At 67.8% G+C, this 57,671-nt stretch carries 45 protein-coding genes and 1 pseudogene (1 of these 46 running past the window's edge); 20 read left to right on the top strand and 26 right to left on the bottom strand.

Annotated elements, in window-relative coordinates:
- A protein-coding gene (locus GD429_RS08510) for a DUF2339 domain-containing protein (RefSeq protein ID WP_152856528.1) crosses the window boundary here: on the bottom strand, positions 1-2,002 show its 5' portion. 1,421 nt of this gene lie to the left of the window's left edge; only the first 2,002 of its 3,423 coding nucleotides appear in the window; the start codon lies at positions 2,000-2,002; its stop codon lies off the left edge, out of view.
- Positions 2,003-2,418: 416 nt separating this feature from the next.
- On the opposite strand from GD429_RS08510, the pseudogene GD429_RS08500 reads away from it, so the two are divergent.
- From GD429_RS08500 to GD429_RS08480, 4 genes and pseudogenes are all read left to right on the top strand, one after another.
- Positions 2,419-3,828, top strand: a pseudogene (locus GD429_RS08500) (quaternary amine ABC transporter ATP-binding protein); the annotation flags it as partial.
- On the top strand, positions 3,821-4,717 hold the full coding sequence (gene choW / locus GD429_RS08495) for a choline ABC transporter permease subunit (RefSeq protein ID WP_152856527.1): 897 nt from the start codon (positions 3,821-3,823) through the stop codon (positions 4,715-4,717). The pseudogene GD429_RS08500 and the gene choW, both read left to right, overlap by 8 nt.
- 392 nt (positions 4,718-5,109) lie before the next feature.
- Positions 5,110-6,108, top strand: coding sequence for a GlxA family transcriptional regulator (locus GD429_RS08485; RefSeq protein ID WP_046549694.1), 999 nt, complete (start codon positions 5,110-5,112; stop codon positions 6,106-6,108).
- Positions 6,109-6,206: 98 nt separating this feature from the next.
- A complete protein-coding gene (locus GD429_RS08480; protein ID WP_152856526.1) occupies positions 6,207-7,154 on the top strand; it encodes a choline ABC transporter substrate-binding protein in 948 nt (315 codons plus the stop codon).
- A 137-nt stretch (positions 7,155-7,291) separates the two neighbouring features.
- On the opposite strand, the gene GD429_RS08475 is transcribed toward GD429_RS08480, so the two are convergent.
- On the bottom strand, positions 7,292-7,717 hold the full coding sequence (locus GD429_RS08475) for a PACE efflux transporter (RefSeq protein ID WP_321574473.1): 426 nt from the start codon (positions 7,715-7,717) through the stop codon (positions 7,292-7,294).
- Positions 7,718-7,864: 147 nt separating this feature from the next.
- On the opposite strand from GD429_RS08475, the gene GD429_RS08470 reads away from it, so the two are divergent.
- A complete protein-coding gene (locus GD429_RS08470; protein WP_321574472.1) occupies positions 7,865-8,839 on the top strand; it encodes a LysR substrate-binding domain-containing protein in 975 nt (324 codons plus the stop codon).
- 45 nt (positions 8,840-8,884) lie between these two features.
- On the opposite strand, the gene GD429_RS08465 is transcribed toward GD429_RS08470, so the two are convergent.
- From GD429_RS08465 to GD429_RS08455, 3 genes are all read right to left on the bottom strand, one after another.
- On the bottom strand, positions 8,885-10,033 hold the full coding sequence (locus GD429_RS08465; RefSeq protein WP_152856525.1) for a WD40/YVTN/BNR-like repeat-containing protein: 1,149 nt from the start codon (positions 10,031-10,033) through the stop codon (positions 8,885-8,887).
- 67 nt (positions 10,034-10,100) lie between these two features.
- The gene (locus GD429_RS08460; protein ID WP_152856524.1) at positions 10,101-10,370 is read right to left on the bottom strand and encodes a MoaD/ThiS family protein; all 270 of its coding nucleotides are present in this window, start codon (positions 10,368-10,370) and stop codon (positions 10,101-10,103) included.
- A 121-nt stretch (positions 10,371-10,491) separates the two neighbouring features.
- Positions 10,492-11,181, bottom strand: coding sequence for an aspartyl/asparaginyl beta-hydroxylase domain-containing protein (locus GD429_RS08455; protein WP_152856523.1), 690 nt, complete (start codon positions 11,179-11,181; stop codon positions 10,492-10,494).
- A gap of 242 nt (positions 11,182-11,423) precedes the next feature.
- Here GD429_RS08455 and GD429_RS08450 point away from each other — a divergent pair, with 242 nt between their 5' ends.
- Together GD429_RS08450 and GD429_RS08445 are read left to right on the top strand one after the other, a co-directional pair.
- The gene (locus GD429_RS08450; protein WP_152856522.1) at positions 11,424-11,771 is read left to right on the top strand and encodes a DUF4148 domain-containing protein; all 348 of its coding nucleotides are present in this window, start codon (positions 11,424-11,426) and stop codon (positions 11,769-11,771) included.
- A gap of 71 nt (positions 11,772-11,842) precedes the next feature.
- Positions 11,843-12,118 carry a DUF4148 domain-containing protein gene (locus GD429_RS08445; RefSeq protein WP_152856601.1) on the top strand — a complete coding sequence of 92 codons (276 nt, stop codon included), beginning with the start codon at positions 11,843-11,845 and terminating at the stop codon, positions 12,116-12,118.
- Positions 12,119-12,390: 272 nt separating this feature from the next.
- Here GD429_RS08445 and GD429_RS08440 read toward each other — a convergent pair whose 3' ends face one another.
- From GD429_RS08440 to GD429_RS08430, 3 genes are all read right to left on the bottom strand, one after another.
- Complete coding sequence (locus GD429_RS08440; RefSeq protein ID WP_152856521.1) at positions 12,391-12,918, bottom strand: cytochrome b; 528 nt, start codon at positions 12,916-12,918, stop codon at positions 12,391-12,393.
- 69 nt (positions 12,919-12,987) lie between these two features.
- Positions 12,988-14,451 carry an ATP-binding protein gene (locus tag GD429_RS08435; RefSeq protein ID WP_152856520.1) on the bottom strand — a complete coding sequence of 488 codons (1,464 nt, stop codon included), beginning with the start codon at positions 14,449-14,451 and terminating at the stop codon, positions 12,988-12,990.
- A complete protein-coding gene (locus GD429_RS08430) occupies positions 14,448-15,107 on the bottom strand; it encodes a response regulator (RefSeq protein WP_152856519.1) in 660 nt (219 codons plus the stop codon). The genes GD429_RS08435 and GD429_RS08430 overlap by 4 nt, the downstream gene beginning before the upstream one ends.
- A gap of 113 nt (positions 15,108-15,220) precedes the next feature.
- Here GD429_RS08430 and GD429_RS08425 point away from each other — a divergent pair, with 113 nt between their 5' ends.
- The 3 genes from GD429_RS08425 to GD429_RS08415 are packed head-to-tail and all read left to right on the top strand — an operon-like array spanning position 15,221 to position 18,042.
- Positions 15,221-15,736 carry a hypothetical protein gene (locus tag GD429_RS08425; protein WP_152856518.1) on the top strand — a complete coding sequence of 172 codons (516 nt, stop codon included), beginning with the start codon at positions 15,221-15,223 and terminating at the stop codon, positions 15,734-15,736.
- Positions 15,737-15,787: 51 nt separating this feature from the next.
- On the top strand, positions 15,788-16,957 hold the full coding sequence (gene hpnI, locus GD429_RS08420; RefSeq protein ID WP_152856517.1) for a bacteriohopanetetrol glucosamine biosynthesis glycosyltransferase HpnI: 1,170 nt from the start codon (positions 15,788-15,790) through the stop codon (positions 16,955-16,957).
- Positions 16,954-18,042, top strand: a complete 1,089-nt coding sequence (locus GD429_RS08415) for a lysylphosphatidylglycerol synthase domain-containing protein (RefSeq protein WP_152856516.1) — start codon at positions 16,954-16,956, stop codon at positions 18,040-18,042. Before hpnI ends, GD429_RS08415 begins: the two co-directional genes overlap by 4 nt.
- Before the next feature lie 68 nt (positions 18,043-18,110).
- On the opposite strand, the gene denD is transcribed toward GD429_RS08415, so the two are convergent.
- The 8 genes from denD to GD429_RS08375 all read right to left on the bottom strand — a co-directional run bounded on the left by denD (position 18,111) and on the right by GD429_RS08375 (position 26,304).
- Positions 18,111-19,082 (bottom strand): D-erythronate dehydrogenase, encoded by a 972-nt coding sequence (denD, locus tag GD429_RS08410; RefSeq protein WP_152856515.1) that lies wholly within the window; start codon positions 19,080-19,082, stop codon positions 18,111-18,113.
- A gap of 27 nt (positions 19,083-19,109) precedes the next feature.
- The gene (gene otnI, locus GD429_RS08405) at positions 19,110-19,886 is read right to left on the bottom strand and encodes a 2-oxo-tetronate isomerase (RefSeq protein ID WP_072444475.1); all 777 of its coding nucleotides are present in this window, start codon (positions 19,884-19,886) and stop codon (positions 19,110-19,112) included.
- Positions 19,887-19,962: 76 nt separating this feature from the next.
- A complete protein-coding gene (locus GD429_RS08400) occupies positions 19,963-21,288 on the bottom strand; it encodes an MFS transporter (protein WP_152856514.1) in 1,326 nt (441 codons plus the stop codon).
- A gap of 131 nt (positions 21,289-21,419) precedes the next feature.
- A complete protein-coding gene (locus tag GD429_RS08395) occupies positions 21,420-22,058 on the bottom strand; it encodes an aldolase (RefSeq protein WP_152856600.1) in 639 nt (212 codons plus the stop codon).
- Entirely contained in the window at positions 22,058-23,344 is a 1,287-nt protein-coding gene (gene otnK, locus GD429_RS08390; protein ID WP_152856513.1) for a 3-oxo-tetronate kinase, read from the bottom strand. The genes GD429_RS08395 and otnK overlap by 1 nt, the downstream gene beginning before the upstream one ends.
- A 19-nt stretch (positions 23,345-23,363) precedes the next feature.
- A complete protein-coding gene (gene ltnD, locus GD429_RS08385) occupies positions 23,364-24,254 on the bottom strand; it encodes an L-threonate dehydrogenase (protein WP_152856512.1) in 891 nt (296 codons plus the stop codon).
- Between the two features lie 70 nt (positions 24,255-24,324).
- Positions 24,325-25,029 carry a FadR/GntR family transcriptional regulator gene (locus tag GD429_RS08380; protein WP_152856511.1) on the bottom strand — a complete coding sequence of 235 codons (705 nt, stop codon included), beginning with the start codon at positions 25,027-25,029 and terminating at the stop codon, positions 24,325-24,327.
- A 201-nt stretch (positions 25,030-25,230) separates the two neighbouring features.
- A complete protein-coding gene (locus GD429_RS08375; protein ID WP_152856510.1) occupies positions 25,231-26,304 on the bottom strand; it encodes a GlxA family transcriptional regulator in 1,074 nt (357 codons plus the stop codon).
- A gap of 284 nt (positions 26,305-26,588) precedes the next feature.
- On the opposite strand from GD429_RS08375, the gene GD429_RS08370 reads away from it, so the two are divergent.
- The 6 genes from GD429_RS08370 to GD429_RS08345 are packed head-to-tail and all read left to right on the top strand — an operon-like array spanning position 26,589 to position 33,624.
- Positions 26,589-27,974, top strand: coding sequence for an L-serine ammonia-lyase (locus tag GD429_RS08370; protein ID WP_152856509.1), 1,386 nt, complete (start codon positions 26,589-26,591; stop codon positions 27,972-27,974).
- Positions 27,975-27,990: 16 nt separating this feature from the next.
- Positions 27,991-29,235: a sarcosine oxidase subunit beta family protein gene (locus GD429_RS08365; protein WP_006480591.1), complete on the top strand. Its 1,245-nt coding sequence runs from the start codon at positions 27,991-27,993 to the stop codon at positions 29,233-29,235.
- A gap of 22 nt (positions 29,236-29,257) precedes the next feature.
- Complete coding sequence (locus GD429_RS08360) at positions 29,258-29,557, top strand: sarcosine oxidase subunit delta (protein ID WP_065501223.1); 300 nt, start codon at positions 29,258-29,260, stop codon at positions 29,555-29,557.
- Entirely contained in the window at positions 29,554-32,565 is a 3,012-nt protein-coding gene (locus GD429_RS08355; RefSeq protein ID WP_152856508.1) for a sarcosine oxidase subunit alpha family protein, read from the top strand. The genes GD429_RS08360 and GD429_RS08355 overlap by 4 nt, the downstream gene beginning before the upstream one ends.
- Positions 32,555-33,187 (top strand): sarcosine oxidase subunit gamma, encoded by a 633-nt coding sequence (locus GD429_RS08350; RefSeq protein WP_152856507.1) that lies wholly within the window; start codon positions 32,555-32,557, stop codon positions 33,185-33,187. Before GD429_RS08355 ends, GD429_RS08350 begins: the two co-directional genes overlap by 11 nt.
- Positions 33,184-33,624 (top strand): dihydroneopterin aldolase, encoded by a 441-nt coding sequence (locus GD429_RS08345; protein WP_034180809.1) that lies wholly within the window; start codon positions 33,184-33,186, stop codon positions 33,622-33,624. The genes GD429_RS08350 and GD429_RS08345 overlap by 4 nt, the downstream gene beginning before the upstream one ends.
- An 89-nt stretch (positions 33,625-33,713) precedes the next feature.
- Here the strand turns inward: GD429_RS08345 and GD429_RS08340 are convergent, their stop codons facing one another.
- The gene (locus GD429_RS08340) at positions 33,714-34,781 is read right to left on the bottom strand and encodes an alkene reductase (protein ID WP_152856506.1); all 1,068 of its coding nucleotides are present in this window, start codon (positions 34,779-34,781) and stop codon (positions 33,714-33,716) included.
- Positions 34,782-34,950: 169 nt separating this feature from the next.
- On the opposite strand from GD429_RS08340, the gene GD429_RS08335 reads away from it, so the two are divergent.
- Positions 34,951-35,826, top strand: coding sequence for a LysR family transcriptional regulator (locus GD429_RS08335; RefSeq protein WP_321574469.1), 876 nt, complete (start codon positions 34,951-34,953; stop codon positions 35,824-35,826).
- A 45-nt stretch (positions 35,827-35,871) separates the two neighbouring features.
- Here GD429_RS08335 and GD429_RS08330 read toward each other — a convergent pair whose 3' ends face one another.
- The 5 genes from GD429_RS08330 to GD429_RS08310 all read right to left on the bottom strand — a co-directional run bounded on the left by GD429_RS08330 (position 35,872) and on the right by GD429_RS08310 (position 40,567).
- The gene (locus GD429_RS08330) at positions 35,872-36,540 is read right to left on the bottom strand and encodes a lytic transglycosylase domain-containing protein (protein WP_152856505.1); all 669 of its coding nucleotides are present in this window, start codon (positions 36,538-36,540) and stop codon (positions 35,872-35,874) included.
- 220 nt (positions 36,541-36,760) lie between these two features.
- A complete protein-coding gene (locus GD429_RS08325) occupies positions 36,761-37,537 on the bottom strand; it encodes an ABC transporter permease (protein WP_152856504.1) in 777 nt (258 codons plus the stop codon).
- Positions 37,534-38,472, bottom strand: coding sequence for an ABC transporter ATP-binding protein (locus GD429_RS08320; protein WP_152856503.1), 939 nt, complete (start codon positions 38,470-38,472; stop codon positions 37,534-37,536). The genes GD429_RS08325 and GD429_RS08320 overlap by 4 nt, the downstream gene beginning before the upstream one ends.
- Positions 38,469-39,647: an ABC transporter permease gene (locus tag GD429_RS08315; protein ID WP_152856502.1), complete on the bottom strand. Its 1,179-nt coding sequence runs from the start codon at positions 39,645-39,647 to the stop codon at positions 38,469-38,471. Before GD429_RS08315 ends, GD429_RS08320 begins: the two co-directional genes overlap by 4 nt.
- A complete protein-coding gene (locus GD429_RS08310) occupies positions 39,644-40,567 on the bottom strand; it encodes an ABC transporter substrate-binding protein (RefSeq protein WP_152856501.1) in 924 nt (307 codons plus the stop codon). The genes GD429_RS08315 and GD429_RS08310 overlap by 4 nt, the downstream gene beginning before the upstream one ends.
- Before the next feature lie 166 nt (positions 40,568-40,733).
- Here GD429_RS08310 and GD429_RS08305 point away from each other — a divergent pair, with 166 nt between their 5' ends.
- Positions 40,734-41,663: a 2-hydroxyacid dehydrogenase gene (locus GD429_RS08305; RefSeq protein ID WP_152856500.1), complete on the top strand. Its 930-nt coding sequence runs from the start codon at positions 40,734-40,736 to the stop codon at positions 41,661-41,663.
- Between the two features lie 100 nt (positions 41,664-41,763).
- Here the strand turns inward: GD429_RS08305 and GD429_RS08300 are convergent, their stop codons facing one another.
- Both GD429_RS08300 and GD429_RS08295 read right to left on the bottom strand, forming a co-directional pair.
- On the bottom strand, positions 41,764-43,722 hold the full coding sequence (locus GD429_RS08300) for a Xaa-Pro dipeptidyl-peptidase (protein WP_152856499.1): 1,959 nt from the start codon (positions 43,720-43,722) through the stop codon (positions 41,764-41,766).
- A 690-nt stretch (positions 43,723-44,412) separates the two neighbouring features.
- Positions 44,413-45,666, bottom strand: coding sequence for a lipoprotein-releasing ABC transporter permease subunit (locus tag GD429_RS08295; protein WP_034180799.1), 1,254 nt, complete (start codon positions 45,664-45,666; stop codon positions 44,413-44,415).
- Positions 45,667-45,975: 309 nt separating this feature from the next.
- On the opposite strand from GD429_RS08295, the gene GD429_RS08290 reads away from it, so the two are divergent.
- Positions 45,976-51,978, top strand: coding sequence for an alpha-2-macroglobulin (locus GD429_RS08290; protein WP_152856497.1), 6,003 nt, complete (start codon positions 45,976-45,978; stop codon positions 51,976-51,978).
- A 54-nt stretch (positions 51,979-52,032) separates the two neighbouring features.
- Positions 52,033-54,444, top strand: a complete 2,412-nt coding sequence (pbpC, locus tag GD429_RS08285) for a penicillin-binding protein 1C (RefSeq protein WP_321574467.1) — start codon at positions 52,033-52,035, stop codon at positions 54,442-54,444.
- Positions 54,445-54,608: 164 nt separating this feature from the next.
- Here the strand turns inward: pbpC and GD429_RS08280 are convergent, their stop codons facing one another.
- On the bottom strand, positions 54,609-56,015 hold the full coding sequence (locus tag GD429_RS08280; RefSeq protein ID WP_321574466.1) for a methyl-accepting chemotaxis protein: 1,407 nt from the start codon (positions 56,013-56,015) through the stop codon (positions 54,609-54,611).
- Between the two features lie 224 nt (positions 56,016-56,239).
- Positions 56,240-57,310, bottom strand: a complete 1,071-nt coding sequence (locus GD429_RS08275) for a porin (protein WP_152856496.1) — start codon at positions 57,308-57,310, stop codon at positions 56,240-56,242.
- Between the last annotated feature and the right edge of the window lie 361 nt (positions 57,311-57,671).

Below are 57,671 nucleotides of genomic sequence, written 5' to 3'. Positions count from 1 at the left end.
ATGCCAGCCTGCGGCGCGCGACGTGTGCGAGCCACGCGGTGCCGGCCGCGAACAGCGCGGTTGCGTCGACGACGAAGCGGTCGGCATGCAGGTCGACGTGGCGGCTCGCGTAGACGAGGATCTCGTGCAGCCCGCCGCTCACCCACCACAGCAGCCCCCACGCCGCGGCCGCGGCGCCGATCTCGGGCATCCACGCGTGCCACGCGCGCGCTTCGCCGCGCCCGTGCAGCCACCAGCCGGTGAACAGGCCGGCGAGCGCGATCAGCAGCATCGCGATATACGGGCTGTTGAGCACGGGCAGCGCGGTTGCGTCGGCCGGCCCGAGCAGGCTCGTGAAGAACGCGCCGGCCGCGGCGACCTGCATCAGCAGGCCGAAGCCGAACGGCAGCAGGCGCTTCTGGCGCACCGCGAGCCACACGATGGCCGCGCCTTCGATCGCCCAGGCGGCACTCGTCGTCGGGCCCGAGAACGCGAGCGGCACGGCCAGCGTCGCGAAGATCACCGCGAGCGCGAGCATCGCCTCGAACAGCAGCGCGAGGCGGTCGCGGCGCCGCGCGAGCCATGCGGCGACCGCGACGTAGAACGCCGACAGCGCGACGGCGCTCCACGCGAGCCCGAACGGCATGCCCTTCACGAGCGACGCCTGCAGCGCGGTCGCGACGATCGGCGTGCCGAACACGAGCGTGCCGTCCACGTAGTGCCGCAGCGCGAGTTCGCGTTTCACCGCATACAGCAGTGCGATGCCGACATACATCAGGAAGAACAGGATGAGGAACGGCTCGGTGCTCGCGAACAGCGCGGGGCGGTAGGCCGTCACGCCCCATGCCGAGCCGATCGTGAACGTGAACACGAAGCCGAGCAGGTTCAGCGGGCGCCACGCCTTGAACCACGCGATCGCGAAGATTCCCGCGTTCAGCAGTGCGTAGTAGCTGAACAGCGCGACATGGTTGCCCTGGCCGGTCGACAGCAGCACCGGCGCGAGAAAGCCGCCCGCGCTGCCCATGAACGCGAGCGGCAGCGCGTTCTGCTTCACCGCGAGGAACGCGCTCAGCGCGCAGACCGCGACCATCAGCGGAAACGCGGCGCCGACGGGCAGCAGCGCATAAAGCTTGGTCGCGGCGAAGATCGTCAGGTACAGGATGCCGACGCCTCCGCCTTGCAGCACGAGGCCGTACGCGGCGCGGCGCGCGCGCACGCGCCAGCCGATCGCGAGCAGCGCGGCCGCGGCGAGCGCGGTGCCCGCGAGGCGGAATTCGATCGGCAGCATGTTGTTGTCGGCCGCGTACTTGAGCAGGAACGCGACGCCGAAGAACAGCACGATGATCCCGACGCGCACGACCGTGTTGCCGCCGAGCAGCCAGTCGCGCGCGGCGCTGAATGCACGTTCGGCGATGCCGGGTTCGCGCGGCGCGGGCGGGGTGGGGCGAGCGGGTGCGGCCGGTGCGTTCGTCGTCTCATTCGTCGTCGCGTCGGCGGCGGCGGGAACGGCGGCGCGCGCCGCGGTTGCGGGCGCCGCGCCAGGCGCCGGCATCGATGCAGAGGCAGGCGTGCCCGCGCGCGCGGCGGCTGCGGTGGCGGGTTGCGCAGGTATCGTCGGTGGCGTTGCCGAAGCAGGGGGCGACAGCGGAGCGGGCGGGGCGCCGGCCGCAGCGGGCGAAGGCGTTTGCGCGGCACTGCCGGCACCGGCCACACCGGCCACACCGGCCTTCGCGCCGGCGAGCTGGGCGCGCAGCGAATCGAGTTCGCGCGTGAGTGTTTCAACGGTTGCTTCGAGGCGCGCGACGCGATCGGCGAGCGGCGCCGGCGTGGGTGGCGGCGTCGCGGGCATCGCGAACGTGTCGGGTGTTGTGCTGTTGCTCTTGAGTGTGTGTTGCCGCAGCGCATGACCGATGCAGAACCCGACGGCGGCGCCGAGCAGCGAGCCGTTCGCGGCCGAGAAATCCCCGATCGATGCGGCGATGCCGCCCACGATGAAGCCGATTACGGCGAATGCCCAGTTCAACGCCTTACTCCCTCTCTCGTATCGTTATCGTCCTTCGCTCGCGGCTCGCACCGGATCGAGGCGGGTTCAGCACGGCCGGCAGGCGAACCGGCAAGTGCGCGCCGTTGGCGGATCGTCGCGCGCAAGGCGCGCGGCAACGGCGCGATCGGCGTGTTTGCCGGCAATGTATCACAGCGAGCATGCGGGATTTTCTGGGTTGCGGACGGGCCCCGATGCGTGCGTGATCTCCGGTAATGACGACCGCGCGGCACGTGTTTTTCTGTACGGTCATGCTTTTTTCGGCTGGCCGAAAGGCACGGCGAGACGGCCGCTGGGATGCATTGATCTGACGACAGTCGCGACGCCGGCTGATCGGACGTGAAATTGTCGCAAAACGACGTGCGCCCGCTGCGAGTTGGCGCAAAAAACCATGCGATGCGCGCCGCGCTGCTGCGCACAAGGCCGGCGTGCGATGCCCGTCGTTATTGGGCGCGCGCGTATTGCGCCGCCGCAATCGGGGGTCGCCGCGTGCCGCGGCCCGCCTGGCGGGGCTGGAGGCCGTGTCGTATTTGCGCAAGCGTTTGTCGTAATTCGTCGGCAGGCCGGGGTTTTTTCTAGCAACTATGTAGGCACGCTATGACTCGCGTGAGTCCCCGCTACACGAGGAGAAGGTTTCGATGGATGCCCCCAAGGTTGTAGTCGAAGGTCTGTGCAAGGTATTTGGAAGTAACCCGCAGCAGGCGCTCGACATGCTCGCCGCCGGTGCGACGAAGGATGACGTGCTCAAGCGCACCGGCCAGGTCGTCGGCGTGCACAACGTCTCCTTCGATGTGCAGGAAGGCGAGATTTTCGTGCTGATGGGCCTGTCCGGCTCCGGTAAATCCACGCTGATCCGCCTCGTGAACCGGCTCGTCGACCCGAGCGCGGGCAAGGTGATGATCGACGGGCTCGACGTCGCGTCGGCGCGCCGCTCGGCGCTCACCGCGCTGCGCCGCAAGGACATGAGCATGGTGTTCCAGTCGTTCGCGCTGATGCCGCATCGCACCGTGGTGTCGAACGCCGCGTTCGGCCTCGAGGTCGCGGGCATCGGCAAGAAGGAACGCGAACGGCGCGCGATGGAGGTGCTCGAGCAGGTCGGTCTCGCACCGTTTTCGCACAAGCTGCCGTCCGAGCTGTCGGGCGGCATGCAGCAGCGCGTCGGCCTCGCACGCGCGCTTGCCGTGAACCCGTCGCTGATGATCATGGACGAGGCGTTCTCCGCGCTCGACCCGCTGAAGCGCAGGGAAATGCAGGACGTGCTGCTGCAGCTCCAGAAGGAACAGCGCCGCACGATCATGTTCGTGTCGCACGATCTCGAGGAAGCGCTGCGCATCGGCAACCGCATCGCGATCATGGAAGGCGGCCGGCTCGTGCAGGTCGGCACGCCGCAGGACATCATCGCGAACCCGGCCGACGACTACGTGCGCGCGTTCTTCGACGGCATCGACACGAGCCGCTACCTCACTGCCGGCGACCTGATGCAGACGGGTGCCGTGCCGACCATGTCGAAGTGCGATGCCGCGAACGTCGCGGCGACGCTGAACGGCAGCGCCGAATACGCGTTCGTGCTCGACGCGCAACGCAAGATCCGCGGCTTCGTCACGCGCGATGCGATCGGTCAGGACACGCCGTCCGTGCGGCCGGTCGAGAGCATCCGGCGCGATGCGTCGCTCGAACATGTCGTCGCGCGCGTGGTCGCGAGCCCGAATGCACTGCCCGTCGTCGACGACGACGGCTGCTACTGCGGCTCGGTCGATCGTGCGCTCATCCTGAAGGCCATCACGCGTTCGCGAGGTTCCCATGTCTGAAATGATTCCGCTCGGTACCTGGGTCGACCAGTCCGTTCATTACCTGCTCGACCACGACGCGAAGACGTTCGACGCGATCGGTCAAGCGATCGAGGGTCTCGCGGCGATCGTCGAACACGGTCTGCAGGCGATCCCGATGTGGCTGATGATGGCAATCTTCATCGGCGTCGGGCTGTGGCGGGTGGGCTGGCGTTTCGCGCTGTTCACCACCGCGTCGCTGCTCCTGATCTTCGCGACGGGCTTCTGGGATCAGACGGTCATCACGCTCGGCCTCACGCTGTCGTCGACGATCATCAGCCTCGTGCTCGGCATCCCGCTCGGCATCTGGGCCGCGAAGAGCAAGTGGGTCGCCGCGACCGTGCGTCCGATCCTCGACCTGATGCAGACGATGCCGGCGTTCGTCTACCTGATTCCGGCCGCGATGCTGTTCGGTCTCGGCCGCGTGCCGGGGATCCTGTCGACGGTGATCTTCGCGATGCCGCCTGCCGTGCGCCTGACGAGCCTCGGTATCCGCCACGTGAACCGCGAGATCGTCGAAGCCGGCCAGGCATTCGGCTGCACGCCGTGGCAACTGCTGTACAAGGTGCAGTTCCCGAACGCGCTGCCGTCGATCATGCAGGGCGTGAACCAGACGATCATGATGGCGCTGTCGATGGTGATCATCGCGTCGATGGTCGGCGCGGGCGGCCTCGGCAACGACGTGCTCGCGAGTATCCAGCGCCTCGACATCGGCCTCGGTTTCGAAAGCGGTCTGTCGGTCGTGCTGCTCGCGATCATTCTCGACCGCATTACCGAGAGCTTCGGCCGCGCGCCGGGCACCGTTAAGGCGCCGCTGTTCTCGGGCCTCAAGCAGCTCTTTCGTGTGAAGGCTGCGCCCGCGCAGGCCTGACCGGCTGGCGGCCGGCCGGACTTCCGGCCGCCTTCCCTGAATCGATAACGGCTTTCGCGGCATTCGCCGCGGGGCTGGCCCCCTGCAACCTCCTCGAGGGTCTGTTTCCAGATGGAACGCACATGCGAATGCCCGAAATCGCTCGCAGGGCAAGGAGGGAGGAGCGCCGTTTGGCCGAGCCAAACAAGCGACGAGCGACGCCGCCATGCGGGCGATTTCGGGCATTCCCGTGGAATGATTATCAAGTTTGGGGTTGCCACGAGAACGGCCGCTCGCCGCGAGGCGCTCCTTGCGAATACGCCGAGTATTCGCGGCGTCGCGCGCCTCGCGAGCGGCCGTTTTCGTGGCAACGCATGCGCGTTCCATCTGGAAACAGACCCTAGGAGACCGATGTGACGTCCGCCGTCGCTGTTGCGCCCGCCGCCTGCGTTTCACCGGTTTCGTCCCTCGCCCATTTCGGCTTCCTGACGCTGCCGAACTTCTCGATGATCGCGTTTTCGAGCGCCGTCGAAGTGCTTCGGATGGCGAACTACGTCGGGCGCGCCGATCACTACAAGTGGTCGATCTACTCGCTCGACGGCGCCCCCGCGCATGCCAGCAACGGCATTGCGGTGCGACCCACGCAGGCGCTCGACTACACGAACCTGCCCGACGTGATGATCGTGTGCGGCGGCATCCGCATCCGCGACGTGGTCGACGAAGGCGCGCGCGATACGCTCGCGGCGCTCGCCGAACGCGGGCTGCCGCTCGGCGGCATCTGCACGGGCGCGTACGCGCTGATGTCGAGCGGGCTGCTCGACGGCTATCGCTGCACCGTGCACTGGGAGAACCTGTCCGCGCTGCATTCCGAGTTTCCGCAGGTCGGCTTCGCCGACGAGCTGTTCGTCGTCGACCGCGACCGGCTGACCTGCACGGGCGGCACCGCGCCGCTCGACCTGATGCTGAACCTCGTCGGCATGCGGTTCGGCCAGCAGCTTGCCGCGCAGGTGTCGGAGCAGTTCATCCTGGAGCGCATCCGCAGCTCGACCGACACGCAGCCGATTCCCGTCGATGCGCGCGTCGGCTTCTCGCGCGCCGAGCTGATCGAGGTCGTGCGGCTGATGGAGGCGAACATCGAGGAGCCGCTGTCGCTCGAGGAGCTCGCGCGGCTCGTGCGGCTGTCGCAGCGGCATCTGCAGCGGATGTTCAAGGTGTACCTGAACGTGTCGCCGACCCACTATTACCTGACGCTGCGCCTGAAACGCGCACGCGACCTGCTGCGTACGACCGATGCGTCGATCGCACGCGTGACGACGGTCTGCGGTTTTCATTCGCCGTGTCATTTCAGCAAGGCGTACCGCGCGCAGTTTGGCCATGCGCCGAGCTACGAGCGCAGGCTGCCGGGGCGCTGACAGTTTGTACGGCCCGCGACGTCGCCGGGATCGCGGCGCGCGGTTTCAATAAGAGATCCCGCATTCATGCAAACGACATCACTTTGAGGAGAAGAAAGATGAAGCGCCTATTGATCGCAGCGGTGTGCGGGATCGGGATAACCGCGCCGATGTCGGCCGTTTATGCGGCCGATCCGCCCGTATGCAAGAACGTGCGCTTCGCGGATGTCGGCTGGTCCGACATCGCGGCGACCACGGGCCTCGCATCGACGATGCTGCAGGGGCTCGGCTACAGCCCGACGAAGACGATCGCATCGGTGCCGATCACGTTCGCGGGGATCAAGAGCAAGCAGATCGACGTGTTCCTCGGCTACTGGTCGCCGACGATGGACCCGATCATCCAGCCGTTCACGAAGGCCGGCTCGATCAAGGTGCTCTCGACGCCGAACCTGACCGGCGCGAAATACACGCTCGCGGTGCCCGACTACGTGTACCAGGGCGGCCTGAAGTCGTTCGCGGACATCCAGAAGTACGCGGACAAGCTGAACGGCAAGATCTACGGGATCGAGCCGGGCAACGACGGCAACCTGCTGATCAAGAAGATGATCGACGGCAACCAGTTCGGCCTCGGCAAGTTCAAGATGGTCGAGTCGAGCGAGGCCGGGATGCTGGTCGAGGTGAACCGCGCGATCCGCGACAAGCAGTGGATTGTGTTTCTCGGCTGGGAACCGCATCCGATGAACGTGCAGATGAAGATCGACTACCTGAGCGGCGGTGACGACGTGTTCGGCCCGAACTACGGCGAGGCGAAGGTGCTGACGGCAACGCCGCCCGACTACGCGCAGCGCTGCCCGAACGTCGCGAAGTTCGTGTCGAACCTGCAGTTCACGACGACGATCGAGAATCACGTGATGATGCCGATCATGAACAAGGAAGACCCGAACAAGGCGGCGGCCGCGTGGCTGAAGGCGAACCCGCAGGCGCTCGACAAGTGGCTCGCGGGCGTGACGACCCTCGACGGGAAGCCGGGTCTGCCGGCGGTGAAGGCTTATCTCGGCGTGCATTGAGCGTCGACGTGGCTGGCGCGCCTGCTGAAGGCGGCGCGCCGGCGTGATGAAGCGCGGCCCTTCCGCATCGTGCGGGCGGGCCGCGTTGCTTTTTGGGCCTCGAGTCGACTGGCGAAGCGCCGGGCAGCGAACGACCGTCACAACCCCTTCGTCGCCGCCGGCACGTCGAACACACGATCGAACGCCCACTGGAACACGAACGCGTAACAGAAGAAGAACGCGAACAGCCCGATGTCGACGACGAACGCGTCGAACCACGAGATGTCGAGCCACCACGACACGACGGGCACGAGCATGAAGATCAGCCCGCCTTCGAATCCGGTGGCGTGCAGGATGCGGCGCCCGAGCGTGCGCGCCGGCTGCCGGCGCGTCGCTTCCCAGCGCTCGAACAGCGCGTTGAAGATCATGTTCCACAGCAGCGCGATCGCCGACATCGTCGCCGACAGCGCGCCCGAATAGACGAGGTCCTGCTTGAAGATCGCCGCGATCGCGGGCGAGATGCAGGAGATGGCGATCGCTTCGTAGAGCACCGCCTGCGTGATCCTGCGCGGTAGGCCTTGCACGTGGTTTCTCCGGTTCGACGGCAACCGCCGCGGCACCGTGCCGCGACGTTCCGCAAGGCTATTCGCGTTGCACGCCTGCTTCAATTCACCTAATCTCACCCCGATTGAATCGAATTCAACCCGGCCGCATCCGGCCCGCGAGGCTCCGTGTTCTCGAAAATTCCCCTGACCGCATTGCGTGTATTCGAGTCGTCGGCGCGGCTCGGCACGTTCAAGGCCGCCGCGGACGAGCTGTCCGTGACGCCGGCCGCCGTGTCGCACCAGATCAAGGCGCTCGAAAGCCGGCTCGGCGTGTTGCTGTTCGAGCGCGGCGCGAGCGGCGTGCGGCTCACGGAGGAGGGCGAGCGGCTGTTTCGCGCGAGTCACGATGCATTGCTTGCGCTGAGCCGCGGGCTCGACGCGGTGCGGCCCGAAGCGGCCGACGAGCGGACGCTCGTGCTGACCACCACGCCGGCATTTGCCTCGATGTGGCTGATTCCTCGCCTTGGCCGGTTCCGCCGCGTCGATCCGCAATTGAACATCAAGGTCGAAACCGGCAACGCGCTCGCCGATCTCGAACGCGACGCGCGAATCGATCTCGCGATCCGCGCGACGTCGCGCACGTTTCCGGCGCTGCGCGAGATCGCGCTGATCGACGAGTATTTCGGCGCGTATGCTGCTGCCGGGTTCGATGCGCATCGTTCGGACGAGCGTCTCGATTTGATCGAGACCGTGTGGGATACGCCGCTGCCGGTGTCGATCGACTGGGCGTCGTGGTGTCGCGCGGCCAGTCGCGAGACGTGGCTCGAACGCGCGGTGTTCCGGCATTACGACGACGAGCAATACGCGTTGCAGGCGGTGTTGCTCGGGCAGGGCGTCGCGTTGTTGAGTTCGGTGCTGGTGGCCGAGCACGTCGAGCGCGGCGCGCTGATGCCGATCGAGCCGTCGGTGCGGCTCGACGGCGCACGCTTCGTCGCGCTGTGCCGGCCCGGGCGGGAACGCGAGCCGCAGGTCAGGCGGTTTCTCGACTGGCTCGAAGCGGAAATCGCGCACACGCGTGCGGCGGTGGCGCGGATCGCGCCGGGCGAGCGCCGCGTCGATGCGCCTATCGACGTACCTATCGACGCGCGATCCGGCGAGTGATCGGGAATCCGGACGTATCGGCCTCCGGTTGCCCGCGTTACGCCGTCACCCGAACCTGACGCAATACACCGGCGGCAAATGCGCCGACACCATCTGCCAGTTTTCACCGCCGTCGCCGGAGGTCCATAACCCGCCGGTCGTCGACGCCATCGCAAGGCGCGTGCCGGAATCGTCCACCGCGAGCCCGTGCCGGTACACGAGGTCGTACGCGGGCGCGGCCGGCAACCCGTTCGACAGGCTCTCGAAACTGCGGCCGCCGTCGCGCGTGCGCGTGACGACGAACCGGCCGTTCACCGGAATCCGGCAGGCATCCTTCACGGCCGGCACGAACCACGCCGTGTCCGGTTCGTCGGGATGCACGGCGACCGCGAAGCCGAAGCTCGAGGGCTGCGCCTCGATGCGTCGCCAGTGCTCGGCGCCGTCGGTCGAGCGGAAGATCGCGCAGTGATGCTGCGTCCACAGCACGTCCGGGTTGGCCGCGCACTGCACGACGCGGTGCGGGTCCTGCACGTTCGGCTCGCCGCGCCGCTCGGGCGGCATGTAGTCGGCTTCCATGCCGTCGGCGGTCACGCGCCAGGTCGCGCCGCCGTCGACGGTTTGCCAGACGCCGCCGCACGAGATGCCGACCGTCACGTGCCGGCTGTCACGCGGATCGACCATCACCGAATGGATGCCCGGCGCGTCGTACCCGCCGCCGCCCCACTCGGCGCGTTCCGGGCGATCCCACAGCGGGCGGTTGAGCACCCACGAGTCGCCGTAATCGTCGGAGCGGAACAGCCCGCCGGGTATCGTGCCGGCCCACAGTGCGCCCGGCTCGTCGGTGCCGCCGGCTTCGAGCGACCAGATCTGCTGAAGCGTCCAGGGCGGCTGCGGCGGGACGGGGGGCTCGTCGTCCGCGTTGCCCGTGCCTGCACGTGCGACGGCGCTGGCGGGCGGTTCGTCGGCAGGCTGCGGCGGATAAACGGGGACTGCGCATTCTTCCCAGTCGGTGGCGCCCGCTCGCCTGCGGTGCAGCTTTACGCCGAAATGGCCGAGGTTGAGTGCGGCGTACAGCGTTCCGTCACGCGGGTCGGAGAGTGCCATGCTGACCGGTTCGCCGACGAAATGCGGTTCGCCGAGCGTCCAGCCGCCGTTGCCGTCGGGCTGCAGAACGAACAGGCCCTTGCGGGTGGCGACGAGCAATCGATCGTTCATGTCGGGTGTCTCCTGATTGCCTGACCGGGTGCGTCAGCGTTTGGTCGGGGCTGATGCATAAGTCCCTTTATCCGCCCGTCAGCGCCTGCACGACATAAACCCGGCTGGCGTCGCCGAGCGCATCGGACAGGCGTTGTCGGTCGCGCACCGGCTGGCCGTCGATGAATACCGACAGATGCTTGCGCAGTGCACCCTGGTCGTCGACGATGTAGCCGCGCAGTCGCGGCTGCTTGCTGAAAACGGTGTCGAATGCTTCGCCGAGCGTGTGTGCGTCGATCTCGCGCTCGGGCGTTTCGACGTGCCGCTGGATCGAAGCGGCGAAGAAGATATGCGCCATGGCAGTGGCTGGCAGGAGCCGCGCGAAGGGGACGGTCTGTAGTTTAGGCGATCCGTCGGGGGGTGAAAGTCGGGACGGCGTCGCACGGGCGCGGCCGGTCCGGCGTGCTGCCCCGTTGCCGCTAAACCGGAATCGACCGCCCCCGCACCCGAATCCCGAGCCGCACGACGCCGATCACCGCATTCGATAGCCACGTGAGCAAACGCGGCATCCCGCGCCGGCGGACATCGAGCAGCAGCACGATCCGCACTTCGTCGCTGTCGTTCCACGCCTCGTGCATGAACGTGTCGTCCCACAGCAGGAAGCGGCCCTCGTCGAGCCGGTATTCGCGGCCATCCACTTTCAGCACGGCGGCCGGCGTGCCGTCCGCGCGCTTCGGCATCGACAGCACGAGATAGCCGCGCAGGATGCCGCGAAACGGCCCGCGATGCGGCGGAATGTGCTTGCCCGGCGCGAGGAACGACAACGATGCGGACAGCACGTCCGGCGACGCCGCGACGATCGACGCGACCGTCGGGCAGCGCGACAGGTTGCGCGGGAACGGCTGGCCGTACGCCTGCATGATGAACATCCGCCAGTCGCGCGCATCGTTGGCCGAGATGTCGTACTGCTCGCGCATGATCTCGTGGAAGCGCGGGATGCGCGGCATGTCGCGCGCTACCGCAAGCGCTTCCGCGCGGATGGCAGGCCATGCGCGCACGAAACGCTCGGCATCCGGGAACGCGGCCGTATCGAGCACCGCGCCGCCGTCGATATGGCGGTCGTACAGCGTGCGGAGCAGGCCGGCTGCGTAATCGTAAGCGGCGGACATGGTCGATCGATGAGCGATCCGTATGAGGTGGCGTCAGTCTGCCCGAAGCGCGACGGGCGCTGCGTTACGTCAGGTTACGCCGGCTGACGAAAGAATGACAGTTCGATGACCGGCCGACGCAAGCGGCCCGGAAAGCAGGAAAACACAAACGGCCCGAGCCGCGACGCGCGGGAATAAACGAACCTCCTCCGTCGTCATACGGGTGTAGCACATCGTCTCGTTGACTTCTTGAGGAGTGGAACATGAACAAGCATTGGCTGGTGGCTGCCACCGCGGCGGCAATTTCTCTCGCGGGTGTCGCGACGCAAGCGTCGGCACAGGCGCTCACGCGAGCACAGGTCAGGCAGGAACTGATCGACGCCGAGAACAACGGGCTGCGCTTCGTGACCGATACGTCGTATCCGGACGTGAGCCCGCTCTTCCAGCGGCAGGCAGAACAGATGCCGCAGCGTCAGTCCAGCACGGCGGTCGGTAGCGATCCGGCCGTTTCATCCGAAGCCGGCAAGCCGGCGGCGATGTCGCCGCGCCAGCAGCGCCCGGCCGCGTGCGTCGGCCCTGCGAGCTTCTGCACGATCTATTTCGGAAGCTGATTCAACTGCCGGCGTTCGCAGGTCAGGTATTCACAACGGTTGATCGATATGGAATATTGAAGGAGTTCATGATGAAAACATATATCGCAGTACTGATGATGATCGGAGCGATCGTCGGTCAGTCGGCCTTCGCGCAATCGGCCGCACCGCTGACGCGCGCGCAGGTTCGCGACGAGCTGATGCGCCTGGAAGCGGCCGGGTACGACCCGGCGAAGGGAGACGACGGCGAGTATCCGGCGGATATCCAGGCCGCGGAAGCGAAGCTCGCCGAGCAGGATCGGGCCCGGCAGGCGGCCGCCGCCACGCATGCGCCGGCCCCCGGTATGCCGGCTCAGATCAGCAACTAGGTGTCGATATGTACGCGTGTGGCTTGTGGCCGTCGTGTTCGCGGTACGGCAATCCGCGTGCCCTGCGCACCGCTCGACGTGGCCGAAGGGCGCCGGCAGCAGTGCCGCTCGTCGCACGCCGCTTCGCGCGGCGTCGCGATCATCTCGCCAACCGGTCCCGATGGGTCGGCAGGTTGATCGCGCGATGAACAGGAGGGCAGGCGATGTCGCGAACCGGAACAATCCGGTTCATGCCGGCAATGCGATGGTGCGCCGAAACAGGGGCGAGGCGATCACCACGGCATCATGCGCTGAACGATCTGATCGCGCAGCACGAAGCGGTGCGCCAGCGCGGCTGCCACGTGCAGGCAAATGCCGGCGAACAGCACCCATGCGAGGATGCCGTGCACGTCGCCCATCGCGTGACCGAATCCGGAGCCGGCCGCCGACAGCGCCGGCAACGGGATGACACCGACCAGCGTCACGGCCCATGCGCGCGACGATGCGTTGATCCAGCCGAGCAGCGGCACTGCGATCAGCAGTGCGTAGAGCGCGAAATGCGTCACGCCGGACAGCGCGCGCGTCGCGGGCGACAGGTCGCTCTCGGGCGGGCGATGCGTCACGCGCCACAGCACGCGGCAAGCCATCGCCGCGAGCAACGCGGTACCCACGATCAAGTGCGCGGCGATCAGGCCGATCGGTTGCGTATCGCGATGCACGTCGGGCATCGTCCAGCCGATCGCGTACTGCGCGACGACCAGCGCCACGATCAGCCAGTGAAGAAAGCGTGCAACTGCGTCATATCGGGTGGGCGTGGGCATGAAAACTCCTGACGAATGGCGGGAATCATATATATCGGCGAATTCTACGGGTGAATCCTTAACGAAACGTTAAGCACCCGGCATCGCGTGCGATCGATCGTCGTGTTCGTCGGCCGGCGCAGTGCGCGGCATCGATCCGGCCGTGTTCGCCGACGGCAGCGCGACGACGACGCCAAGGCCCTGACCGCCGATGCCAGGCTCGAACTGCACGGTGCCGCCGAAGTATTGCGCGATTCGTGTGACGATTGACAGCCCGAGCCCGCTGCCGGGCGATTGCGTGCCGCTGCCGCGATAGAAGCGATCGCCGAGCCGCTCGTGCTCGCCGGGAGCGACGCCTGGCCCGTCGTCGCGCACGACGATGCGTTGCAGCGTGCCATCGTCGTGCACGCCGAGTTCGATGCGGCCACCGCGGCGGCCGTACTTGACGGCGTTGTCGACGAGATTGTCGAGCAGGATGCCGATCAGGATCGGATCGGCCTCGATCGCGCGTTCGGATGTGTCGCCGGTCACGATCTCGATGGCCTTGTCCGACGCCTTTCCCAGATGGCGATCGACGGCGGCGTCGACGAGTTCGCGGACGACGACGGCGCGCGTCGGTATGCGTTCGTATTCGTCGAGCCGGGCGAGCAACAACAACTGTTCGGCGAGGCGCGCACTGCGGTCGACGCCTTGCACGACGCGCTGCATTGCAAGCTGTTTGCGCGCCGGATCGTCGGTCGCGATCGCCACCTGGGCCTGAACCTTGATTGCGGCCAGCGGCGTCTTGAGTTCGTGCGCAGCGTCTGACGTGAATGCACGCTCGCGCACGATCGATTGCCGCAGCCTCGCCAGCAGGCGATCGATCGCGTCGACCAGCGTGCGCACTTCCTCCGGCACGGTGGCGATGCCGAGCGGTTCGAGCGATCGTGCATCGCGTGCGCCGATCAGCGTCGACAGCGTCTTCAACGGCGCGAGACTGCGCCCGATCAGATACCAGAGGAGGAGCGCCAGCACCGGGAGCGCGACGATCAGCGGCAAGACGATGCCGCGTGCGATGCCGGTCGCCAGGTCGCTGCGCGTGTTGAGCGTTTCCATCACGCGTATCCAGCGCCCCGACGCGTTGTCGCGCAGCGTGTGCGTGCGCCATTGCGTGTTGCCGATGACGATCGTCCGCGGGGCGCCGCGCGGTTCGCGTGCATCGGGCAGGCCGGCGGCGTCGGCCGGCAGGTTCGATGCGACGACGTGGTCCTGCGCGTCGCGCACCTCGAACAGCATGTCGCGCGGCAGGCGATCGCCGTCGTTGTCGGGGCCCGCTCTCGATTCGCCGAGCGCGAGTTCGACGCGCGCGTCGGGCGGAAAGCGGGCGAGGCGGGCGAGGTCGGCCGGCGAGAGACCGACGAGCAGCGACGCGTACTCGGCAAGGCGCGCGTCCTCCCATTCGCCGATCTCGCGCGTGGCGTGCCGGAAGCTGCCGAACACGGCGACGATCCACACGACGATGACGCAGCCGAGCGCCATCGCCGACACGCGGCGGCGTATCGAGCGCGAGATCATGGCGGGTCGACGACGTAGCCGATGCCGCGGACGGTGCGGATCAATTCCGCGCCGAGCTTCTTGCGCAGGTTCGAGATATGGACCTCGATCGCATTGCTTTCGATGCCTTCCTGCCAGCCGTACAGGCCGTCCTCGAGGCGCGCGCGCGACTGGGGCGTGCCCGGGTGGCTGACGAGCTGAACCAGGATGGTCCATTCGCGCGCGGTGAGCGCGACGCGCGACGCATCGCGTGTCACCGTGTGGGTGGTCAGGTCGATCGTGATGTCGCGCCATACGATCTCGTCGCCGGCGCGGCCCTGCGAGCGGCGCACGAGCGCGCGACAGCGGGCGAGCACCTCGGACAGTTCGAACGGTTTCGCGAGATAGTCGTCCGCGCCGTCGTCGAGGCCGCGCACGCGGTCGGCCACGGTGCCGCGCGCGGTCAGCACCAGCACCGGCACCGTATCGCCCGCATCGCGCAACGCTCGCAGCAGTTCCGTTCCCGAGATGCCGGGCAGGCCGAGATCGAGCACGACGAGCGCGAAGCGCGTCGTCGCGAGGGCCGCGGCGGCGGCGTGTCCGTCGCGCAGCCAGTCGACGTGATAGCCGGCCTGGCTCAGGCTGACCTCGAGGCCGCTGCCGATCAGATCGTCGTCTTCAACAAGGAGGAGTCGCATGGTCGATTCGCGTGCAGGTGTCTGCGATTGTACGAGCCCGACTGTGCGTGCCAGGCAACCGATTGTAGTTGAGCGATCTCAAACATCGCCCGATTCTGAAGAACGCTTAAGGTTTGCCGCCGGCATTCCCGCTACTATCGGCCACGACATTTCTCCCCCTGACCCCGACCCGGGTTTGCCGCGTCCGGCACGGACCGAACGCACCGGCTCACGAATTCGCGACCCTTCAGTTTGATTTCAGATCGATCCGGGGCGCCCGCACGGGAGGTTCATTCTTCATGGCACCCTCGACGATCGAGCGATGGCGCGCCCACCTGCTGATCGCCGCGCTGGCCGGCATGTTCATTCAGTGTTTCGTGCTGGTTTCGCTGCTTGCATTGCGCATACCCGAAGCGTTTTTCACGACGATGACATTTCGCGTCTGGACCGTCGTCGCGGTTGCGACCGCGATCCTTTCGGCCCGCAAGCTTGCCGATGCGGCGTTCAGGGCCGCGCTCGCGTGCGGATACGTGCGCGTGACCGGAATCGATCGCCGGACGGTAGTTGTGTCATCTGATTGCGCGTATCGTCGGTGGGTCGTCCTTCACATCCGGCTCAACGGGAATCGATACGGCAGCGTGCACGGGTGAGCCCGCGTGCGCGGCCGGTTGCGGTCGTACGGGTCACCACTGGGGAGAAGCATGGTTTTGCTGCATGTGCTGCACGGGCTGGCCGAGGCATTGTCGCTCGTCTGCGGGCTGGGCGCGTTGCTGGGGATTGCGTACACGGTCACGGCCAGCGTGCTGGTCGGCAGGTTCTTTTCCCGGCCGGCGGCGGAGCCGCGCGATTTCCCGGGCGTCACCGTCGCGAAGCCGCTGCACGGCGACGAATGGGATCTCGTACAGCATCTCGAAAGCTGCTTCGTGCAGAATTATCAGGGGCCGGTACAGCACCTGTTCGGCGTGCACGATGCGGGCGACGCGGCGCTCGCGGCCGTCGAGACGCTGCGTGCGCGCTATCCGGACGCGAACATCAAGGTCGTCGCCGATGCGCGGCTGTACGGGCCGAACCGCAAGATCGCGAATCTCGTCAACATGCTCGAACATGCGGAGCATTCGGTGCTCTGTCTCGCCGACAGCGACGTGCTGGTCGAGCGCGATTATCTGCGTGCGGTCGTCGGCGCGCTGCAGCAGCCGGAAGTCGGCATCGTGACGAGCGTGTATCGCGGTGTCGCGTCGCCGGGCTTCTGGCCCGGTGTCGCCGTCGCGATGACGAATTACCATTTCCTGCCCGGCGTGATTACCGGGCTTTTCATCGGGCGTGCACGGCCATGTTTTGGACAGACGATTGCGATCACGCGCGCGACGCTAGAACGCATCGGCGGGCTCACGCGTTTCGCGCATCACCTGGCCGAGGATCACGCGCTCGGCGAAGCGGTGCGGCAAGTGGGCGCGCAGGTCGTCATCCCGCCGTTCGTCGTCGGGCATGCCTGTGTCGAAGAGACGTTCGCCAAGTTGTATGCGCACGAATTGCGCTGGAGTTGCACGATTCGCGCGGCGGACCGGCTCGGCCACGCCGGCTCGGTGCTGATGCACCCGGTGCCGCTCGCGCTGCTGGCCGTGCTGTTCTCCGGCGGTACGCTCGCCGCCTGCTGGCTGACGGTCGCGGCGCTCGCCGCGCGGGCGCTGCTGATGCTGAAAGCGAGCCGGGCAACCGGCGCCGGCCTGCGCGGCGCCCTCTGGCTGCCGTTCGTCGATCTCCTGCAGTTCCTGGTGTTCGTGTCGAGCTTCTTCTCGTCGCACGTCGTCTGGCGCGGCACGCGCTTTCGCGTCGACCGGGAAGGCTTGCTGTCGCCGGCGGGTGAATCATGACGACGGACACGAACACCGCCAACGCCGACGCGGACCGCGTGTCCGCGCGTCACGAGGCGCGGCTCCGGTATGCGGCGCGCGCGGCGGCGCTGGCCGGGCTCGCGCTCGCGGTGTGGCTGATCTGGCGCGAGCATCCGCTGGAAATCCTGCATCGGCTGCGGATCGCCGGCGCAGGGCTGCTCGTCGCCGCGCTGGCCCACATCCTGCCGATGCTCGCGAATGCGTGGGACTGGCGGATGCTGATCCGCGGCCCGCGCCGGCCGTCGTTCGCGACGATGCTGAAGCTCGTGTGGATCCGCGAATCGATCAACGGGCTGCTGCCGGTCGCGCGGATCGGCGGCGAGATCGTGTCGTTCGGGCTGCTGCGGCAGGCGGGTGTGCGGCCGGCGACCATCGTGGCCAGCCTCGTCGCGGACATGCAGCTCACGCTGATCAGCCAGCTGATATTCGCGCTGATCGCGATCGGCTACGTGCTCGAACACGTGTCGTCCGACGCCGCGAAGGTGGCCGCGCACCTCGCCATCGGCATGGCGGCGCTGGTGCCGGTGTTGCTGCTGTTCGCGCTGGTGCAGCATGCGCGGCCGTTCGAGCGAGCGATGCGCGTGATCAACCGGATCACGAGCGGCAAGGTGGTTGCGCTGGTCGGCGAATCGGCACGCACCGATCAGTCGATCCGGATGATCTGGAGAAAGACCGGCATCGTCGTGCGCTATCTGGGGATCTGGCAGACGCTGCAGTTTGCGGGTTATGCGCTGGAAATCTGGCTCGCGCTTTATTTCCTCGGCGCCGATCCGACCTTTGCGCAGGCGCTCGCGATCGAGGCACTGATCCAGCTCGTGAGCAGCATCGCGTTCGTGATGCCGGGCGGTTTGGGCGTGCAGGAGGGCGGGTTCGTGCTGATCGGCGGGCTGCTCGGGTTCGACGCGCCGACCTGTCTCGCGCTGGCCGGCGCCCGCCGCGTGCGCGATCTGCTGTTCTATCTGCCGGGCTTGCTGGCGTGGCAGTGGGCGGCCGGTTCGGCGAACCGGCAGGGCGGCGCGAAGCGCGCGTCGCTCAGCATCGGGGAATCCGCCAGGCCGCGCTGACGCGGCCCGGCGACGCCGCGTGCGTGCCCGGGCGGGCACGTTTGAGCCGACGCGACGCGACGCGTGAATCAGCGCCGTTCGTCGGCGATATGGCTGCGGATCACGTCCGCGAACGACGTGTCGCCCTTCAACCCGAGCGCTTCCGCGCGCGTCGTGTCCCAGCGGCCCGGCCAACTGCCGACGATCTTCTCGACGCGCTCGTCGGGCGCATGGCGGATCAGCTTCACGACATCGTCGCCCGCGACTTCGCGCAGCGCGTCGATCATCTCGTCGACCGACACCGACAGGCCGGGCAGGTTGATCACGCGCTTGTTGCCGAGCTTCGCGCTGTCGATCTCGCAGCCCGCGACGAGCGCTTCGATCGCGCCGCGCGGCGACAGCAGCCACAGCCGCGTCGAACCCGGTACCGGGCACACGCTTTCCTCGCCGTTCAGCGGCTCGCGGATGATGCCGCTCGCGAACGACGAAGCAGCCGCGTTCGGGCGGCCGGGCCGCACGCTGATGGTCGGCAGGCGCAGCACGCGGCCGTCGACGAAGCCGCGCCGCGCGTAGTCGCACAGCAGCAGTTCGGCGATCGCCTTCTCGGCGCCGTAAGACGATTGCGGGTTCAGCGCGGTGTCGTCCTGCACGACGTCGGGCAGCGCGCCGCCGTAGACCGCGACGGAGCTCGTGAACACGACGCGCGGCTGGTGGCCGCGCGCGCGGCACACTTCGAGCAGCGTGCGCGATGCGTCGAGGTTGATCCGCATGCCGAGATCGAAATCGGCTTCGGCCTGCCCGCTGACGATCGCCGCGAGGTGGAAGATCGCGCCGGTCTGCGTGTCGATCGCGCTTTCGAGCACCGCGCGATCGGCGATGTCGCCGACGATCGACGTCACGCGCGCATCGCCGAAATCGCTGCCCTTGACGACGTCGAGCAGCACCAGCTCGTCGATCTTGCTGGTCCGCCCGTCGGGGCCGCTCAGTTCGCCGCGTTCGAGCAGCTTGCGCGCGAGACGCTGGCCGAGAAAGCCGGCGCCGCCGGTGATCAGTACTTTCATGTTCTTTATCCTCGTGGGAATACTGGATTACAGGTACGGCTTGATCCAGCCGAGGCCGGCCGACGTGCCGGCCTTCGGGCGGTATTCGCAGCCGATCCAGCCGTCGTAGCCGAGCGCGTCGATCAGCTCGAACAGGTACGGGTAGTTGAGTTCGCCGAGATCCGGCTCGTGGCGCTCGGGCACGCCCGCTATCTGGATGTGGCCGATGCCCGCGAAATCGCGCTTGAGCTTCATCGCGAGATCGCCTTCGACGATCTGGCAGTGGTAGCAGTCGAACTGCACCTTCAGGTTCGGCGCGCCGACTTCCGCGCAGATCGCCTGCGCGTCGTCCTGGCGGCTCAGGAAATAGCCGGGCATGTCGCGCTGGTTGATCGGCTCGATCAGGATCGTGACGCCGCGTGCGTTGGCGGCCTGTGCCGCATGCCGCAGGTTCGACAGGTAGGTGTCGCGATGGCGCGCGCGATCGGCGCCCGGCGCGACCATGCCGGCCATCACGTGCAGCTTTTTGTTGCCGAGCACGCGCGCATAGTCGAGCGCCTGGTCGATGCCGCGCCGGAATTCGTCCTCGCGGCCCGGCAGCGACGCGATGCCGCGTTCGCCCGCGGCCCAGTCGCCCGGCGGCGCGTTGAACAGCGCCTGTTCGAGGTTGTGCGAGTCGAGGCGCGCGCGGATGTCCTCGGCGGCGAAGTCGTACGGGAACAGGTACTCGACGGCCTTGAAGCCGTCGTAGGCGGCAGCGGCGAAGCGTTCGAGGAACGCGTGCTCGTTGTACATCATCGAGAGGTTGGCGGCGAAGCGTGGCATGGCAGCGGGTCCTGTGAATGAATGGGGCGGGGCGTACCGCGCCCCGCGTCGAATGGTGGCTCAGCGCCTCGGCAACTCAGCGGTTCACGAGTTTCGCGGGCGTGAGCCACACGGCGATCGCGCCGATCACGAGCATCGCCGCCAGCACGTACATGCCGGACGACGTGCTGTGCGTGGCGTCCTTCAGGTAGCCGATCACGTACGGGCTCGCGAAACCGGCGAGGTTGCCGATCGAGTTGATGATCGCGATCCCGGCCGCGGCCGCGGAGCCCGCGAGGAACGCGGTCGGCAGCGACCAGAACAGCGGAGCGCAGGTCAGCACGCCGCCCGCCGCGAGCGACAGGAACACGATCGACACCACCGTATTGTGCGAGTACGACGCGGCGACCGCAAACCCGACCGCGCCCATCAGCGCCGGCACGATCAGGTGCCAGCGGCGTTCGCGGCGCTTGTCCGCGCTGTGGCCGAACAGGTTCATCACGACGATCGCGACGGCGAACGGGATCGCGGACAGCAGGCCGATCTGGAGCGTATCGGTGATGCCGGTCGATTTCACGAGCGTCGGCATCCAGAACGTGAGGCCGTACTGGCCCGTGACGAACGCGAAGTAGATCAGCGACATCCACCACATGCGCGGGTCCGAGAACACGGCTTTCAGCGAATGGCCGTGCTGCTGCTGTTCCTGCGGTTGCGCGGCGATTTCGTCTTCGAGCAGCTGCTTCTCGCGCTCGTCGAGCCACTTCGCGCCGCGGATGCTGTTGTCGAGATAGAGGATCGTCGCGATGCCGATGAGCACGGCCGGCACGGCTTCGATCATGAACATCCATTGCCAGCCGTGGAAACCCGAGCCGCCGTGGAAGCGCTCCATGATCCAGCCCGACAGCGGATTGCCGAAGATGCCCGACACGGGAATCGCGGACATGAACACCGCGATGATCTTCGCGCGGCGGTGCGACGGGAACCAGTACGTGAGGTACAGGATCACGCCGGGGTAGAAACCGGCTTCCGCGAGGCCGAGCAGGAAGCGCAGCACGTAGAACTGCGTCGGCGTCTTCACGAACGCGAACAGCGCGGACAGCAGGCCCCACGTGATCATGATCCGCGCGATCCAGATACGCGCGCCGAGGCGGTGCATCAGCAGGTTGCTTGGCAGTTCGAACAGAAAGTAGCCGAGGAAGAAGATGCCCGCGCCGAGCCCGAATACGGTTTCGCTGAACGCGAGATCCTGCGACATCTGCAGCTTCGCGAAGCCGACGTTCACGCGGTCGAGATACGCGACCACGTAGCAGAGCATCAGGAACGGCACGATGCGCCAGAACACTTTCTTGTAGGTGCGGTCGAGTTCCGCGGCATGGGCGGGCGCAGCGGGCGAGCGGCTTGCGGCCGCGTCGAGAGCAGTCATCGTCGTGTCTCCAAGGATGTCGTGTGCCGGCGGCGCGTAGGCCGCCGGATCGTTTGTGTGTGCTGACGGAAGGCCCGCGCACACGGCGGGCATGGGAATCGGTGCGTGATCGGTACGTGGTGCGCGCCGCGTTACCAGCGCGCGCCGAAGGTCTGGCGCAGTTCGTCGAGCGCCGCGTCGGAAAGCGGCTCGGGCTTCGGGTTCGTCATCAGCCACAGCCGCGCGGTTTCCTCGAACTCCTCGAGCGCATACGACGCGTGCGACACCGACGGCCCCCACATCACGGGGCCGAGACGGTCGAGCAGCACGCCGCGCACCTGGTCGGCGAGCGCCGCGACTTCGGCCGCGACGGCCGGGTCGCCGGGGCGGCGGTAACGGATCAGCGGAATGTGGCCGACCTTCATCACGTAGTACGGCGTGATCGGCGGCAGCACGTCGGTGTCGCGCCACACGCCCGCGAGCGTCAACGCGACGAGGTGCGTCGAATGCGTGTGGACGACGCCGTTCGCTTCCGCGTTGCGCGCGTAGATGCCGCGATGCAGCGCGAGCGTCTTCGACGGCTTGCCGCCCGAGACGGGCTGGCCGTTCAGGCCGACTTTCGCGATGTCGTTCGGGTCGAGCCGGCCGAGGCACGCGTCGGTCGGCGTGATCAGCCAGCCGTCGGGCAGGCGCGCGCTGATGTTGCCGGCGCTGCCGACCGCGTGGCCGCGTGCGTACAGGCTCGCGCCGACGATGCAGATCTCTTCGCGCAGTTTCGCTTCGTCGCTCATCATGCGACTCCGTCCAGCGCGCGCAGCGCCTTGTCGAAAAAGTCCGTCGCGCCGAAGTTGCCGGATTTCAGCGCGAGGCCGAGCGGCTGCGCGTCGATGGTGGCCGTGGCGGGCACGCCCGGATCGATCTGCGCGCCGATCTGCAGCGACTTCACGTCGAGCGCCTGCACGACCGCGCCGGACGTCTCGCCGCCGGCGACGACGAACTTGCGCACGCCGAGTTCGCGCAGGCCCCGCGCGATCGCCGCGAGCGTGCTTTCGACGAGATGGCCGGCCGCTTCGACGCCGAGCGCCTGCTGCACGGCCTTCACTTCGTCGGGCGTGGCGGTCGCGTAGATCAGCACCGGCCGCGGCAGGTGCTCGCGCGCGAAGGCGAGCGCTTCAGCGACGACCGGCTCGCCGCGCGCCGCCGCGAGCGGATCGATGCGGAAGCTCGGCCGCGTCGCGCGCCATGCGGCGACCTGCGCGTTGGTGGCTTTCGACGCACTGCCGGCGAGCACGGCCGACAGCCCGTCGATGCGCGGCAGCGACGCTGCGTTGTCGCGCTCGGGCAGTTGCTCCGCACGGCGGAAATTCGCGGGCAGGCCGAGCGCGATGCCCGAGCCGCCGGTGACGAGCGGCAGGCCCGCGCATGCTTCGCCGAGCACGTAGAGATCGCGGTCGGACAGCGCGTCGGCGATCGCGAAGCGCGCACCTTCCGCGCGCAGCTGGTCGATCCGCGCGCGCACCGCGGCCGCGCCCAGCGCGATCGTGTCGTAGCGGATCAGGCCGACCGGCGATTTCGTCTGCCGTTGCAGCACGCGCACCAGGTTCGCGTCCTTCATCGGCGTGAGCGGATGGTTCTCCATGCCCGATTCGTTCAGCAGCACGTCGCCGACGAACAGGTGGCCGCGATAGATCGTGCGGCCGTTCTCCGGGAACGCCGGGCACGCGATCGTGAAGCCGCCGCCGGCCGCATCGAGCAGCGCGTCGGCCACCGGCCCGATGTTGCCCGCGTCGGTCGAGTCGAAGGTCGAGCAGTACTTGAAGAAAAACTGCCGGCAGCCTTGCGCGCGCAGCCATTCGTACGCGGCGAGCGATTGCGCGACGGCATCGGCCGCGGGGATCGTGCGCGACTTCAGCGCGACGACGATCGCGTCGGCGTCGAGCGTTGCGTTGCCGGCAGGCACGCCGATCGTCTGCACGGTGCGCATGCCGATCTTGACGAGCATGTTCGCGAGATCGGTCGCGCCGGTGAAATCGTCGGCGATGCAGCCGAGCAGGGGACGGGAAGCGGAAGCGGTCATGGCGGGAACGTCGTTCGAATCAGCGGGCGGGCGGCAGCGTGATGCCGGGGAAAGTCTTGATCACGGCGGAATCGTCCTCGCCGCCGTGGCCGGCGCTCGACGCGCTCATGAACATCTGGTGAGCGGTGGCCGACAGCGGCAGCGGGAACTTGCTGCGGCGCGCGGTATCGAGCACGAGGCCAAGGTCCTTCACGAAGATGTCGACGGCCGACAGCGGTGTGTAGTCGCCGTTGAGGATGTGCGGCACGCGGTTCTCGAACATCCACGAATTGCCGGCGCTGTGCGTGATCACGTCGTACAGCGCGTCGGCATCGACGCCTTCGCGCAGGCCCAGCGCCATCGCCTCGGCGGCCGCCGCGATGTGCACGCCGGCCAGCAACTGGTTGATGATCTTCACTTTCGAGCCGATGCCGTGCGCGTCGCCGAGGCGATAGACCTTGCCGGCGATCGCGGCGAGCACGTCCTCGCAGCCCGCGTACGCGGCGGCCGGGCCCGACGTCATCATCGTCATCTCGCCCGATGCCGCGCGCGCGGCGCCGCCCGACACCGGCGCATCGAGCATCTGCAGGCCGGCGGCCTCGATGCGTGCGCCGAGCGCGACCGCGAATTCGGGCGCGACGGTCGCGCTCGCGATCACGACACTGCCCGGCTTCATCGCCGCGACCGCGCCGTGCTCGCCGAACAGCACCGTTTCGGTCTGCGCGGCATTGACGACGAGCGTGACGACGACGTCGCACTGCGCGCCGAGTTCGGCCGGGCTCGCGCAGGCAATGCCGCCTTCGGCGGCGAACGCCTGCAGCACGGTGTCGCGTACGTCGCATGCGTGCACGCGCAAACCTGCGCGCAGCAGCGAGCGGGCGACGCCGAGGCCCATCGCGCCGAGGCCGATGACTCCAACATTTCGTGACATGGTCAACCTTGATCGATTCGGAAGAGGTTCGGGACAACGGCGGCGCCTGGCTCGGCAGGCGCCGCCGGCTTCAGCAGATGCCGGCTTCCGCGAGACGGCGGGCGGCGTTGTACATGTGCGTGCGCGCCGCGTTGCGCGCCGCCATCGGGTCGCGCGCGCGGATCGCGTCGGCGATCGCCGCGTGTTCCTCGCGTACCTGGCGCGAGAAATCCTCGCGCGTCGCTTCGTTGCTGCGCGTGACTTTCACGCCGGCTTCGAGGTACTGGTTCAGGAACTGCAGCGTCTTCAGGAAATACGGGTTGCCGGTGACGGCCGCGATCGTGCGGTGGAACGCGACGTCTTCCGCGACGCCGTCGCGCCCCTCGGCTACTGCTTCGTCGATCTTGCGCAGCGCGTCGTCGATGTCGGCCATGTCGTCGTCGCTGTGATGCAGCGCGGCTTCGGCCGCGACTTCAGCCTCGATCGCGCGGCGCACCGCGAGCAGGTGCGGCATCGAGCTCGCCTCGACGGCTTCCGCATAGTCGATCCGCAGAGGCCGGATCGCGCCGTGCTGGTTCACGAACACGCCGCTGCCCTGGCGCGGCTCGACCACGCCTTCGTTCTTCAGCCGCGAGATCGCCTCGCGGATCACGGTGCGGCTCACGCCGAATTCCTGCGCGAGCACGGCTTCGGTCGGCAGCTTGCCGGTGGCCGAGAAACTGCCGACTTCGATCTGCTTGAGCAGTTGCTGCGCGACGTGATCGCTCATCGCACGGGCGGGAATTTTCTCGAACATGGCGCTCTGGCTTGTAAGGTGATGTGGTCATCATACAAATTTGAGCGAAGTGAAGCATCCGGGATAACCCTCGATCAATGTCGTTCAACGTCGGTCAAGTTGATTGAAACCGGTTCCAATTGAATTGAAATCGGCGCGAGCGAATGTCGCTTTGCAGTTGGTCGGCTGGTCTGGAAAGAGAAGTGCGGGTGCCTTCGGCCGTCAGTCGGCGATGTCCTCGACGGGGTCGACCGTCGCATCCGGCGCCGCGCCGGCTTCCGCCGCTTCGCCGCCGCGCTCGCGATAGGTCGCTGGCGGTACGCCGAACTGCTTGCGGAATTCGCGCCCGAGGTGCGACGCATCGGCGAACCCGCAGCTCGACGCGATATCGGCGACCGTGCGATCCGAACTCGTCAGCAGCCACGCGGCGGTGCGCAGCCGCACCTGCTTCGCGAACACCTGCGGGCTCTTGCCCGTCTCGGCCTTGAACAGCCGCTCGAGCTGCCGTGTCGACAGGTCGAGCTTGCACGCCAGTTCATCGAGCGGCAGCGTGCGCCCGACATGCTGTTCCATCAGGAGAATCGCGCGCTTGACCTTCGGATGCGTCGCGGGTTCAAGCCCTGGCGGATGCGGCTGCGGCGCGTTGCCCTTTTGCATCTCGCCGACCAGCAGGATGCGCAGCGCCTTCTGCACGGTCGCGTGGTCGAAATGGCGCAGCAGGATCGCGGCGGCGACGTCGATCGACGCGCGGCCGCCCGAGCAGGTGATCCGGCGCCGGTCGATCACGAACAGCCGGTCGGCGATCAGCAGGTCGGGGTCGGCGGACGGGAAGCGTTCGATGAAATCCCAGTAGTGGAACCAGCTCACGCAGGTGCGGTAGCCGTCGAGCACGCCGGCGCGCATCAGCGTGAACACGCCGGTGCAGATCCCGACGACCGTCGCGCCGCCCGTCGCCGCGCGGCGGACGAAGTCGAGCGTTTCGGGGCCGGCTTGCGGCCCCGAATGCAGCAGCCCGCCGACCACGACCACATAGTCGAACGGTTCGGCCGCGTCGAACGTCTCCCACGGCGTGATCTGGATCCCGCAACTCGCGCGCACCGGCGCGAGGGTCTCGCCGATCACGCTCCACGCGCAGCGCACGGGCTTGCTGTAGTCGCCGTCGTCGGCCGACAGCCGCAGCATGTCGACGAAGCCCGAGAAGGCCGTCAGCGTGAAGTTCGGCAGCAGCACGATGCCGAAGCGGATGCGCCGCGGCGCGGGTTCTGCGAGGGGGGAAGCGGGTACGTCGGGTGTCATCGCGGCCAATCTCGTCACGCCGGGCAGGCGGTCTCACTCGTTTCACTCTGGTTGCGGGTACGGCTGCCGGGGCGGCGCGGATGGTGCCAGCGTCGCCGATCGGCTTCGGCCGGACTTGTGGTTTTCCGTCGCGAACCATCGCCAAACCGTACTTTTGCACCGGCCGGCGCGGCGCTTGGCGGCGGTATCCCACGCCGATGCCGTTTTTGTTCTATCGGCCAATTTTACGCTTTGATGTACTGGTGCCCAACGTCATTCCACGCATGTCATCCAGAGGAAGCCAGATGAACGTCAGCGCGTTCGACCTGTTCAAGATCGGCATCGGCCCGTCCAGTTCGCATACGGTCGGCCCGATGATCGCCGCGTGCCGCTTCGCGTCGCACGTGGAGGACGCGAACCTGCTCGGCTTCGTGCGCCGCGTGCGGGTCGAGCTGTACGGCTCGCTCGGCGCGACCGGCAAGGGCCACGGCACCGACAAGGCCGTGCTGCTCGGCCTCGAGGGCCACCTGCCCGACACGATCGATCCGGACCTGATCGAGCCGCGGCTCGCCGCGATCCGCGCGGAGAAGTCGCTGTCGCTGCTCGGCAAGCAGACGGTCCGCTTCGAGGAAAAGGAGCACATCGGCTTCTTTCGCAAGCTGATGAGCGGCACGAGCATCGTGCACCCGAACGGGATGCGCTTCCAGGCATTCGACGAACACGGCCAGTTGCTGGTCGAGAAAGAGTATTACTCGGTCGGCGGCGGCTTCGTCGTGAACCGCGACGGCGATCGCGTGAACGGCGTGCGCGCGGCGGTCGAGGTGCCCTATCCGTTCCGCACCGGCGACGACCTGATGCGCCAGTGCCGCGAACACGGGCTGTCGATCGCCGAGCTGATGCTGCGCAACGAAAGCGCGCTGCGCCCCGCCGACGAAGTGCGCGCCGGGCTGCTCGCGATCTGGCGCACGATGGCCGCATGCGTCGAGCGCGGCTGCAAGGTCGAAGGCGAGCTGCCGGGCCCGATGCGCGTGAAGCGCCGCGCGGCCGAGATGAACGGGCACCTGCGCGCGCGTTCGGAAGAGTCGCTGCGCGACCCGCTGTCGATGCTCGACTGGGTCAACCTGTACGCGATGGCCGTCAACGAGGAAAACGCGGCGGGCGGGCGCGTCGTCACCGCGCCGACCAACGGTGCGGCCGGCGTGATTCCCGCGGTGCTGCACTACTACGTGAAGTTCGTGCCGGGCTCGAACGAAGCCGGCATCGTCGAATTCCTGCTGACGGCCGCGGCGATCGGGATCATCTACAAGGAAACCGCGTCGATTTCCGGCGCGGAAGTCGGTTGCCAGGGCGAAGTGGGCGTCGCGTGCTCGATGGCCGCGGCCGCCCTCGCCGCGGTGATGGGCGGCACGCCCGACCAGGTCGAGAACGCCGCCGAGATCGGCATGGAGCACAACCTCGGGATGACGTGCGACCCGGTTGGCGGGCTCGTGCAGATCCCGTGCATCGAGCGCAACGCGATGGGCGCGATCAAGGCGCTGAATGCATCGCGCATGGCGCTCAAGGGCAACGGCCAGCACTACGTGTCGCTCGATTCCGTGATCAAGACGATGCGCGAGACGGGTGCCGACATGAAGACGAAATACAAGGAAACGTCGCGCGGCGGTCTCGCCGTGAACGTCATCGAATGCTAACGAAGGGTCAATCATCATGAGCCGCTACTCGATATTCAGCCTGTTCCGCAACGGCCTCTCGTATCACGAGAACTGGGAAAAGCAGTGGAAGAGCCCGGAACCGAAGAAGGAATACGACGTCGTGATCGTCGGCGGCGGCGGCCACGGCCTCGCGACCGCTTACTACCTCGCGAAGGAACACGGGATCACGAACGTCGCGATCCTCGAGAAGGGCTGGATCGGCGGCGGCAACACCGCGCGCAACACGACGATCGTGCGCTCGAACTATCTGTGGGACGAATCGGCCGCGCTGTACGAGAAGGCTATGAAGCTGTGGGAAGGGTTGTCGCAGGACCTGAACTACAACGTGATGTTCAGCCAGCGCGGCGTGATGAACCTCGCGCACACGCTGCAGGACGTGCGCGACACCGAGCGCCGCGTCAACGCGAACCGGCTGAACGGCGTCGATGCCGAATTCCTGACGCCCGCGCAGATCAAGGAAATCGAGCCGACGATCAACCTGAACAGCCGCTACCCGGTGCTCGGCGCATCGATCCAGCGCCGTGCGGGCGTTGCACGCCACGACGCGGTGGCCTGGGGCTTCGCGCGCGGCGCGGACCGTGCGGGCGTCGACATCATCCAGAACTGCCAGGTGACCGGCATTCGCCGCGAAGGCGGCGCGGTGGTCGGCGTCGATACGGTGAAGGGTTTCATCAAGGCGAAGAAGGTCGCGGTGGTGGCAGCCGGCAACACGACGACGCTCGCCGACATGGCCGGCGTGCGCCTGCCGATCGAAAGTCACCCGCTGCAGGCGCTGGTGTCCGAGCCGATCAAGCCGGTGGTCAACTCGGTGATCATGTCGAACGCGGTGCACGCGTATATCAGCCAGTCCGACAAGGGCGACCTCGTGATCGGCGCGGGCATCGACCAGTACACGGGCTTCGGCCAGCGCGGCAGCTTCCACATCATCGAAAGCACGCTGCAGGCGATCGTCGAGATGTTCCCGGTGTTCTCGCGCGTGCGGATGAACCGCCAGTGGGGCGGCATCGTCGACGTGTCGCCGGACGCGTGCCCGATCATCACCAAGACCGACGTGAAGGGCCTTTATTTCAACTGCGGCTGGGGCACCGGCGGCTTCAAGGCGACGCCCGGCTCGGGCTGGGTGTTCGCGCACACGATCGCGCGCGACGAACCGCATCCGCTGAACGCGCCGTTCGCACTCGACCGCTTCTACACGGGCCACCTGATCGACGAGCACGGCGCTGCCGCCGTTGCGCACTAACCCCACCATTGGAGAAACAAACATGTTGCTGATCGAATGTCCGTGGTGCGGGCCGCGCGCCGAATCCGAATTCTCGTGCGGCGGCGAAGCCGACATCGTGCGCCCCGTCAACAACGAGAACATGACCGACCGCGAATGGGGCGAGTACGTGTTCATGCGCGAGAACAAGCGCGGGCTGCACAAGGAGCAATGGCTGCACACGCAGGGCTGCCGCCGCTGGTTCAAGGCCACGCGCGACACGGTGACCTACGATATCAAGGGATACGAAACGTTCGGTGGCGCAGCCGCCGGCAACGCACACGAAGAGGGCACGAGCAAATGAGCCAGAAAGACCGTCTCGGCACCGGTGGCCGCATCAATCGCGCGATTCCGTTGACGTTCACGTTCAACGGCCGCACGTACCAGGGCTTCCAGGGCGACACGCTCGCGTCCGCGCTGCTCGCGAACGGCGTGCACTTCGTCGCGCGCAGCTTCAAGTACCACCGTCCGCGCGGGATCGTGACCGCGGACGTCGCGGAACCGAATGCCGTCGTGCAGCTCGAATCGGGCCCGTACACGGTGCCGAACGCGCGCGCGACCGAAATCGAGCTGTACCAGGGGCTCGTCGCGACCAGCGTGAACGCGGAGCCGACGCTCGAGAACGACAAGTACGCGATCAACCAGAAGTTCTCGCGCTTCCTGCCGGCCGGCTTCTACTACAAGACCTTCATGTGGCCGCGCAACATGTGGCCGAAGTACGAAGAGAAGATCCGCGAGGCGGCCGGCCTCGGCAAGGCGCCCGAGGCGCTCGACGCCGATCGCTACGACAAATGCTACGCGCACTGCGACGTGCTCGTGGTCGGCGGTGGCCCGTCGGGCCTCGCCGCCGCGCATGCGGCCGCGACGGCCGGCGCACGCGTGATCCTCGTCGACGACCAGCGCGAGCTCGGCGGCAGCCTGCTGTCGTGCCGCGCCGAGATCGACGCGAAACCCGCGCTGCAGTGGGTCGAGAAGATCGAGGCCGAGCTGCGCAAGCTGCCCGACGTGACGATCCTGTCGCGCAGCACCGCGTTCGGCTACCAGGACCACAACCTCGTGACGGTCACGCAGCGCCTGACCGATCACCTGCCGGTGTCGATGCGCAAGGGCACGCGCGAACTGCTGTGGAAGGTCCGCGCGAAGCGCGTGATCCTCGCCACCGGCGCGCACGAGCGTCCGATCGTGTTCGGCAACAACGACCTGCCGGGCGTGATGCTCGCGTCGGCCGTGTCCACCTACGTGCATCGCTTCGGCGTGCTGCCGGGTCGCAACGCGGTCGTGTTCACGAACAACGACCGCGCGTACCAGACCGCGCTCGACCTGAAGGCGTGCGGCGCGAAGGTGACGGTCGTCGATTCGCGCGCGTCGTCGAACGGCGCGCTGCCGGCCGCTGCAAAGCGGCAGGGCGTGACGGTGATGAGCGGCGCGGTCGTGACGGGCGCATCGGGCAAGTGGCGCGTATCGTCGGTCGACGTCGCGTCCAGCACGAACGGGCAAGTGGGCGGCAAGCTGCAGACGCTGCCGTGCGACCTCGTCGCGATGTCGGGCGGCTTCAGCCCCGTGCTGCACCTGTTCGCGCAGTCGGGCGGCAAGGCCTGCTGGAACGACGAGAAGGCATGCTTCCTGCCGGGCAAGCCCGTGCAGGCGGAGTCGAGCATCGGTGCGGCGGCGGGCGAATTCGGCCTCGCGCGTGCACTGCGGCTCGCGGTCGATGCGGGCGCGGAAGCGGCGAAGGCGGCGGGCTTCACGGCCGCGCAGCGCCCGGTCGCGCCGCAGGTCGCCGAAACCGTCGAAGGCGCACTGCAGCCGCTGTGGCTCGTCGGCAGCCGCGAGGCCGCGGCGCGCGGGCCGAAGCAGTTCGTCGATTTCCAGAACGACGTGTCGGCCGCCGACATCCTGCTCGCCGCGCGCGAAGGCTTCGAATCGGTCGAGCACGTGAAGCGCTATACGGCGATGGGCTTCGGCACCGACCAGGGAAAGCTCGGCAACATCAACGGGATGGCGATCCTCGCGCAGGCGCTCGGCAAGTCGATTCCGGAAACGGGCACGACGACGTTCCGCCCGAACTACACGCCCGTGTCGTTCGGCACGTTCGCGGGCCGCGAGACCGGCGATTTCCTCGATCCGATCCGCAAGACCTGCGTGCATGAATGGCACGTCGAGCACGGCGCGCTGTTCGAGGACGTCGGCAACTGGAAGCGGCCGTGGTATTTCCCGAAGAACGGCGAGGATCTCCATGCGGCCGTGAAGCGTGAATGCCTCGCGGTGCGCAACAGCGTCGGCATCCTCGATGCATCGACGCTCGGCAAGATCGACATCCAGGGCCCCGACGCAGTGAAGCTGCTGAACTGGATGTACACGAACCCGTGGAACAAGCTCGAAGTCGGCAAGTGCCGCTACGGGCTGATGCTCGACGAGAACGGGATGGTGTTCGACGACGGCGTGACGGTGCGCCTCGCCGACCAGCATTTCATGATGACGACCACGACGGGCGGCGCGGCGCGCGTGCTCACGTGGCTCGAACGCTGGCTGCAGACCGAATGGCCCGACATGAAGGTGCGGCTCTCGTCCGTCACCGATCACTGGGCGACGTTCGCGGTGGTCGGCCCGAAGAGCCGCAAGGTCGTGCAGAAGGTGTGCCAGGACATCGACTTCGGCAACGAGGCGTTCCCGTTCATGAGCTACCGCAACGGCACCGTCGCGGGTGCGAAGGCGCGCGTGATGCGGATCAGCTTCTCGGGCGAGCTGGCCTATGAAGTGAACGTGCCGGCGAACGCGGGCCGCGCGGTATGGGAGGCGCTGATGGCGGCCGGTGCCGAGTTCGACATCACGCCGTACGGCACCGAGACGATGCACGTGCTGCGCGCCGAGAAGGGCTACATCATCGTCGGCCAGGATACCGACGGCTCGATCACGCCGTACGACCTCGGGATGGGCGGGGTCGTCGCGAAGTCGAAGGACTTCCTCGGCAAGCGTTCGCTCGCGCGCTCGGACACCGCGAAGGAGGGCCGCAAGCAGTTCGTCGGCCTGCTGACCGAGGACGAGCAGTTCGTGCTGCCGGAAGGCGCGCAGATCATCGAGAAGGACACGCAGGTGTCGGCGGTCGATCCGACGCCGATGATCGGCCACGTGACGTCGAGCTACTACAGCCCGATCCTGAAGCGCTCGATCGCGCTCGCGGTGGTGAAGGGCGGCCTGAACAAGATGGGCGAGAGCGTCGTGATTCCGCTGGCCAACGGCAAGCGCATCACCGCGAAGATCTCGAGCCCGGTTTTCTACGATACCGAAGGGGTGCGTCAGCATGTGGAATGAAACGAGAAACCAGACGCAGGTGGCGGGCGCGGGCGGCGTGACGCTTGAATCGCCGTTCGTCGGCGCGACCGACGTGCTGAAGACGCACCAGGCGCGCGCATCGAAGAAGTTCAAGCTGCGCGAGCGGCCGTTCCTCGATCTCGTCAACGTGCGCGGCGAGTTGAGCGATCCGGCGTTCGTGAGCGCGTTCGAGCGCGTGGTCGGCTGCCGGCCGCCCGCTCAGCCGAACACGACCGTGCGCGGCGCGGAGTACGACGTGCTGTGGCTCGGCCCCGACGAGTGGCTCGTGCGCTCGAACGGGCCGGTGCAGGCCGGCGTGCTCGAGGCAAAGCTCGCGGAGGCCGTGCAGGGCACGTATTCGGCGGCCGTCGATGTCGGCAGCGGCTACACGGTGGTCGAGATCAGCGGCGAACGCGTGCGCGACGTGCTCGCGCGCGGCTGCCCGCTCGATCTCCATCCGCGTGCGTTCAAGCCGGGCCAGTGCGCGCAGTCGCATTACTTCAAGGCGTCGATCGTGCTGATCCCGACCGGCGACGATGCGTACGAGATCGTGCTGCGCCGCAGCTTCGCCGACTACTTCGTGCGCATCATGCTCGACGCCGCCGAGCCGCTCGCGTCATGAAGCCGTTCGACGAACCGTTCGTGGCGATCGACGCGCCGCGCCTGCGCGGGCGCGGCTGGAGCGTGTTCGTCGACGAACTGAAGGTGCCCGCGCGGATCGGCATTCACGCGCACGAGCATGAAGCGCCGCAGCCGATCGTGATCGATGCGCGGCTCGGGTATCGCTGCGAGCCGAGCGAACAGGGCGAGTGGATCGATTACGACGGTTATTGCGCGCGCGTCGCGTCGTTTCTGTCGCACAAGCCGCATACGCGGCTGCTGGAGACGCTCGTCGCCGATATCGCGGTGCTGTCGTTCCGCGAATGGCCGGCGCTGGAGTCGCTGACGCTGTCGGTGTACAAGCCGAAGATCCGGCCCGGCACGAAGCGGGTCGGCGTGTCGCTCGACTGGACGCGCGGGGATTATTTGCGGTGGACGGGGGCGGCGGGGCAGATTTGATTCGCTGATCGGCCCGTGTCGTTCTGAAAGCGGCGCGTCATGACGAAGTCATGGCGCGCCGTTTCTCTTTGCAGTGCTTGTTGCAGCAGTTACGCCGTACCGTTCAGCACCGGATAATCCACATACCCGCGCGCATCGCCGCCGAAGAACGTGTCGCGCTGCGCGTCGTTCATCGGCGCGCCCGTCTTCAGCCGCGTCACGAAATCCGGATTCGCGAGCACCATCTGGCCGTACGCTTCGAGATCGGCGAGGCCCACTGCGACATCCGTGCCGATCGCGTCGCGCGTGCGGCCCGGCCGGTTCACGATCAGCGTGCCGCTCCAGCGCTCGCGCAGGTCAGCGAGCAGCGGCTCGTCGCCCTGGTGCATCACGTGCAGGTACGCGAGGCCGAGCCGGTCGAGCTGCGTCGCCAGGTGGCGATACAGGTCCGGCCCTTCCGCGCCTTCGTCGATGCCCCACAGCGTGGTGCCGGGCGACAGGCGGATCGCGGTGCGGTCCGCGCCGATCTCGTCGGCGATCGCCTCGGCGATCTCGATCGCGAAGCGCGCGCGATTCTCGGTCGACCCGCCGTAGGCGTCGCTGCGCGTGTTGGCGTTCGGCGCGAAGAACTGCTGGACCAGATACCCGTTCGCGCCATGGATCTCGACGCCGTCGGCGCCGGCCTCGATCGCGCGGCGCGCGGCGAAGCGGAAGTCGTTCACGGTGTCGCGCACCTCGTCCGTCGTCAGCGCGCGCGGCGCGGGAATCTCCTGCATCCCCTTCACCGTGAACATCGGCACGCCCGGCGCGATCGCCGACGGCGCGACGCCCTGGCGATGATGCGGCGTATTGTCGGGGTGCGACATGCGCCCCACGTGCATCAACTGGATGAACAGGCGGCCGCCGCGCGCATGCACGCGGTCGCTGATCGCCTTCCAGCCGGCGACGTGCGCATCGGTATAGATGCCGGGCGTCGTCAGGTAGCCCTGGCCGTCGTCGGACGGCTGCGTGCCTTCGCTGACGATCAGGCCGAGGCCCGCGCGCTGCGCATAGTATTCGGCGGCCAGTTCGCCGGGCGTGCCGTCGAACGCGGCGCGGCTGCGCGTCATCGGCGCCATGACCAGGCGGTTCTGCAGCGTGTAGCGGCCGACCCGGGCCGGGGTGAACAGTGCGTCCATGATGCGTGACTCCTCGAAGTTCGGGATGCGGGATCGGGGCGATCCCGCATCGGGCGGCGGCCGCGCACGTTGCGCCGGCCTCGCCTCCACGTGTGCATCATCCATTGCTTCTTTTTCGAGATAAATATGGTAATTTGGATAACATTGATCCATTGATGGAGCAGTGGGCGTGGAGCTGCTGAACGACATGGCGCTGTTCGTGGAAGTCGTGAAGGCGAAGGGCTTTCGCAGCGCGGCCGACGCGCTGGGCATGCCGAATTCGACGCTGTCGCGGCGGATCGGCGCGCTGGAAAAAGCGATCGGCTTGCGGCTGCTGCATCGCACGACGCGTCGCATCGAGCTGACGGAGGCCGGGCAGCTGTATTTCGAGCGCTGCAAGCGCATCGTCGACGAGGCGCGCCTCGCGCACGAACAGCTCGGCGAACTGCTGGCCGAACCATCGGGCGTGCTGCGCGCGTCGTTTCCCGTCGATTTCGCGGTGATCTACCTGACGCCGCTGATCGTCGAATTCGCGAACCGTTATCCGAAGCTGACGTTCGATTTCGAGCTGACGTCGCGGCGCGTCGATCTGGTGAGCGAGCCGTTCGACGTCGCGATCCGCATCGGCGAATCGGCGGATTCGCAACTCGTCGCGCGGCGGCTCGCCACGTTCCGCAATCACCTGTATGCGTCGCCGCGCTATCTGGAGCGCTCGGGCGAGCCGCGCGAGCCGGACGACCTGACGCGGCATCAGTGCCTGAGCGTGCAGCGCGTCGATGCGTGGACGCTGCATGACGACGCGCGGGAGGTCGAGGTGCCGGTGGGTGGTCGCTTCGTCGTGAACAGCGTCGGCATGGTCCGGCAACTGGCCGTGCACGATGCGGGGATCATCCAGATGCCGGAGGAGGTCGTGGCCGACGACGTGGCCGCAGGGAGGTTGCGTCGCGTGCTGCCCGGATGGGAGGGCGCGCCGGTGCCGATCTATGCGATGACGGAAACGCGTTTGTTGCCCGCGAAGACGCAGATTTTCATCGAGTTTCTGCGCGAGCATTTCGCGCAGGCATAGCGCCTCGAGCGGCCTGAAAGTTTCGGGAGTGCGCGCGGAGTGCGCTTAGCGGGTGCTGCGGCTCGCGGCCGGCGGCGACGTCGACGATTCGCTTACCGGCACCATCCGCGCCTTAGTATCGTTCGCAGCTTTCACGTCGTCAGGTTCGAGCACGAACCGGAACGAATCGACCCGCTGCATCACCTTCGCCGCATACGCGTTCGAACCGCCATAGTTCTTCAGCCCGGCCTGCACGTTGCCGCCGGCCGCCCTTACGTAGCCCGACAGGATCGCGGAGCCCACTTCGACGTTCGCGTTCGGCTCGGTCAGATCCTTCACGTTGCGCAGCAGGCCGCGGTGTGCGGCCGGCACGACCTGCATCAGCCCCGTTGCGCCATGCTGGCCGCGCGCCTTTTCCTGGAAGCGCGATTCGATCGAGATGATGGCGTAAACGAGTGCCGGGGGCAGCGAATATTTCGTCGCAGTAACGCTCACGATATCGGCGAGCTTCGCGGCCCGCTCCTTCGCGACGCCGAATTTCTTCGACAGGTAGGCCGTGATGCGGCGGTTTGCTTCGTTCGGCTGATCGTTGGCGTCGGCGAGCGGCGCGGATGCGACGGACGGTGCCGATGCGGCCGCTTCGGGCGCGGATGCAGGCACTGCTGGCGCTTGCTGCGCCGATGCCTGTTGCGCGATGCCGAGCGAAAGCACGATCAGACAGAGAAACCGTCGCATGGTGGAGTGCGGGAAATTGGGAGGCGCATAGTATATCGGCCAATCGCCGCCGGTGGTCGAGCGCCGGCTCGAATGAAAGCACCGTGTAGGCTTGTATCGGTTCGCGACGATCGATGGGCCGATCGTTGCATGGGCACGCATCGGAGTCCGGATGAATGTCACCGTCGGTTCCGGGATCGTATCCTCATTTCCCCGTGCATGGAAAAGCGACGCGAACCGTCTATGCGCGCCGCGCGGCAGCCACCCGAGCAAGCGCGCCGATCGCATCGCTGACGAGCACCGCGAGCAGTCCGACGATCACGCCGCCCTGCAGCACGAACGCGGTGTTCGACGTCTGCAGGCCCGCGATGATCACGTCGCCGAGCCCGCGCGCGGCGACCGTCGAGCCGATCGTCGCGGTGCCGAGATTGATCACGACCGCGAGCCGGATGCCGTTGACGATCACCGGAAACGCGAGCGGCAGCTCGACCGACACCAGTTGCTGCCAGCCGCTCATCCCCATCCCGCGCGCGGCGTCGACGACGTCGCGCGGCACGTCTTCGAGCCCCGCGATCGTGCTTTCGAAAATCGGCAGGAGCCCGTACAGCACGAGCGCGATCAGCATGGGTTTCAATCCGAAACCGACGGCCGGCACCGCAAGTGCGAGCACCGCGACCGGCGGGAAAGTCTGGCCGATGTCGACGACGCTGCGCGCGACCGGCAGGAAATCCGCGCCGGCCGGCCGCGTGACGAAGATGCCGGCCGCGACCGCGACAATCGTGCCGATCAGGCTCGACAGCGCGACCGTGCCGAGATGCGCGAGCGTGAGATCGAGCAGGCTCGCGCGATCGTAGATGACCGGCGCGCCGTTGTCTGCGAACGGCGCGAACAGACCTTGCAGCCATGCTGGGCGCAACAGCAGCACGAGCAGCAGCGCGAGTGCGGCCGCGCGGGCCGCATAGGCTGGCGACCGCCGGCGCAGCGCCGAACGCGTTGGCCGCACGCCGTGCGTCGTCATGCGGGTTTCCTCGCGTGTGCACGGATCGCATCGAGCGTGATGCGGCGCGCGACGCGGCCGTTGCCGTCGTCCACGGGAAGCGCGTCCGCACCGCGCCACAGCAGCTCGGACACCGCGTCGCGCAGCGTGCGCGTCGCGGCGATCGGTTCGCCGTCGGCATGACCGGGTTCGGCTACCGCGTCGATCGGCGTCAGCGCGAGCAGGCGCAGCGGCCGGTCGACACCCGCGACGAGCTGCTCGACGACGCCGGCTGCCGGCTTGCCGAGAATCTCGGCGGGCGGCGCGACCTGCAGCAGCCGTCCGCCGTCCATCACCGCGATCGTGTCGCCGAGCTTCAGCGCTTCCTCGATATCGTGCGTGACGATCACGACCGTGACGCCGAGGCGGCGCTGCAACGCGAACAGGTCGTCCTGCGCCTTGCCGCGAATGATCGGATCGAGCGCGCCGAACGGTTCGTCCATCAGCAGCATCCCGGGCTCGGCCGCGAGCGCGCGCGCGACGCCGACGCGCTGCTGCTGGCCGCCCGACAGCTCGTGCGGCAGCTTGTCGGCGAACTCGGCCGGCGCGAGATGGAACAGGTCGAGCAGTTCGTTCACACGCGCTTCGATGCGCGCCGGCGGCCAGCCGAGCAGGCGCGGCACGGTCGCGATGTTGCGCGCGACGCTCCAGTGCGGAAACAGCCCGTGCCCCTGGATCGCATAACCGATACCGCGTCGAAGCTGCTCGGGCGCGACGCTCGCCGTATCGACGCCGTCGATGCGGATCGTGCCGCTGGTGGGCGCGATCAGCCGGTTGATCATGCGCAGCAGCGTCGACTTGCCGCTGCCCGATGCGCCGACGAGCGCGGTGATCGTGCCGCGCTTCATCGTCAGCGATACATCGTCGACGGCGACGACGTCGCCGAAGCGTTTGCCGACACGTTCGATCTCGATCATCCCGCTCGCCCCTTCGCGAGCGACGTCGCGGCTTCGAACACGACGGCGGCCGCCAGTGCGAGCGCGATCGTCGGGATCGCGCCGAGCAGCACGAGATCGGCGGCCGATTGCCCGATCCCCTGGAAGATGAAGGTGCCGAACCCGCCGCCGCCGATCAGCGCGGCGACCGCGGTCAGGCCGATGTTCTGCACGAGCACGATGCGCACGCCGCTCAGGATCACCGGCAGCGCGAGCACGAGGTCGACGCGCAGCAGCCGCTGCGCGCGCGTCATGCCCATCGCGCGCGCCGCTTCGGTCACGTGCGGCGGCACTTGCTCGAGCCCGACCACGACGCTCGATGCGATCGGCAGCAGCGAATACAGGAACAGCGCGAGCACGGCCGGCGCGACGCCGATTCCGCGGATGCCGAGCGCGGCCGCGAGCGGCACGTGCGCGGCGAGCAGGCCGAGCGGCGCCATCATCAGCCCGTACATCGCGATGCTCGGGATCGTCTGCACGACGTTGAGCACGGGCATCGCGACGGTGCGCACCGCCGCGATGCGCGCGCACGCGATGCCGAGCGGCACACCGGCGACGAGCGCGGCCGCGACCGAGCCGCCCGCGAGCGACACGTGCCGGGTGGCCTCGCGCCAGAAATCGTCGCTGCGCACCGCGTATTCGCGCATCACGGAGAGGCCGTCCCACCAGCCGCTCGCGAGCGGCACCGAGATCGCCGCAATCGCGACGACGAGCGCGACGAGGCGCCGCCACGGGCCGAACGCGAGCCGCGCGAGCGCGTCGGCGACGAGCACGGCCCACGCGAACAGCAGCAGCCAGACGCCAGCCGCGGGCGACACGCGCGCGAGCATGTCGTCGGGCGCGACGACGTGCGTCGCGGCTGCACCGACCGCATATGCGAGCGTCGCGAGCCACGTGCAGCCGGCCGCGAGCCGCCACGCGGGGCGGCTCGCCGTCATCGCCCACAGCGCGCCGGCGATCCATAGCGCGGCGAACACCGCGCCCTGCACGGCGGGCAGCGCGGCGAACACCGACAGGTCGGCGCCGGCCGCGATCCGGTTCGGCCGCAGCACCGCGAACGGCAGGCCGAGCACGCCGACGATCGTCAGGATACCGATCAGGATGCCGACCTTGTCGGGTATCACGCGCCGCGCGGACGCTGCCGCGCGACCCGTCATTTAACGAAGCCCTTCGATTTCAGGTAGCTTTTCGCGACGCCGGCCGCCGGCTCGCCGTTGATCTGGATGCGTGCGTTCAGCGACTGCAGCGTCTTCAGGTCGAGGCTTGCAAACACGGGCTGCAGGTAATCGGCGATCTGCGGATGCGCTTTCAGCACGGCTTCGCGGATCACGGGAGTCGGCGCGTAAACGGGCTGCACGTGCTTGTCGTCGTCGAGCACCGCGAGGCCGCTCGATGCGATGCCGCCGTCGGTGCCGTAGACCATCGCGGCGTTCACGCCGTCGGTCTGGTTCGCGGCGGCCTTGATCGTCGCGGCCGTGTCGCCGCCAGACAGCACGACGAGCTGCTCGGGCTTCAGCTTGAAGCCGTACGCCTTCTCGAACGACGGCAGCGCGGACGCGCTGTTCACGAATTCGGCCGACGCGGCGAGCTTCAGCTTGCCGCCGCCCGCGATCCATTTGCCGAAATCGGAGAAGGTCTTCAGGTGCTGCGATTGCGCGACAGGCGCGAGCACGGCGACGCCCCACGTGTTGTTCGCGGGCGCCGGTGCGAGCCACACGAGATGGTTCGCCGCGTAGTCGAGCTTCTTCGCGGTGTCGTAGCCTTGGCTTGCGTTCTTCCACACCGGATCGTCGGCCTTGTTGAAGAAGAACGCGGCATTGCCGGTGTATTCAGGGTAGATGTCGATCTCGCCGCTCGTGAGCGCCTTGCGCACGATCGGCGTCGTGCCGAGCGCGATCTTTTCGGTGACCGGAATGCCGTGGGCCTTCAGCACCTGCGCGATGAGGTTGCCGAGCAGGTTGCCTTCGGTGTCGATCTTCGAAGACACCACGACGGGCGTGTCGGCGTGCGCGCCGGGCGCGACGAGCGCGGCGGCGAATGCGAGGCCCAGGATCCGGGCGGGCAGGGCGAGCTTCATCAGGGCCAATCTCCAGGACGGGGGCGTACGCCGAAAGTTACTTGACTGAGCCGGCTTTGGCAAACCGCGTGCGGCGGCGTGCCCACAGCCCGTGTGGGGATAACCCGCATCCGTCATGCGGGCTTGTTACACTGAAATCCGTTCCCGCCTGCGGACACTTGCTGACATGAAGCCCGAGCTGCTGGTCCTCATCGCATTGCGCGGCGACGCGCATCGCGAGATCGCCGCGTCGTTCGACGTGCGCTACGCCCCGACCGCCGAAGAACGCGAACGTGCGATCGCCGAACACGGCGGCACGATTCGCGCGGTGCTGACCAACGGTAGTACGGGCCTTGCCGCTGCCGACATCGATCGCCTTCCACAACTCACGTTCGTCAGCGCCCTTGGCGCCGGCTACGAGCATATCGATGTTGCGCATGCGAAGGCGCGCGGCATCACGGTCGTGACGGGCGCCGGCACCAACGACGATTGCGTCGCCGATCACGCGTTCGCGCTGCTGCTCGCGGCGGTGCGCGGCGTCGTGCGGCTCGATGCGAAAACCCGCGCGGGCGTATGGCGCGAGGCGCTGCCGATGCCGCCGAACGTGTCGGGCAAGAAGCTCGGCATCGTCGGGCTCGGCAAGATCGGCGAGAAGTGCGCGCGCCGCGCGGCCGGCTTCGACATCGAGATCGGTTATCACAACCGTTCCGCGAAGGACGTTCCTTACCGCTATTTCGATCGGCTCGACGCGCTCGCGCAGTGGGCCGATTTCCTGATCGTCGCGACGCCGGGCGGCGCGGGCACGCGGCACATGATCGACCGCGCGGTGCTCGACGCGCTCGGCCCCGGCGGTTTTGTCGTCAACGTATCGCGCGGCAGCGTTGTCGATACCGCTGCTTTGGCGGATGCGCTGCGCGAAGGGCGCATCGCGGGCGCGGGGCTCGACGTGTATGAAGGGGAACCGGAGCCGCCGCGCGCGCTGACGGATCTCGACAGCGTCGTACTGACGCCGCACATGGGCGGCTGGTCGCCCGAGGCGCTCGATCGTTCGGTGCAGCAGTTTCTCGACAACGCCGCGCGGCATTTCGCGGGGCAGCCGGTGCTGACGCCCGTTTGAGTCGGGTTTGAATCAGGTTGTTCGCAGATAAAACAGTGCGGACGGCGACCGACGTCGAAATGACGTCGGCCGCCGTCCGCCTTGCGTCACGCGCGCCCGCTCAGGACGAAGCCGAAACCAGCGGCACCGTCACCGCCGTGCCGGCCGGATCGAGCGTCAGGCCGGTGCCCGGCGTCGGCCGCAGCGTTGCCTCATTGTCGCTGGACAGCACGACGAGCCCCAGCCGGTGGCCGGCTTCGAGCTTGTAGTCGCGCGGCATGAACGTCAGCTTCAGGTCGTACGGCATCCCCGGCAGCACGGGTTCCGACAGCCAGTCGGACAGCCGGTTGCGCGGGTCGGTCCATGCGCGCGTGACGATCGTCGCCGTGCCGTCCGGTGCGCGGTCGACCAGCAGCGCCGTCACGTTGGCCACGCCCGTGAAGGTCAGCCTGACCTTTGCCGTTGCGGTGCCGGAAAGCCGCGTCGCGGCCGTGAACGGCGCGGTCTCGAAGCGGCTGCGGTTTTCGCCGGTCGGCGCATTCGCCAGCGTGAGCGCGGTAATGCGCGCATCGTCGGTGAAGCGTGCGAGCGGGCCGCCGGTCGGCATCCGCAGCAGCGTGCCGGTACCCGCGCCGTCGCCGCCCGCGAAATACGAAACCGGCGTCGCATGGCGCGCGGCCCAGTCGGCTTCCTTCAGCAGCTTGCCGTCCGCCTGCTCGATCACCGCGCGCGGATCGTGTTCGACGCCGTTGTCATAACCGATCAGGTAGCGCGTGAACCACCGGTTCACCTCCGCGGTCCATGCATCGGCCATCGCCGGCACGCGCGTCGGATCGGTGTGCTTCAGGCGATGCAGCCACAGCTGCGTCGGCACGCCCTGGCGCCGCATCGCGAGATGCCACGACGTCGACTGGTCGACGCGCACGTTGTCGTCGGTCAGCCCTTGCGCGACGAGCGCCGGCGCGGCCGCGAACGCGGTCGGGATGTCGCGCGCGGCCCAGAACGGCGAATAGTCGCCGGTCGTGCGGTTTTCCTTCTGCAACGCTTCGTCGATCAGGTGCGTGCAGCGCTCCGGATGCGCGTTCGTCAGCAGCGCCTTGATATACACGTCGACGTCCTCGCCCTGATAGCCTTCCGGCGCGCGCACGAGCCCGCCCGAGCGGTAATAGCCGTACATGTTCGACAACCCGGCGACCGGCACGATCGCATCGAGCCCGCGCGTGCGCAGGCTCGCGACCATCTTCGGCAGCGTGCCGTCGTACGACACGCCGTACATGCCGACGTGGCCCGTCGACCAGTTCGCGACGACGGTCTTGCCGCTCGCGTCCTTCGCGGTCGCATCGCGGCCGAGCCAGCGGATCACCGACGCCATCGCGACCGATTCGTCGCGCGTCAGGATCGTCGGGCAGCCGTCCGAGCCGGCGGTGCCGAGCGAATCCGCATAGACGATCGTGAAGCCGCGCGGCACGAAGTAGCCTTCGATCCACGAGCGCCCGGCGGCGGCCGCTTCGACCTGCTGCAGCATTCGCGTCTGCGGCGCGGCGGCCATGATGCGCGCGGACGTCGATGCCGACGCGGATGCGTTCGCGGCCGGATGCGGCGTGCCGTCGAGCTCGACGTCGACGTCGTGGTTCGGGCTGTCGGCGAGCCCTGCGTAGTACGGGCTCGCGAGCACGATGACGGGCGTGCGTGCGCCGTTCGCGGTTTCGGCCGGGCGCACGATGCGCACGTGGATGCGGTCGCGCGTGCCGTCGCCGTCGGAATCGACCGGCGTGTCGACCCACGCGTTCTCCTCGATCGTGCCGCCCGACAGCGACGGCTGCACCTGGCCGTTCGCGATCACGGGGCGGTAGCGCCCGCCGCTGGCCGGGTTGGCGTATGGGACGCCGGACGGCGAGATGCGTGACGCCAGCGACTGCGTATCGGCCGCCGATGCTGCGGCCCCCTCCTGTTGGCCTTGTGCGAGCGCAGATGCACCCACCACGCTGCCGCCATCGTCGCCGCCGCACGCGGCGAGCGTCGCGGCAGCAACGAGCGCGGGAAGCCACGCGCGCCGCAATCCGGTTCGATGAATGTTCATTGTCGACCTCGTTCTTGTTTGTGATTGTCCGGAACCGGCCGGCCCGCGATATGCCCCTGCGGCCTGGCCGGGTGCTGCATCGGATGAAGCGGAACTGCACCTGCGAAATCGCCGGGCGAGACGCCCGGATGTCACGGCCGGTGTCGGCGCGCGTGATGCGACGCGCAAACCGGCGAGCGTCGGGGCGACTGCATCGCCCCGACCGGAAAGCGTCAGCGCGGCGGCCGGTTCGGGCCGCGCGGTCGAAGCGATATCGGCCGCGTGATGCGAATGCAGGAGTGCGAATCAAATGCGGGCATGCCCGACCTTCCTTCAGGTTTCAGATGAAACGGAACGGCACGATGCGATGAGACGGGGGTGTTGCGAATGACGGTGCTGCAACGGCAGGAAAGCGCGACGTGTGTCGGCATGGCTTGCCGGATTTCTTTCCGGAAGCTTGCGCAAACTTATCTCAGTGAAATCTTGGTGTCAAACTTTTTTAGTTTTTGTCAAACAAAGTTTCGACGTGTGTGCGCGGCACGCGGCCACCAATTCTTGCGGCATGGGTGTCAACTTCGCTGACATCCATCCGCAAACAATCAAAAACAGTCTGAAAGGAGGGAGAGGGCCATGACGATTTCGGTCATGCCCGACGACGGCAACAGCATCGGTTTCCGCGACATCGCGTAACGCCCGCGCCGGACGCCGCGCCTATTCGTCGCGCAGCGCTTCGGCCGGTCGCACTCGCGCGGCACGCCAGCTCGGGTACAGCGTCGCGACGCACGACATCAGGAACGCGGCCGCGGCGATCTCGATCACGTCGATCGCCGCGAGCTTCGACGGCAGCGAACTGAGGAAATACACGGACGGCGTCAGGAAGCGGATGCCGAGCAACTGCTCGATCGCCGGCAGCACCCACGGGATGCTGACCGCGATCGCGCAGCCGAGCGCGACGCCCGCCAGCGTGCCGGCGAGGCCGATGGTCATCCCCTGGATCGCGAAGATCTTCGTGATCGACCCGGGCGGCGCGCCGAGCGTGCGCAGGATCGCGATGTCGCCCTGCTTCTGCGTGACGGTCATCACCAGCGACGACACGAGATTGAACGCGGCGACCGCGACGATCAGCATCAGGATCAGCGACAGCATGCGCTTTTGCAGCCGCTCGGCTTCGAACCACGTGCGGTTCTGCCGCGTCCAGTCGCGGATATAAAGATCGCCCGACAGCGTGCGCGACAGCGCCAGCGCGATGTCCGGCGCGCGCTGCAGATCGTCGAGACGCAACCGGATGCCGGTCGGCGCGGACACGTTGAACAGCTTCCGCGCATCGCTGATGTGGATGTACGCAAGCGCGCTGTCGTATTGATAGTGGCCCGACTCGAACGTGCCGACCACGTTGAACTGCCGGAACCGCGGCAGCGCGTCGCCGATGCGCGCGCTGTTGCCGGGCGCGAAGAACGTGATGCGGTCGCCGATCTTCACGTGCAGCGCGTCGGCCAGCGCGGCGCCGAGCACGATGCCCATCTCGCCCGGCACGAGCGCGTCGAGGCGCCCGGTCTTCAGCTTGCGCGCGATCTCGGACACGCGCGGTTCGAGCACGGGATCGATGCCGCGCAGCGCGACGCCCGTCACGCTGCCCGCGTTCGTCAGCAGCGCCTGCGCGTCGACATAGGGCGCGACGGCGCGCACGGCCGGGTTCCGCAGCGATTCGTGTGCGGTGAGCCGCCAGTCGGGCAGCGCGCCGGACGGCGAGAAGATTTCCACATGCGCGAGCACCGACAGCATCCGGTCGCGCACCTCGGTGCGAAAACCGTTCATCACCGACAGCACGACGATCAGCGCCGCGACGCCGAGCGCGATGCCGGCCATCGCGGCGCCGGCAATGAACGACACGAAGCCGTCGCCGGCCGAGCGCCGGCCGCCGCGCGCATAGCGCAGCCCGATCTGCCATTCGAACGGGAGTTTCAAGCGATGTCCTTTCAATTCGATACGAACCACGTCGAGCCGCGCATTCTAGCGAACGCGGCGCGAGTGCGTGCAGAGGTCGGGGGGGCGGGCGGAATGGCTACCCGACCGGCCGGTCATTCGCGTGCGTTGCGCGCCGACACACCCGTATTTCCATCGTTTCGGCTCTGACCCATAATGTCGGCCAGCATCCGGTCGAACAAAACATTCCAAGCATTTACGGCGCAACCAGGGCCGCGCCGTCACAGACCAATAAATCTCGGGGTACGTCGCCGTAGCCGGCAGCACGTCCTTGAACAAGGAAATAACAAAATGGATTTGCTGCGTTTCCTGCTGCTCCTGCCGATTCGCGCGGCGGGCTTCGTCTGGCGCCTGCTCGGCCGCGTGCTGCGGCCGCTGGTCGGCAACGTGTCGTGGACGGCGCCCGCGTGGGCGGGTATCACCGCCGCGGCCGTGCGCCGCCGCCCGTGGCATGCCGGCGGCATCGTGCTGCTCGCGGCCGCGCTCGGCTACGGCGGGTACTGGTTCAAGCATCGCCCGAAGCCGCCCGAGCCCGAGACCGTCGGTTTTACCGTGAAGGCGCCGGCGATCACGACCTACGAGGCCGACGAAAGCGACAAGCCGAAAATCACCGTGCATCCGCTCGAAGTGGCGTTCTCCCGATCGGCCGCGCCGATCGAGCTGGTCGGCAAGCCGGCCGGGCAGGGCATCGAGATGACGCCCGCGCTGAAGGGCGCGTGGGCGTGGGCCGACGACAAGACGCTGCGCTTCACGCCGGCGGCCGACTGGCCGGTCGGCGCGCACGTCGAGGTGCGCTTCGCGGTGCATCAGGTGTTTGCGCCGCAGGTGGTGATGCAGGACGACCATTTCGCGTTCGACCTGCCGGCCTTCACCGCGCAGTCGGGCGACAACCGGTTCTACCAGAACCCCGACAATCCGGCGGAGAAGCAGGCGCTGCTGCAGTTGCGCTTCAACTATCCGGTCGATCCGGCCGAGCTCGAGAAGCGCATCGGCCTCGTGCTGGTCGGCCGCGACGGCAAGACCGTGTCGCCGCTGCGCTACACGGTCAACTACGACAAGATGAAGACGAGCGCGTGGGTCTATTCGCAGCCGCTCGAGATTCCGCGCGATCCACTGTCGGTGCGGCTCGACGTCGACAAGGGCGTGAAGAGCGCGCGCGGCGGCGACGGCACGCCACAGGTGCTGCATGCGTCAGTCGGTGTGCCGGGGCTCTACAGCCTGACAATCGGCAACGTTGCGCCGACGCTTGTCGACAACGAGCGCTACGAGCCCGAGCAGGTGCTCGTCGCGGAAGCGTCCGACGGCGTGCGCAGCGCCGATCTCGCCGCGCGCGCGAAGGCGTGGGTGCTGCCGAAGCGCAAGCCGGGCGTCGATCAGTCGGACGACGATCCGCCGTATGAGTGGAACGTGGCCGACATCAGCGATGCGGTGCTGAAGCAGTCGAAGCCGCTGCCGCTCGCGGCGGTGCCGACCGAGAACGACTTCGCGACGCTGCAAAGCTTCAAGTATCACGCGACGCCGGGCGAGCGCATCGTCGTACGTTTCGAAGGCGACCTGAAATCAGCCGGCGGCTATCTGCTCGGCGCGCCGGTGACGACCGCGTTCACGGTGCCCGACTATCCGAAGCTGCTGCGCTTCATGGCCGACGGTTCGCTGCTGTCGATGAGCGGCAGCAAGCGGCTGTCGGTCGTATCGCGCAACCTGCCGGGCATGAAGGTCGAGATCGGCCGCGTGCTGCCCGACCAGCTCCAGCATCTGGTGAGCTTCAACAACGGCACGTACGCGCGGCCCGAGCTGTCGTATTCGTTCAGCGAGGATCATATCGTCGAGCGTTTCGTGCAGACGCGCGCGTTCCCGGCCGGCGACCCCGGCAAGGCACATTACGAAGGCGTCGATCTCGGCCAGTACCTGAAAGGCGGCAAGCGCGGCGTGTTCCTGCTGCACCTGTCGAAATACGATCCGGCGGCCGAGAAGAAGAAGGCCGACGATGCGAAGGATGGCGATGCTTCGTCGGGCGACAGTAGCCAGGATCAGTCCGATAACGCCGATTCGGGCGACAGCAACGGCAACAGTGATGACAGCGACCACGCGCTCGGCGACACGCGCCTGATCGTCGTGACCGATCTCGGGATGCTGGTCAAGAAGGCGCTGGACGGCAGCCAGGATGTGTTCATCCAGTCGATCCGCAACGGCCGCCCGGTTGCGGGCGCAACCGTGTCGGTGCTCGCGGTGAACGGCCAGGCGCTGTTCTCGCAGACCACCAGCGCCGACGGCGTCGTGCATTTCCCCGCGTTCAAGGGGCTCGACCGCGAGAAGCGTCCGCAACTGTATGTCGTGAAGAAGGACGGCGACCTGTCGTTCCTGCCGGTGGCAGGCCGCGATCGCCAGCTCGATTTCTCGCGCTTCGACGTCGACGGCGAACGCAACGCGACGGGCCAGGGGCAGCTGTCCGCGTACCTGTTCTCGGATCGCGGCCTGTACCGGCCCGGCGATCCGTTCCACATCGGCCTGATCGTGCGCGCGGCGAGCTGGGCGCGCAGCCCGGCCGGCGTGCCGCTGCAGGCGGAGATCGTCGACCCGCGCGGGATCACCGTCGAGCGCAGGCCGGTGACGGTCGACGCGACGGGCTTCACCGAGCTCGGCTATACGACTGCCGAAACGTCGCCGACCGGCACGTGGACGGTCAACCTGTATATCGTCAAGGACGGCCAGCCGGGCGCCGAGCCGATCGGCAGCACGACGGTGCAGGTGAAGGAGTTCCTGCCCGACCGGATGAAGGTCGACGCGAAGCTGTCGCAGCAGGTCGTCGAAGGGTGGGTGAAGCCGAAGGGGCTGAAGGGCATCGTCGATGCGCAGAACCTGTTCGGCACGCCGGCCGAGAAACGCCGCGTCGCGGCGACGCTGACGCTGCGCCCGGTATGGCCGTCGTTCCGCAGCTGGCAGGGCTACCACTTCTTCGATGCGCGCCGCGCGAAGGAAGGCTATACGACGACGCTGCAGGACGGCACGACCGACGACCACGGCCATGCCGAGTTCGATCTCGACCTCGACAAGTACGCGGACGCGACCTACCAGCTCTACTTCCAGGCGAAGGCGTATGAAGCGGAGGGCGGGCGCAACGTCGCCGCGAGCGCGCAGACGCTCGTGTCGAACAACGACTGGCTCGTCGGCTACAAGTCGGTCGACGATCTCGGCTACGTGAAGCGCGGCAGCCCGCGCGCGGTGCGGCTCGTCGCGATCGACCCGGGTGCGAAGGCGATCGACGTGAAGGACCTGCGTGCGCAGCTCGTCGAGGAGCGCTACGTATCGGTGCTGACCAAGCAGGATTCCGGCGCGTACAAATACGATTCGCGGCTGAAGGAAGTGCCGGTCGACGAGAAGCCGCTGACGATTCCGGCGGCCGGGCTCGACTTCGCGCTGCGCACCGACAAGCCGGGCAGCTATGCGCTCGTGATTCGCCGCGCGGACGGCACCGCGGTGAACCGGATCGAGTATTCGGTCACGGGCGACGCGAACGTCACGCGTTCGCTCGACCGCAACGCCGAGTTGCAGGTGAGCCTCGCGAAGCACGACTACAAGCCGGGCGAGCAGGTGGAGATCGCGATCCGCGCGCCTTACGCGGGCAGCGGCCTGATCACGATCGAGCGCGACAAGGTGTATGCGCACGCATGGTTCCATGCGGATACGACGAGCTCGATCCAGCACATCACGGTGCCGGCCGGCTTCGAAGGCAACGGCTACATCAACGTGCAGTACATCCGCGATCCGTCGTCGGACGAGATCTTCATGAGCCCGCTGAGCTACGGCGTCGTGCCGTTCTCGGTGAACCTCGACGCGCGCCGCAATGCGCTGAGCGTCGATGCGCCCGCGCTCGTGAAGCCGGGCGACACCGCCACCTTCACCGTGCATTCGGCGAAACCCGCGAAGGTCGTCGTGTTTGCCGTTGACGAAGGCATCCTGCAGGTCGCGCGCTACAAGCTCGGCGATCCGCTGAAGTTCTTCTTCCGCAAGCGGATGCTCGAAGTCGGCACGTCGCAGATCCTCGACCTGATCCTGCCGGACTTCGAGAAGCTGATGGCGATGGCCGCGCCCGGCGGCGACGCCGACGATGCGATCGGCCGCCAGTTGAATCCGTTCAAGCGCAAGCGCGACAAGCCGGTCGTCTACTGGTCGGGGATCGTCGACGTGAACGGCGACACGCGCGTGAGCTACACGGTGCCCGACTACTTCAACGGGAAGCTGCGCGTGATGGCCGTGTCGGTGTCGCCGGACCTGGTCGGCACGTTCGAAGGCGCGACGACGGTGCGCGGCGATTTCGTGCTGTCGCCGAACGTGCCGACGACGCTTGCACCGGGCGACGAGGCCGACGTCAGCGTCGGCGTCGCGAACAACCTGACGGGCGTCGGCAACCAGCCGGTGCCGGTTGCGGTCACGCTGAAGACGGGCCCGCAGTTGCAGGTGATCGGGCCGGCGACGCAGAACGTCGCGCTCGCGCCGCAGCACGAGGGCGTCGCGCTGTTCCGCGTGAAGGCGACCGACACGCTCGGCTCGGGCATGCTGTCGTTCGGCGCGCGCTACGGCGCGAAGGGTGCGCAACAGCGCGTCGACGTGTCGGTGCGGCCGGCGGCCGCGTTCCGCACGCAGCTCGACATCGCGCGGCTGGATGCGGGCAAGAAGGCGAGCGTGCCGAACCTGCGGCCGATGTACGACGCGTATGCATCGCGCGACGCGAGCATCTCGACCGCGCCGCTCGTGCTGTCGGAGGGGCTGTCGTCGTATCTCGTCAACTTCGACCACTACTGCAGCGAGCAGATGGTGAGCTCGGCCGTGCCGCGCGTGTTCGCGTCGAAGTGGCTGTCGGTGCGCGCGCTGACGAGCGCGATGCACGCGCCCGAAGCCGGCGCCGACGCGGCGAATTCGAGCGCAATCACGCAGTTCCTCGGCGTGCTGCGCAGCCGGCAGAACGCGCAGGGCGGTTTCGGCCTGTGGAGCGCGACGCCGGATGCCGATCCGTTCGTGTCCGCGTACGCGATGCACGTGCTGCTCGATGCGCGCGAACGCGGCACGGCCGTGCCGAAGGACATGTTCGACGCGGGCAACGCGTATCTGCAGAAGCTTGCGGCGAACGATTCGCTCGGCTCGCTCGACCTGCTGCGGCAGCGCGCGTACGCGGTGTACCTGCTGACGCGCCAGGGCAACGTGACGACCAACAGCCTCGCGGCCGTGCAGAAGCGCCTGCAGGATGCGTATCCGAACGACTGGAAGAACGATCTCGCGGCCGCGTGGCTGGCCGCGTCGTATCAACTGCTGAAGCAGGACAAGGAGGCCGCCGCGCTGATCGCGGGCCCGCAGGCGCTGCTCGAACGCAAGCGTGCGTCCGACGGCGGTTACGCGACCGGCTACTACATCGATCCGCTGACGCGCGACGCGAGCGCGCTGTACCTGCTCGCGAAGCACTTCCCCGAGCGTGTGCGCAAGCTGTCGCCGCGTGCGATGGACAACATCGCCGCGCCGCTGGTCGACAACCGCTACAACACGCTGTCGTCGGCGATGACGATCCTCGCGCTCGATGCGTATGCGGCGTCGAACGCGGGCCAGCTCGATCAACTCGCGATCGACGAGGTGCGTGCGGGCGCCGCGCCGAAGGACGTGTCGTCGATCCAGGCGAACCTCGTGCGCTCGGGCACGTGGGCGGCCGGCGCGTCGCGCGTCGACTTCGTGAACGGCAGCGCGCTGCCCGCGTGGTGGGTCGCGAGCCAGTCGGGTTACGACCGCGGCACGTCGACGAAGGCGATCAAGAACGGGCTCGAGATCGTGCGCGACTACACCGACACGAACGGCAAGCCGCTCGCCAGGATCACGCTCGGCCAGGAGATCGACGTGCACCTGAAGATTCGTGCGACGGGCTCGGCGAACGTCGGCAATATCGCGATCGTCGACCTGCTGCCGGGCGGCTTCGATCCGGTGCTCGCGCCGCCGCCCGCGACCGACGCGCAGGACGGCGACGGCAATGGCGACGGCGGCGCGTCGGCGCCTGCGGCCGATGCACCGTGGCGCTCGCCGATCGGCGTGACGGGTTCGACGTGGCAGCCGCAGTTCGCGGACGTGCGCGAGGATCGCGTGGTGATCTACGGCACCGCGACGACGGACGTGCGCGAGTTCGTCTACCGGATCAAGGCGAGCAACGCGGGCCGCTTCGTCGCGCCGCCCGCGTATGGCGAGTCGATGTACGACCGCCGCGTGCAGGCGCAGGCGCCGGGCGGCACGACGCTGACGGTGGAGCGCGTGCGATGACGGTGCGGCTGCACCGGCCTTGCATGCCGCGCCGGATGCGAGGAGCGCCCGCGCGTGGCTGACGTATCGGCGCTCCGGCGCGCGCTGCATCGCGCCGGCCGCTGGCTGCATCGCTGGCAGAACTGGATCGCCGGCGCGCTGCTCGTGTTCGGCGCGCTGGCCGCATGCCGGCTATGGCCGCACCCGCCGCTGCGCGACTGGAAGCCGTCGTCGGTCGCGGTGTTCGACGCGCACGGCCGGCTGCTGCGCCTGACGCTCGCGAAGGACGACCGCTACCGGCTGTGGGTGCCGCTCGACCGGATGTCGCCGCAGCTCGTCGAAGCCGTGATGCTGCACGAGGACCGCTGGTTCCGGTGGCATCCGGGCTTCAACCCGTACGGGCTCGCGCGCGGCGCGTGGATCACGTACGTGCGCGGCGGCAATCCGCAGGGCGGCTCGACGTTGACGATGCAGCTTGCGCGCTCGCTGTGGCGGCTGAACACGCGCACGCCGGCCGGCAAGCTCCAGCAGGTCGCGCGCGCGGTGCAGCTCGAACTCTTCTACTCGAAGCGGCAGATCCTCGAAGCCTATCTGAACGATGCGCCATACGGCCGCAACGTCGAAGGCGCGGGCACCGCGAGCGTCGTCTATTTCGACCGGATGCCCGACGCGCTGACGCTGCCCGAGGCGCTCGCGCTCGCGGTGATTCCGCAGGACCCGGCGCGGCGCGTGCGCGGCGGGCAGGACGAGATCAACCGCGCGCTGGCCGCGTCGCGCAACCGGCTGTACGCGCGCTGGCTGACGAAGCACCCGCGCGATGCGTCGCTCAAGCCGTTGTTCGCGCTGCCGCTGGCGATGCGGCCGCTGTCGGCGCTGCCGTTCGATGCGCCGCACGCGGTCGACCAGGCGCTTGCCGTGCGCAACGCATGGCGCACTACTTCGGGCGATGCAGGCGACAAGAACGACGCCGGCGCGCGGCTGGTGACGACGCTCGATCTCGATCTGCAGCGCACGCTCGAACGGCAGATCGCGCGCTACGTCGCTCGCAACGACACGCGCGGCGTGCGCAACGCAGCCGCACTGCTCGTCGATACGCGCGACATGGGCGTGAAGGCGCTGGTCGGCTCCGCGAACTTCTTCGATCGCACGATCGACGGGCAGGTGAACGGCACGCTCGCGCGGCGCTCGCCGGGCTCGACGCTCAAGCCGTTCATCTATGCGCTCGGTTTCGACCAGGGCGTGCTGCATCCGCAGACCGTGCTGCGCGACGTGCCGACCGCGTTCGGCCCGTATGCGCCGGAGAATTTCGACGGCCATTTCCTCGGGCCGATCACCGCGACCGATGCGCTGAACCGCAGCCGCAACGTGCCGGCCGTGTGGGTCGCGTCGCAGCTCAAGTCGCCCGATTTGTACGGATTCCTGCAGGAATCCGGCGTGCGCCGGCTCGCGAGCGCGCAGCACTACGGGCTCGCGCTGGTGCTCGGCGGCGGCGAAGTGACGATGCAGGATCTCGCGGCGCTGTACGCGATGCTCGCGAATCGCGGCGAGTTCAGGCCGCTGCGGCTGCGCGCGGACGAGCCGGCCGCGCCAGGCCGGCGCCTGCTGAGCGCGGAGGCGAGCTACATGACGATGGACATGCTGCGCCAGCATCTGCGCCCCGACGAGACGAGCGGCGCGCAGCCGTCGGGCGTGCCCGTCTACTGGAAGACCGGCACGTCCTGGTCGTTCCGCGATGCTTGGACGGCCGGCGTGTTCGGCCCGTATGTGCTGGTCGTGTGGGTCGGCAACTTCGATAATTCGACCAACACGGCCTTCGTCGGCGTCGATGCGGCCGCACCGCTGTTCTTCCAGGTCGTCGATGCGCTGAACGCCGAGCGCACGCTCGTCGAGCCGCCGCGCACGGTGCCGCCGCACCTGAAGCGTGTGCGGATCTGCCTTGCAAGCGGCGACTTGCCGAACGAGTGGTGCCCGCAGCAGGGCTGGACGTGGTTCATTCCGGGCACGTCGCCGATTCGCGTGAGCACCGTGCACCGGCCCGTCGTGATCGACGATGCGACGGGGAAGGCCGCGTGCCCGCCGTACGACGGCAAGCGCACGCATACGGAGATCTTCGAGTTCTGGCCGTCGGATCTGCAGCAGGTGTTCGTGCAGGCCGGCATTCCGCGCCGGCGGCTGCCGCAGAACGCGGACTGCCGCGACGCCGGGCAAGTGGACGGCGACCCGCCGCGCATCACGTCGCCGCTGCGCGGCAGTACCTATGCGATGCGCGTGAAGAGCGCGGACGATACGCGCATCGCATTCAACGCGACGGCCGACGCGAGCGCGCATGCGTTGTACTGGTTCGTCAACGATGCGTATGTCGGCCGCAGCGCGCCGGGCGACGCGCTGTTCTGGCAGCCGCGCACGGCCGGCAGCTATGCGGTGCGCGTGGTCGACGATCACGGGCGCAGCGACCAGCGGCCGTTGGCGGTCGGGCTCGAGCAGTAGGGGCGCGCGACGAAATCGATTGGGCCGATCTCGACCACTCGGTAGACGAACGCGGCGAAGCGGGCGAGGTCGTCGGTTCGGGCGATCACTTGTGCGATCTGTCCGGGCCGGCGTTCCGGGCGGCGGTGCGAGCGCCGCGCGCGAGGCGGCCCGCTAACGCCGATTCACGCGCTGTAGCCGATCCTCAGGACACCCCATTGCCGTCCGCCGACAACGATAGGTGCCGAAACGTCCTTCATCAGCGCGAAGTTGCCGTTGCCCATGTCGCGTCGATAGGTCTGCAGCAGGAACGGCTTGGTATGCGACACGGAGGTGCGCGCCGTCCGGTCCGTGTAGATCCGGCGGTTCCGGCAGTTCGCCGCGTTCCACGCGGCGTCTGCGCGCTGCGGCAGCGAGAACTTCCGGTTGTGGGTCGGCAGGTAGCACTGTCGGTCGAAGCTGGCGCAATAGACGATGCGCTCGTCGATTTCGAGCACCGGCTCCTGGATGGCCGGCAGCACGCGATCGATGAAGGCCGTGAAGCGCGTCATGAACTGCTGCGGATCGGTGCCTGGAATCGGCACGTAGTTTGCGTCGAACAGCGCGTCGAGCGCGATATCGCCACGCGCGACCGCATCGTCGAAGAGCTTGCTGATCGCCGCGGCCGTGTTCCGCGCGGTTTCGATAAAGCGTGTGTCGGGCGACTCGATGCCGGTCGCGGCCGTGAGTTCGATGAGCGTCTCGGAGACGGAGAGCAGGTTGCCGAGCCGGTCCTTGGCCTGCGAGAAGTTGTCGCTGGAATCCTCGACGCCGGATGCCATTTCGCCAACCTGTTCCTCGAGGTGGTGGCACTGCGTCTCGATCTCGTCGGTGAGCGATGCGATCTGTTCGGCCTCGCCGGCGAGTTCGGTGATCGCGGTCCCGGTCGTGTGCACGACCTCGCCGATCGTGCGGGTGCCCTCGCGGACGCGATGGGCGCGCGCGGCGTTGTCGGTTCCCTCCGCGATCAGGTGTTCGGTCTGCTCGGCCAGGCGCGCAAGGGTCGTCTCGATCTGGGCCGTCGCCTGCCCGGTTTTCGCGGACAGGTTCTTGACCTCGGCCGCGACGACCGCGAAGCTGCGGCCCGACTCGCCGGCGCGCGCGGCTTCGATCGCGGCGTTCAGCGCGAGCAGGTGGGTCTGGCGGGCGATGACGGAGATCTCCTCGGACACGGCCCGCACGTGATCGAGCGCATCGCGCAGCGCGCCCATCTGGCTGCCGATCGAGGTGACGCCCTCGACGAGGCCGTGGATGTCGGCGAGCGATGCCTCGATCGTCTGTTGCGACTTCTGGACCGCGCTCGACGCATTGGCGCTGACGGCGCGCACCTGCTGCGCGGCCTCGGCGATCCGGTGGTTGCCGCGCAGCGTGACGGCGGCCGATTCACGCAGCGTGTGGCAGACCTCCGCCTGCCTGGCGACGCGGGCGGCGACTTCCTCGACATGGCCCGAGACGTCGCAGATCTCGATGCCGAGCTTGCCGGCCTGCTCGGCGATGTCGCCGACGAGCGCGCGCGACGAACGGTGGCCGCGGCCGATTCCGAAGAGGTTCACGTTGCTGGGTCTCCTAGAGGGCGCGCATTCCCGATCGGTGACGGATGCTGGGTGTGCGCACCTGACTTGACGGCAGCGTGGCCGCCGACTTGAGGTCGGGTAAACGTCAGGTTCGGAAATACGGATCGTCGGGCCAACGCCGCGCGCTTTCCGATTTCGCGGGGACCGTTTTCCGCCGCGGGGCCGGACGAGCGAGTGCCGATCGCCCGTCCGGATGCGCCGCGTCAGAATACGTGGTGGATGCCGACGTTGGCGCCGACCGTCGTGCCGGGCAATCCGAACAACGCGCCGCCCGTGATGCCGAGGCCCGTATCCATCGCGCCGTGATTGTTGACGACGCCGACTTGCGCATAAAGGCCCGTGCGCTTCGACAGGCTGTAATCGGCGCCGACCGCGGCGAGCAGCGAATGATTGTGCGAATCGTTGCGATCGATCGTGTACCACGCGCCGGTATTCAGGTCGAGTGCCGGCGTCACGCGATAGTCGAGGCCGGCGCTATACACGTTGTTGCTGAACGAGCCGGCGACCTTGTAGCTCGTGAACGACGCCTTGCCGGTCACGGGCCCGAACGTGTACGCGGTGCCGATCGTGCGGCCGACGAACGCGACCGTGCTCGAAACCGGCGTCGGCGACGTGCCGCCGTTGCCGTCGTAGAGCGCCGCGTTGAGCATGAAACCGCCGTTCGTATAGGTGACGCTGCCGGAATACTGGCGCCCCGCCTGGAAATCCCCGGCTTTGCCGCCGAACCCGAACATCGCGCTGCCCGTCAGTCCGCCGATCGTCGGGCTCGTGTACGAAATCGCGTTCGGGTTGAAGAGGCCCGTGACGAGCACGTTGTCGACGTACGGGATCAGCGCGGCGCCGAAGTGCGAGATATTGCGGGGATCCGAGCCGAGCACCGCGAGCACGAACGGCGAGAACTGCAGGCCGATCTTCGTCTCGCCGAAGCCGCCGCCGAGCCCGACCCACGCCTGGCGGCCGAAGAAGTTGCCGTTCGAATGGCCGAACGCGCCGTCCGTGATGTTGAAGCCGCTCTCCAGCTTGAACTTCGCGTGCAGCCCGCCGCCGAGATCCTCGGTTCCCGTCATGCCGAAGTTGGTCGGCGTCATGCCCGTGTCGGTCAGCGCGAACTGGCGGCCGGCGTTGGCGCCGGTCGCCGAGTTGAGCGACCGGCTCGTGTAGAGCAACGCGGCGTCGAGGTCGCCGTACAGCGTGACGCTGCTCTGCGCGAAGCCGGTCGTGCTTGCCGCCGCGCCGAGCAGCGCCGCGCAAATCGTCCATGTCCTGCTCTTCATCGTCTGCCTCCGTTTTTGTCAAGTTTTGTAATACGTACGACTAATCAATGCTGCGGCGGCGGAATCGATGCATGCCGCCTGTCTGCCGTGCTGTCGGGGAACGCACGGCGGTTCGTCGTGCTGCGCCGGAATGCGGCCGCTTGCCCGGCGTGGAGAGCGGGCACGCGACCGCGCTCCGGCGCCGCGGCGAAGCGGAGCGCCCGCCGGAGCGGGCGGTGTTACATCGAACGGTTCAGTTGATCGAGGATGGCCGGATTCTCGAGCGTGGACGTGTCCTGCGTGATCGCCTCGCCCTTCGCGAGCGAGCGCAGCAGGCGGCGCATGATCTTGCCCGAGCGCGTCTTCGGCAGGTTGTCGCCGA

Origin of the sequence: Burkholderia sp. BE17 (assembly GCF_009362305.1) — a bacterium.
Taxonomy (GTDB): domain Bacteria; phylum Pseudomonadota; class Gammaproteobacteria; order Burkholderiales; family Burkholderiaceae; genus Burkholderia; species Burkholderia pyrrocinia_C.
This window is presented reverse-complemented; position numbering and strand designations above follow the sequence as displayed.

Coding starts and splice junctions, on each gene's coding strand:
- choW (WP_152856527.1), top strand. CDS start 3,821: ATGTCTGAAATGATTCCGCTCGGTACCTGGGTCGACCAGTCCGTTCAT.
- GD429_RS08480 (WP_152856526.1), top strand. CDS start 6,207: ATGAAGCGCCTATTGATCGCAGCGGTGTGCGGGATCGGGATAACCGCG.
- GD429_RS08465 (WP_152856525.1), bottom strand. CDS start 10,033: ATGAACGATCGATTGCTCGTCGCCACCCGCAAGGGCCTGTTCGTTCTG.
- GD429_RS08460 (WP_152856524.1), bottom strand. CDS start 10,370: ATGGCGCATATCTTCTTCGCCGCTTCGATCCAGCGGCACGTCGAAACG.
- GD429_RS08455 (WP_152856523.1), bottom strand. CDS start 11,181: ATGTCCGCCGCTTACGATTACGCAGCCGGCCTGCTCCGCACGCTGTAC.
- GD429_RS08450 (WP_152856522.1), top strand. CDS start 11,424: ATGAACAAGCATTGGCTGGTGGCTGCCACCGCGGCGGCAATTTCTCTC.
- GD429_RS08445 (WP_152856601.1), top strand. CDS start 11,843: ATGAAAACATATATCGCAGTACTGATGATGATCGGAGCGATCGTCGGT.
- GD429_RS08440 (WP_152856521.1), bottom strand. CDS start 12,918: ATGCCCACGCCCACCCGATATGACGCAGTTGCACGCTTTCTTCACTGG.
- GD429_RS08435 (WP_152856520.1), bottom strand. CDS start 14,451: ATGATCTCGCGCTCGATACGCCGCCGCGTGTCGGCGATGGCGCTCGGC.
- GD429_RS08430 (WP_152856519.1), bottom strand. CDS start 15,107: ATGCGACTCCTCCTTGTTGAAGACGACGATCTGATCGGCAGCGGCCTC.
- hpnI (WP_152856517.1), top strand. CDS start 15,788: ATGGTTTTGCTGCATGTGCTGCACGGGCTGGCCGAGGCATTGTCGCTC.
- GD429_RS08415 (WP_152856516.1), top strand. CDS start 16,954: ATGACGACGGACACGAACACCGCCAACGCCGACGCGGACCGCGTGTCC.
- denD (WP_152856515.1), bottom strand. CDS start 19,082: ATGAAAGTACTGATCACCGGCGGCGCCGGCTTTCTCGGCCAGCGTCTC.
- otnI (WP_072444475.1), bottom strand. CDS start 19,886: ATGCCACGCTTCGCCGCCAACCTCTCGATGATGTACAACGAGCACGCG.
- GD429_RS08400 (WP_152856514.1), bottom strand. CDS start 21,288: ATGACTGCTCTCGACGCGGCCGCAAGCCGCTCGCCCGCTGCGCCCGCC.
- GD429_RS08395 (WP_152856600.1), bottom strand. CDS start 22,058: ATGAGCGACGAAGCGAAACTGCGCGAAGAGATCTGCATCGTCGGCGCG.
- otnK (WP_152856513.1), bottom strand. CDS start 23,344: ATGACCGCTTCCGCTTCCCGTCCCCTGCTCGGCTGCATCGCCGACGAT.
- ltnD (WP_152856512.1), bottom strand. CDS start 24,254: ATGTCACGAAATGTTGGAGTCATCGGCCTCGGCGCGATGGGCCTCGGC.
- GD429_RS08380 (WP_152856511.1), bottom strand. CDS start 25,029: ATGTTCGAGAAAATTCCCGCCCGTGCGATGAGCGATCACGTCGCGCAG.
- GD429_RS08375 (WP_152856510.1), bottom strand. CDS start 26,304: ATGACACCCGACGTACCCGCTTCCCCCCTCGCAGAACCCGCGCCGCGG.
- GD429_RS08370 (WP_152856509.1), top strand. CDS start 26,589: ATGAACGTCAGCGCGTTCGACCTGTTCAAGATCGGCATCGGCCCGTCC.
- GD429_RS08365 (WP_006480591.1), top strand. CDS start 27,991: ATGAGCCGCTACTCGATATTCAGCCTGTTCCGCAACGGCCTCTCGTAT.
- GD429_RS08360 (WP_065501223.1), top strand. CDS start 29,258: ATGTTGCTGATCGAATGTCCGTGGTGCGGGCCGCGCGCCGAATCCGAA.
- GD429_RS08355 (WP_152856508.1), top strand. CDS start 29,554: ATGAGCCAGAAAGACCGTCTCGGCACCGGTGGCCGCATCAATCGCGCG.
- GD429_RS08350 (WP_152856507.1), top strand. CDS start 32,555: ATGTGGAATGAAACGAGAAACCAGACGCAGGTGGCGGGCGCGGGCGGC.
- GD429_RS08345 (WP_034180809.1), top strand. CDS start 33,184: ATGAAGCCGTTCGACGAACCGTTCGTGGCGATCGACGCGCCGCGCCTG.
- GD429_RS08340 (WP_152856506.1), bottom strand. CDS start 34,781: ATGGACGCACTGTTCACCCCGGCCCGGGTCGGCCGCTACACGCTGCAG.
- GD429_RS08330 (WP_152856505.1), bottom strand. CDS start 36,540: ATGCGACGGTTTCTCTGTCTGATCGTGCTTTCGCTCGGCATCGCGCAA.
- GD429_RS08325 (WP_152856504.1), bottom strand. CDS start 37,537: ATGACGACGCACGGCGTGCGGCCAACGCGTTCGGCGCTGCGCCGGCGG.
- GD429_RS08320 (WP_152856503.1), bottom strand. CDS start 38,472: ATGATCGAGATCGAACGTGTCGGCAAACGCTTCGGCGACGTCGTCGCC.
- GD429_RS08315 (WP_152856502.1), bottom strand. CDS start 39,647: ATGACGGGTCGCGCGGCAGCGTCCGCGCGGCGCGTGATACCCGACAAG.
- GD429_RS08310 (WP_152856501.1), bottom strand. CDS start 40,567: ATGAAGCTCGCCCTGCCCGCCCGGATCCTGGGCCTCGCATTCGCCGCC.
- GD429_RS08305 (WP_152856500.1), top strand. CDS start 40,734: ATGAAGCCCGAGCTGCTGGTCCTCATCGCATTGCGCGGCGACGCGCAT.
- GD429_RS08300 (WP_152856499.1), bottom strand. CDS start 43,722: ATGAACATTCATCGAACCGGATTGCGGCGCGCGTGGCTTCCCGCGCTC.
- GD429_RS08290 (WP_152856497.1), top strand. CDS start 45,976: ATGGATTTGCTGCGTTTCCTGCTGCTCCTGCCGATTCGCGCGGCGGGC.
- GD429_RS08275 (WP_152856496.1), bottom strand. CDS start 57,310: ATGAAGAGCAGGACATGGACGATTTGCGCGGCGCTGCTCGGCGCGGCG.